Genomic DNA, 57,376 nt, shown 5'->3' on the forward strand with positions numbered 1-57,376 from the left:
CGTCCTCAGGCGAAATACCGATATGGAAGGTAGTCCCTGGCCCGGACACCCCACTGGGACACGGAGTGTGCCGACGCCCACCAGGCGCGAGCCGGCCCCACGCACACAGCGAAAATGTCGCACCTGGCACCACACGACGGCGTTGCCTCGCGCCCGCACCGTGGCGGCCACCAGGACCTGCCCTTGCGCGCCCCCCTGGGCGGCCCCGGGTCCGTCCAAACCTGGCGCCCATGTATGTCATTGAAGCCGCCCGCGCCCAGGGCCGGATGCTCAGCAAGCGAAAGCCAATCCCTCCATCGAAATTCGCCGAGCAGGGTTGCCTCGCGAAACCTTTACATGCAATGTGCATCCATACGGCAACACCTCCGCGGCCCGCATGCGCAGCCTCCTCCAGAGGCTCGCCGTCGGGCGCGTGGGTTTGGGCAGAGGCGGCCGGGTCTTCGCCGCCTCTGTGGGGGCCGAGCATCCACGTCAGCGCATCGCACGTCTGGCTTCAGGCCGGCGTCCCCCCTTCTTCCCCCTGGAGTCCCTTGGCAATGGAATTGAGATTGACCTCGCAGCCTGCGCGAGCCCTCGCTCCGGCGCATCCCATGAGCACGGATGCCGTCCGGGAGCTCCGTCAGCGCTGCGCGCTCGCCACGCCGGACGACACGGCGCGCGGCATGTTCTTCCGGGGCACCTTGGACACGGTGCGGCGCATGGGCGGCTCTGCCCTGGAGCAGCTCTGCCGGCAGTCCCTGCCGGAGAAGCGCTACATCGACTTCTTCAGCTATCCCATCACCCAGTTCCTGCCACTGGCCTTCCAGGCGGCGAGCCTCCTGTCCGAGCACTGCGGCGGCGTTGACGCCGCGCATCGGACCCTGGGCGAGAAGGCCGCCCACGACTTCCTGGAGTCCGTCGCGGGCCGCACGATGCTGATGCTCGCGTACGACGAGCCGAGGCTGCTGCTCGGGCAGCTGCCGTCCGGGTTCCGCTCCGCGGTGAGCTACGGCGAGCGGAGCATGGTGTGGACGGGGCCTCGCAGCGGCCGCTTCGTCATGAAGCGGGACTTCATGCCCCCCGCGTACCACGAGGGTGTCCTGCGCGCCGCGCTGGAGGCCGTGGGCGCCCGCGACATCCAGGTGCAGGGGCGCGAGGTGGGCCTGCTCGACTCGGAGTACGCACTGTCCTGGCGCTGAATCGGCGAACCGCCGGCGGCCCCAGGCACGGGCCACCGGCGGCGACGAAACTCCGTCCCAGACTACAGCAGCGAGCAGAGCAGCCCGGGGAAGCGAGAGCCCGAGGGGCAGTCATCCCCCTGGCAGTACCGGACGCCCGAGTCGATGGCCGGGTTGCCCAGCAGCGCCGGCACCTTCACGTTGCAGGTGCCGATGGACGCGTTGCCCGAAGCATCCCGCACCGAGTAGGTGAGGTTGTAGACACGGCCGTTGCCCAGCAGGGCCGACTCGGCGCGAAGCATCACGGACTTGCGGTCCGGGGTCAGCTGCATGTCGTCACACGCCAGCAGCCGGAGCAGGGACAGCGCGTCGTCGGACTCGTCGGAGGTGACGCGGATGATGCTCGCGGACTCCGCCAGGTCCAGCTCACCGCCGCAGTTGTCGACGGCCGGCATCGCGCAGTCGGCCAGGGACACGAGCACGTAGTCGGAGCCAGCGGTCGGCTGGAGCACCAGGCCCCGGTTGGCGCCGGGCGTGGGGGCGGAGATGTCCACGACCGTCACGTTGGCCGAGCAGGTGTTGGTGGCCGCGCCGTCGGAGACACTGAGCTGCACCGCCGTCGTCCCCAGACCGAACGGCCCCTCGGGGGACTGGCTCACGGAGAACGGGCCCGGGAAGCCATCCGGATCGAACGAGCCGTTGTCGATGGACGCAGCGCCCTGACACGACGCATCCGCGGGCACCGTCACGTCCTGACAGCTCGCCACCGGCTGCTGGTTGGTGGCACAGGGAACCTCGAAGTCGAGGACGGCGACGTTGTTGGCCTCGTCGTCCTCCAGGTAGACGGCGTCCTCATCCGCGACGACCGTCACCCGCGTGGTGCCCTCCGGGACGGTGAAGGACAGCGAGAAGGGGAAGGCCTCGCCGCCCACCAGGAAGGGCACGTCGATGGTGCCCAGCCGCACGCCGCCCTCGCCCGGCGTCCCCGCGTAGACAGCCGCGGTGGACCCGGCGATGCCCGTGCGCCCCTCGTTCTTGATGGCCCCGGAGATGGACAGCGCCGTCGCCTCGCACGACCCGGCCAGGTCCACCACGCTCAGGTCCAGCCCCGTCTCCGTGCCCGCCTGGCGCTGCACCTCGAGCCCGGCCGCGTGCGGCTCCCCGGGCAGGGCGCCTTCACAGCCACCCAGAATGAACAACGCCGCGAGCGACGAGACTCCTTGATATCGTTTCATGTCTGGCTCCTGGCATGCCAGGCGCATGCCTGCACTGCGGGGAAGCCGGAACGCCGCCATTGAAAGGCGTTCTTCCAAAGCCGCGCGCCGGGGGGGAATGCCTCTCAACGAGGCCAATCGCTTATGTCTCCCTGTTTCCCCGGATACCACGGACTCCCAGTGCATGTGGAGACAATTATTTTCACCCTCCTGTATGGAGACACGTTTCACCCAGGGGTGGCCGAAGACACCTGCCCCTCGCTCCCCGATAAATCAGTCATGAGGAGAATCAGGCGTGACACCCCCAGGTGTCATTCTCGACGATTGAATACAGACGCACGCCACGCCCCGCGCCCGCGGGTCAAACCAGACGCATCCAAGTAAAAGCCGACATCGTGGCTCTTCCCCGCACCGTGCGCCCGTGGACAGCGCGGGCGTCCACGGGCGGACGCATGGGCCGTCGGCCCTGGCGGACATTGGACTTCAGTACAAGGCTACGACGTCATGTCCTCGTCCAGCCTCGTCCTGCTCGTGGAAGACCATGCCGACAGCCGGGAGCTGTTGGAGGAGTTCCTCACCCTGGAGGGATTCACCGTGGAGACGGCGGGCAACGGACTGTCCGCCTGGGAACGGCTGAACCGCCCGCCCCGGCCGGACGCCGTCCTGCTGGACCTGATGATGCCGGTGATGAGCGGCTGGGAGCTGATGCGCCATGTGCGCGAGGACGCGCGGCTGCGCACCCTGCCGGTGGTGGTCGTCTCCGGGGCGGGGAGCTCTCAGCCCCTGCCGGAGGGGATTCGGGCCACCGTGCCCAAGCCGGTGGACCTGTTCGAGCTGCGTGCCACGCTGGAGCGCGTGGTGAGCCCGGACTGAGCGGTGGCACGGCCCGCTCAGCCGCGCCCTCCTGCCGGAAGCCGGGGCAGCGTTACGCGGAAGGTGGTCCCCGACTCGGCGGTGGACGTCACCTCGATGCGCCCGCCATGGCCCTTCACCACCTGCTCGACGATGTAGAGCCCCAGCCCCAGGCCGCTGCTGCTACCTCCCCCGACACTCGCCATGTTGGCCCGGCGGAAGGGGTCGAAGAGGCGGGGCAGCATCTCCGGGGAGATGGGCTCGCCGGGATTGTGCACCTCCAGCGCCACGGTGTCACCGCCATCCGACAGGCTGAAGGACACGGGCGCGTCGCCGGGGCTGTACTGGAGCGCATTGCCGCCCAGGTTGCTCACCACCTGGAGCAGCCGGTCCGCGTCCCAGTCACCTTCGTAGCGCCCTGGCGCGACCCGCAGCGTCAGCTTGCGCTCGGGCCAGGCCGCCTCCAGTTCCTCCAGCCCCTGACGGACCACCGCCCGCAGGTCCCCAGGCGCCCGCTGGATGGGAATACCGCCGCCCAGCCGGCCCCGGGTGAAGTCGAGCAGCTCCGAAATCATGCGCTTCATCCGGTCGCCGGAGCGGGCGATGCGCGTCACCAGCCGCCGCTCGCGCTCGAGGAGCGACTCGCTGTGCAACAACTGGGTCGCGGACAGGTGGATGGCATTGAGCGGGTTGCGCAGGTCATGGCTGACGATGGCGATGAGCCGCTCACCGAAGCGGGCCGCCTGGAGCTCGGCCTCCTGGGCGCGGCGCCGCTCGGAGACATCCACCATGGTGGCCACCGCCGCGATGATGTCGCCGTCCCGGTTCAGGATGGGCGAGCTGGAGAGGAGCACCGTCACGTGCTGCCCGTCCGCGCGCTGGACCTGCATCTCCTCGCCCTGCACCACCTCACCATGGCGAAGGCTGCGCGTCAGCGGCAAGTCCTCGAGCGTATAGGGCCGTCCATCCGGATGCAGCGAGACGCCGTAGTCGCTCACGTAGTCCTCCATGGACTCGGAGGGATGGAAGGGCTTGCCGGTGATGAGCTCCACCTGACGGCTGGCCATCACCAGCCGTCCCGAGGGGGCCTCCGCGATGAACACCCCCGCGGGCATCTGGTCCAGCACGGACGCCAGCCGCGCGCGCTCGGCCTCGATGGCGCTCAGCAGCCGCTGCCGGTCCATTTCCATGGCCCGGCGCTGGGTGATGTCCACCACCGTGGCCACGCGCTGCTCCAGGCGGCCGGCGGCATCCTTGAACGCCGTCATGTGCGTGAAGGCGGGGAAGCGGGTGCCGTCCTTGCGCAGGTGGAGCGACTCGAACTCGTGCGACGGCTTGGAGTTCGCCGCCGCCACGTGCCGGGAAAGCACGCCGCGCGCCTCGGGCGCCAGGGTGTCCTCCAGCCGCCGTCCGCTCAGCTCCTCCGGCGCATACCCATGCATGCGCGCGAAGGCCGGGTTCACCTCGCGCAGCGTCTCGTCCTTCGCGTCCACGACGGCCACGCCCACGCCCAGCCGCTTGAAGACCTGCTCCCACCGGCGCAGCCCCGCTTCGCTCTCGCGCAGGCGGGCCAGCGACGCCTCCGCCTCGGCGCGCGCCTCGCGCTCGCGGGCGTGGGCCTGGGCCTGGAGCAGCAGGGCGGTGGTGCGTGCCGCCATGGCACGGAACAGGAACTGGTCCTCCTCCGACAGCTCGCGGGTGCTGCGGCTGCCCATCAACACCACGCCCAGGAGCTGCTCGCCCAGCATCAGCGGCACGCCGAACAGCGCGGACAGGTCCGCGTCGCGCAAGAGCGGCTCGCTCACCCGGCTGTCCGTGCGTGCGTCGTGCACCAGGAGCGGCTGGCGCGTGGCGGCGACGGTGCCGGCGAAGCCCTGGCCCACGGGCACCATGCCCCCGGGGGCCATGCCGCTGCCCACCACGCTCTCCACCCGCAACGTGTCCCCTTCCACCAGCAGGACGGCCGCCATGTCCACCACGGCCACCGTCTCGCGCAGGACCTGGAGCAGGCGCGGGAGCAGCCCCGCGGCGTCGGCGCTGCCCAGGGCCGCGGTGCTGATGCGGTCCAGGGCCTGCAAGGTGCGCTCGCGCGCCAGCGAGTATCGGCTGACCGACGCCGCCACCGCCTCGTCCATGGCCTCGTGGAAGACGAGCTCCGCCTCCGGACGGTGCGTGGCGTTCTCCCGCGCCGTCCACAGCCGCAGCACACAGGCGCGCAGCAGCCGGTACTCCGTCACCACCTGCCGCAAGTCGAAGCCCTCGCCCAGCCGTTCGATGGCGTGCTTGTCTGGAATCTCGCCCAGGCCCGCCTCCATGCCCGAGGGCGTGCTGCGGCGCATCAGCGCGGCCACGACCTCCAGCAACCGGGGCAGTCCGTCCCGCAGCGCGAGCCGAGGCAGCGCCTGGGCGGCGGGGATGCGGCGAACCTCCACCTCCCATGCCGACATGATGGCTTCCCGTTGCTGGAGAAGGAATTCAGCCAGGAGGATGGGCACGGTCCCGTCGATGTAGGGCGCCCGGCGCGCCGCGACAACCCGAAAGCGCGCCGACTGCCCGACAGCGGAAATGTCCGAAAGCGGCCCGGCGCCACGCACGGCCGGACTGCGTGCCACCGACAGTCGGAGAAAAGAGCGCTGGAGGCCGCCACGGGTGACGTTGTTAGGGTCCCACGGACATGAGCGGGCGCGCACGGTTTGCCTGGGCGCTGATGGTGGGGATGTTGGGCCATGCGCTCAACCGGCTTCCCGTGGAGCTCATCCCAGGCATCGACATCCTCCTGGGGGTCTTCCTGGTCATCCCCGCGGCCCCGCTGCTGGGGCCCTGGGGCGCGGGGCTGGCGGCCGGCATCGCCATGTCCATCACCGTCCAGCTCTGGGGGCACCCGTGGGCCCTCATCTGCGCGGTGGCCGAAGGCGTGGCGCTGGGCGCGCTCACGCGGCGCTACTGGCCCCTGCAAGCGGACGGGCTCTACTGGCTGGTGGGCATCCCCTTCCTCGTCGCCAGCTACACCGTGGGCATCGACGTCTCGCCGGTGAGCGCGCTCGCCATCACCGTCAAACAGGCACTCAACAGCCTGTTGCCGGCGCTGCTGACCCAGGTGGTGCTGATGACGCCGCGGGTGCGGACGCGGCTCTGGTCGCTGCTGCCCCCGGGACTGCGGACCTTCTCCCTGTCCTCGGCGGTGAGCTCGACCTTGCTGCTCGCGCTCACGCTGCCGCTGCTGATGGTGGGGACGCAGGAGGGCCGCGCCCGGTACGCCGCGGAGCGCCGCAGGCTGGATGACCAGGGCATGGCCACCGCCCACCTGCTGGCGGAGACCGTGGACGCCGAGCTGGCGGCCGCCCAGGCCCAGGCGGCCCTGCTGGCGAGCGTGATTCAGGACTGGTGGGAGCGCGAGGGAGAGCGTCCGTCCCAGGCGAACCTCGAGAACCTGCTGCGGGACTGGGTGTATCACTCCGCGTTCTCCATCAACTGCGGGGTCGGCGACCGCGAGGGCCAGCTGGTGGCGCTCTGGCCCCCGCTGGGCGTGGCGGCCGACCCGGGGGCGAGCACCAACTTCTCCGACCGGACCTACTTCCAGGACGTGCGCCGCACCCGAGCCCCCCTGGTGAGCAATGTCTTCGCCGGCCGCGCCACGATGACGGGGCCGGTCGTGGTCGCTGTCGCGCCCGTGCTGCGGCAGCAGCGCTTCGAGGGCTTCACGTCGCTCGCCATCAACCTGCCCCGGATGCGCGCGGTGGCGCAGGAGCGGCTGTCGCATGGGCAGCGCGCGCTGCTGGTGGACCCCGAGGGCAACGTGGCGTTCGACACGGGCAAGGTGGCGGGACCGGAGCCCGCCTCGCTGCGCGGCACCGCGCTGGGCGAGCTGCTCGCGAGGCTCCCCCCCAGCGGCACGAGCACCTACGACGTGGAGCCCCGGGCTCCCGCGCTGCGGCGGACGCTGGCGACGCGGCACCTGGCCACCGCCCCCCTGCTCCAGCACGGCTGGCGCATCGTGGTGGAGCACCCGATGAGCTACCTGGAGTACAGCTTCGTCGGCACCTATCGCGCGCTGCTGGCCACCCTCGCGCTGGCCCTGGTCCTGTCCATTCCCGTCACCCGCCTGCTGACGCGCATGCTGTCGCGCCCCGTGGAGGCGGTGTCCGAGGCCGCCGGGCGCATGGCCGCTGGCGAGCGCGACGTGCGTGCCTTCGGGGTGCTGCACCGCTCGGGCGCCCTCGAGATGGAGCAGCTGGGACAGGCCTTCGACGAGATGGCGGCCCGGCTGCAGCGGCACCTGATGGAGGTGGAGCGCGTCAGCCAGGCGAAGGCGGCCTTCTTCTCCATCGCCAGCCACGAGCTGAAGACGCCCCTGGCCACGCTCAAGCTGCGCTTGCAGCGGCTGCGCCCGGACGCCGTGCGCCAGCAGGACCTGGACCTCATGGACCGGCAGGTGGACCGGCTCGCGCGGCTGGTCAACCAGCTGCTGGACGTGTCCGAGCTGTCCAGCGGCAAGCTGTCACTGGCCCAGGTGCCCCTGGAGCTGTCCGGCCTGGTGCGGCGGGTGGCGGAGCGGCGCGCGGCCTCGGCGCCCCAGCACCGGCTGACGCTGGACCTGGAGCCGGTGGAGGGGTGGTGGGACGAGCCGCGCCTGGAGCAGGTCGTCTACAACCTGGTGGACAACGCCATCCGCTACAGCCCCGAAGGCGGGCCCGTGGAGGTGGTGCTGCGGCGGCAGGGTGACACCGCGGTGCTGGAGGTGAAGGACCGCGGCGTGGGACTCGGCCCCCGGGGCGGCGAGGAACTGTTCACCCGCGCGCTCCGTGGAAGCACGATGTCCACCATCAGCCGCGTGGAGGGACTGGGCGTGGGGCTGTACCTGTCCCGCGAAATCGTCACCCGGCACGGCGGCACCATCCAGCTCACCGCCCGCGAGGGTGGAGGCACCTGCGTCACCGTCCGCCTGCCGCGGAACGAGGACGCGCAGGTCGTCTAGCCTAGGGGTCCGCTGGCGGCACGTCGGGCCAGGGATGCGGTGCGACGGGCGCGGCGACGTGGGTCAGCCGCAGGAGCCCGCGCCCCAGGTCGAGCTGGTAGCGGACGCGAAAGCCGGAGTCGAGCACCACCAGCCCTCCCTGGTCCGACATGAGGGGCCCGTCGAGCGGGAGGCCCGCGGCGAGGGCTCCGAGTTCACACTGGAGTTTCTCCCGCACCGGCTTCGAACAGCCTGCCAGGGTCCGGAGTGCCCGGGGAGCGAGCTGGAGTCGAATGGCCATGGTCATTTCAGACTGACGAGCCGGAGCCGTGACGACAAGCCGTACCGGAAGTGCATGGTGGCCGTCTGCTTCCAGCGCCATGCGGGGGCAACCCCTCACTTCGCTGTGGAATGGCAGACACCGGCACGCCTGGCTGCGCCGCCCGGGCCGGTACTACCACTCCGCGGCGCGCCCATGCAGGGAACCCACTACGCATCACGGCCCCTGCTCGTGTCTGGCATCCAACGCGGAGCGCGCGGTGCCCTGGCGCGCGCTCCAGTACACGGGTAACAGGAGTCCTCGCACCCGTTTTCCGCCATGCCCCGGCCGCTCCAACACCTGCTTCTCGTCGAGGACGACCTCGCCTGGCGCGAGCGTCTGGACGCGGTCGCGCGTGCGGAGGGCGTGAAGGTCTCCCACGCGGCGGATGGCCAGGAGGCCCTGGAGTGGCTGTGCACGCGGCCACGCGCCAGCCACCCGGACCTCATCCTGCTGGACCTGCTGCTGCCGCGGATGGATGGCTGGGAGCTCTACGGACAGCTCCGCACCAACGAGCGGCTGCGGCACCTGGGCGTGCTGATGTTCTCCGGCGCGCTGAGCGGCCACGAGCCGCCCTTGGACGGCGTGGTGGGGTACCTGCGCAAGCCCCACGTCCCCGAGGCCGTGGATGGCCTGCTGCGAGCCCAGCTTCGCGAGCTGCCCGAGCTCCCATCGCGGGGCACCACCGAGCCCTACGCACTGCACCTGCCCGAGGACGTGTCCCTGCCACTGCGCATGCTGTCGGGCCATCTGAGCCACTCGGTGCGCCTGCACCTGCTGCGCGCCGCGGAGCTGGTGGGCACGGAGCTGCCCCTGGCCTCCACCTGGCTGATGGCGCTCCCCGGCAACCCGCCCTCGCTGCTGGTGACGGTGGAAGGCGTGCAGGTGGTGCTGGAAGTGGACGACACCCAGCGCCGCCTCATCGCCAGCGAGGTCTCTCTGTCACCCGACCTGTTCAACGGCGCGTGAGCGTCTCAGGGCTCATGACACCGCCAGGTGCCGGACCTCGCCGCTCTCCAGGTCCAGCCACAGCCCCCTGCCACGCGCGTCGAACGCCAGCAGCGTGCCCTCCGCGAGACGCACCTGCGGCCGCACGTCCCCTTCGAACGTGAGCACCGCGCGAAGGGCGTCGCGCTTGTCGAACAATTGCAGCTGCCAGTCACCCTCCAGGTCCAGCAACTCGCCATACCAGTCCTGGGTGAGGGAGACGCTCCGGAGCGCCTCCCTCTCACGCGTCTGCCGGGTGGAGGCGCGGAATGAAACAGGTTTCAGCCACACGGGGCTCGAGGTTCGCGGCCCTGAAGTCCACAGGAGCGCGGCCTCACCGTCCGGCGCCAGCGCCTGGCTGCTGGGCGCGCCGGGGTCGCCCGCCACCTCCGGAGGCAGCTCCGAGCGGTCGCGCAGCGTGGGCCCGTTCGCGAGCACATACGTCCACCGCGCCTCCGTGCCGACGAGGAAGCTCATGTGCGTGGCATCCGCCGCAATGACAGACACCGGCTGGGACAGGTCCGGGACTCGCCAGAGCGCGCGGAAGTCGGCGGCGAGCGCGTCCACCATCATCACCGTGTTTTCACAGGCAACGAACCAGACGTCCCCGTCATAGCTGGGAGCCCAGCCCGTCAACGCCACGTCACACCAAGGCTTGCTCCGGCGCGCCATCAGGTCCAGCCGGGACAGGCGCCACACGTCGCCCCGCCGCGCGAGCGCCAGCGCCCGGTCTCCATGGATGGAAGGCACCAGCACGAAAGCGGGCACGTCGAAGTGCGCCACCGTCCGGCCGTCCTGGCGAACCAGGCGCGCCCCCGCTTCTCCCAGCGCATACAGCAGCCGGCCATCGGGCAGCGCCATCACGTCATGCAGCGTGAAGCTCCCCACCTCGGTGGCGCGCACGGTGACGTCCACGCGCGGATGGGAGTGGTTGTCGCGCCACGCGGGATGGATGCAGTCGGCCAGGGACGGGAGGTCCGCGCGCAAGGTGCCATCCGGCGCGGCGCTCAGCAGGCGATGGATGAGGTCCAGGTCGGACGTGAATCGGGCATTGCCCGCCGCACGGTCCCGCAGCAGCGCGCGCAGCGTGGGCACCGCCAGCGCGGTCCGGTTCGGAGAGGCATCCTCCCCCGCCAGGGAGAGCCCGAAGACGAACCGCTCGTTCGCGCGCCCAGGCGCGTCGCTTTCGAGCAGCTCGCGCACCTGTGCGCCCGCCACCGTCAGCCCGTCGGGGAAGGCCGTGGCCCACAGCGCCAGCAGCCGCGCGCCCGTCGCGCCTCCGCCAGCCACGCCGCGCTCCAACCACTCGCGCGCCCGGCCCCTGTCCTCTGTCAGGGGCCAGATGACCTGGACGGCTCGCGCGGAGTCACCGGACGCCGCGAGCGTCTCCGCCCAGAGCCGCCGGAGCGCGCGCGCCTCCGGAGGATTCGTGCGCTCCAGCCGCACCAGCGCGTCCGCGAAGGCACCACTGCGCCGGGCGACGGCAATCGCCCGGGCAACGTCCTTGGCGAGGAACCACTGACGCACCACGATGCCAGGCGCCAGGTTGCGCCCCTCGGCCAGCTCCGCCGCCAGCTTGAAGCGCCCGTGCTTCTCCAGGAAGGACACGGCCTCCTCATGCGCCCCCAGCAACTCCGTCAGGACGAAGGCGGCCTCGTCGATGCGGCCCTCGCGCTCGAGGCGACGGAAGGCCTCGCGGTAGCGCTGCCGGAGGGCGGCGAAGATGTCCGGGCCCCCGGCGAACACCGCGCCCGCCCCCTTCGGCTCCAGCTGGATGGCGAGCTGCTCACGAGGCCCCGGCAGCCCCAGTGCCACGCGCGCGTTCTCGCTCAGCTCCTGGCCCAGCGGGATGGCATGGCGCAGCGCCTCGTGCAGGTTCCCCTCCTCGAACATCTCGAAGAGGCGGCGCACGTACTCCGCCTTCCGCTGCTGCATCCACACACCGAGCAGGGTGTTGCGCAGCATCCACTCGGACATCCGGGACCACGGACTCGGGCCCTGGGGCGGCGCGGGCGGCGGCAGGGCGCGCTGAGTCGCGACCTCGGAGCTTCGCTGGAGCCTCGCGCGCCACCGCGCCAGCAACCCGGCTTTCCGGGGCGTGGCCGTGCCTTCCGCGGCGTCCACGCCCCCGAGAGAGAACGCGGCACGCAGCCGCGCCATCCAGCCCGGGCGAGAGCCCCCGGAGTTGGGTCCGTGCCGTAGCACCGTCCCGTCGCGAGAGAACCGAGCCCTCAGTCGCTCCCACCATCCTTGCCGGAGGGCCACGGCGCTCTCCGGAGCATCGCGTCCCTCCATGCGCGCGAGCATCGCCCGGGCCTCGGGCGCCAGCTCGGGCATGCCAGGACCGAAGCGCTCCCGCGAAGGCGCGGGCACCGACTCCAGCACGGACACGGGAGGGGGCGGTGCGGCCAGCGTCCGCGCGGGCAGGACCGTCCAGTCCGACACGTCGAGCCACGCGGCCACGTCCACCCGCGGCAACGCCTCCGGCGAGAACGCCTGGGCCTTCCCGCCGAGCACCAGCACCACCGCGCCTTCCTGGAGGCTTGGGTGCTGACGCTCCGCCTGGGACAGCGGCGCGGAGGTGAGGACGCCCTGCTCCAGCGTGAGCGGCAGCCCTGGCGCGGCGCCACACGCCACGTCGCGCGGCGCGGACATCCCCACAAGATATCCACCCGCCACGGCGCGCACGGACACGCCGGGGGTCCACATGGTCAGAATGCGCCGGCGCACTTCCGCTTCACCGAGCAGCGCCGGGTCGAACCAGAAGGCCCAGGCCCGCACCGTGCCGCGATGCACCTGCTGCCGAGGCCGAAGCCCCGCTCGCGCCGTGCTCATCCCGCCCCCATGCCGCGGAAGCGGTACACCACCGCCCCCTTGTCCAGGTGGAACAGCACCAGCTCATCGTCCTCCGTCAGCCATGCCAGCATGGGCACCGCATGGCTCGCCTCCGCGTGGACCACCCGGGCTTCCGCCACCGCCAGCTCGACCTGATGCTCAGGCCCCACGCTCCAGAAGCGCCGTGCGTCCGCGTGCAGCGCGAGCACCCCGGCCTGCCCCCCGGCCTGATGACAGACACCGACGCCCACGACCCGCAGCTCCGGCGAGAGCCGCACGGGCTGCACCGCGTGCTGATGATGCAGGTGCCACAGCCCCGGGCGTTGATTCACGGCGAGCAACCCGCCTACGTGATGGCCGGGAGTGCCCGCCGCGCCGAACCAGACGACGCCCCCCTCGGAGTCAGGCAGAGGGACCTGATGGACCGTGTCCGCCTGGATGGAGCCAAGCGCCAGACCGCCGCCAACGCCTTCCGGTCCGGTGCGCATCACCGGAACGCACTGGTCGTCCCTCACGATGGCGACCGTCGAGACGCCGCGCGCCACCCGGGCAAAGGACAGGCTGCGAGAAGCTGGGTCTTCCTCGAACAGGTAGAGATTGTCGTCCAGGCCCGACAGGAGCAGGCACAGCTGGGACCGCTCATCGTAATACGCAGTCAACCGGCCTGGGAGCTGATGCCGGGAGAGCGCCGGTGGATGAGCCTCCGTGACACGCATCTTCCACGGGAACCCCGAGGGCAGCCGGGTGTTGTACCAGTGCCTCAGTCTGCCTCGGATGGCATAGGTGCCCGCCTTCCGGACCAGCACGAACAGCCCCATCCGGCCCCGCCATCCCACGCCCAGGAACTCTTCCCCCTGCCGAGGCTTCACCCGCTGAGGCGTCGGCACGGTGGCCAGGTCCGTGAGCGGCAGCGCCATGGCGCTCACCCCTCCGTCTCCATGGAAGAGCATCAACCGGCGGCCATCCGAGGAGAAGGTGAAGCCGCGGAGGCGAGGCGCCCGAAGCCTCGCCAGGGGCGCGACGGCGCCCTCCTGGAAAGGCGCTTTCAGCAGGCGGACGCTGTCCTCCGGCGGTGGCAGGTCGAGCAGCACGGAGCGCCGGCCTCGCGAGGCGAGCCGCACCTCCACCTCGAGCTGACGCACCGAGGGGGCCAGCACCTCGGAGACCGCCACGCGCGAGAGCGCGTGGGCGCCTTGAAGCCCGGCCAGGTTAGGCGAGCCAATGAGCCACGCGTCCGCGCCGTCCGTATCGAGCGCGAGCGCCTGCCGCCAGGCCTCGAGCCGCTCGGCCGAGGGCGGCATGGTATCGCGCGCGGCCAGCCAGGCCTCCACCGTGGCAGGCGTGACGCCGGAGAAGCATCCCCTCCCAGGGTCCGCCTGGAGAATGCCCCACGAGAACGTGGCGCCCGCGGCCTCCGCACGACGGGCCAGGACAATGAGCAACGCGAGGTGCGCGATGCGCGGCGCCCCGAGCTGGTCCGGCCCCGCGTCGAACAGCGCCACCAGGCGGTGCGCGCGGCGGGGCTGGCGGAACGAAGGCTCGAGGTACGACAGCTCGCCGAAGGCCGCACGGCGAACCAGCTCGTCGGGGGCCTCCATGGCCCACAGCCACTCGCTCACCAGCAGCCGGTCGAAGGAGCCCCGCCGGGAGAGGCCGTCATATCCTTGCGGCTCACCGGCAGTGGCATCCGCGGGCGTTCGCGTGGCCCCCAGCACCGCGGACAGCCGGGCCACCATCGGCCCCAGGTGCAGCGCCACGTCCAGGGGAAACCGCGACAGGGTCGAAGCCCAGGGCCGCAGCGCGTGAGGCAAGGCGCTCACGACGCGCCTCCGGGCGGGCCTTCCTCCAGCCAGGCCAGGAGCGTGGCGCGAGACACGGGCCGCGCCGCCTCCACGCTGACGACGTGCCTGGACGCGGGCAGCACCGCCAGCGGCGCACTCCCCTTCGCATGCGCGAGGAGCGCGCGCTCCAGGAGCGAAGCCGCCACGCTTGGCGCCAGCGCGCAGGGCAGCAGCAGCGAGGGCGCACCATCCTCCCGCCCCAGGTACACGGCCCCATCGACCCACGGCAGCGACGCCGAGGCCCCCAGGAGGACGAGGACGCCCGGCCCCGCGACACCTTCCCAGGTGGCGAGCCGTTCATCGGCCTCCGCGAGCAGCCGACGCGCGAGCGCGGTCGCCACGCGGCCTTCCCCCGCCACCGCCAGCGGCTCCAGCGGGTGGGGCCGGGGACTCCACCGCACCGGCACACCCTCTCGGGCCGGCGCGGACCGTGACGCCGTCACACCGCCACCTCCGCCTCGGGCCGCTCCGCGCCCGCCGCGAGCACCCCGGCCAGCTCCGCGCGCAGCACCCGCAGGTCGGCGGGAAGGGACTCGGGAGCGAAGCCCGCGTCCATCTCCCGCGCCACGCCCTCCAGCTTGAGCCGCCAGGCCGCGAGCGCCTCCTCACTCCCGTCCACGGGCCGCTCCGCGAGCAGCTGCTGCCCCGCGTTGGCGATGCGCCGCGCCCGGGCCAGTGGCCCCGCGCTGGCTTCCAGGGCGGCCGCCGGCAGGGCCGGGTTCTCCGTCCCGGCGAGCGCATCCCGCAGCACGTCCCGAGCGAGCGCCTGGGCCTCCTTCGTCGGCACGGCGTACACGAGCGGCCACAGGTCCGCCCTCCCCGGGGTGCGCCGGCCCGCCAGCGCCGCGGCGGCGGCGATGAGCTTCTGCACCTTCACCGCGCGGCGGTCCGAGAGCTCCACCCCCGCGGCGCGCAGCGTGCGCAGCGCATGGGCCAGGTGCGGCCGCACCTCGGACAGGTTCGCCTCGCGCGAGACCTGGGCGAGCACGTCCAGGGACTCCAGCGAGGTGATACGGGCCTCGCCCTCGCCCCACAGCGAGGCGCCTCCCGCGAGCAGCTCCTCCAGCCGGGGGTCCGGCACGGGCTCGACGAAGATGCGCGCGAGGAAGCGATCCGCGAAGGCGGCCAGCGACGCGTCCTCGGGCAAGGCATTGGAGGCCCCCACGCAGACGCGCAGGGGGCACTGCATGCGGGTGTGGCCTCGCCGGAAGGTGCGCTCGTTGAGGATGCCCAGCAGGGTGTTGAGGATGGCGGTGGAGCCGAGGAACACCTCGTCGAGGAAGGCGACCTCGGCCTCGGGCAGCATGCCGTGCGTCTCCGTCTCGACGATGCCCTCGCGCAGCTTGCGCAGGTCCACCGGGCCGAAGAGCTCGGAGGGCTCGGTGAAGCGGCCCAGCAGGTACTCGAAGTAGGAGCCTCCCAGCGCGAGGGCGGTGCGGCGCACGGCCTCGCTCTTCGCGGTGCCCGGAGGCCCGATGACGAGCAGGTGCTCCCCCGCCACGGCGGAGAGCGCGACGAGCTCCACCATCGCCTCACGCTCGACCAGCCCCCTGCCCGCACCGGTGAGTGCGTCGCGAACGGCGGAGGCTGCGGCTTCGAAGGAGATGGACATGGGACACAACCCTAACCGCCAGACTTGACCCTGGAGAAGCGAGTGCAGGTCGCCGCTCCGCCCTCCATTCGACAGGGCGCCAGTAGCTGGACTGTCCGCCGGGCTGCGCATTCCCCAGGTTCGGCGCGCGCGACTGCTGGATTTCGTGACACGCAGCGGCACGAAGAATCCCGCCCGGCGAGGTCCGGGCATAGACTGCAACGCATGAGAAAGCAGTCGATGTGGGTGGCGGTGGTGGGCGTGTTGTGCGTGGGGTCGGAGGGGATGGCGGCGGGCTGGAATGGCTACGCGTCGCTGGGCGCGGGCATCACCCTGGACCACCTGAGCAACTTCCGCGCGAAGGGACCGGCGCTGCACGGCTACCTGGGCCTGGAGACACCACCTGGACTCTCCGTGGGCCTGCTGGCGGAAATCTCCGAGACCTGGGGGCAGCAGTTCCCGGACGCGCTGCGCTCGGGCCAGCTGGAGCGCGCGCAGCTCGACTACCGGGCGGTGGGCATCGAGGCGCGGCTGCGCTTCTTCAAGGACAAGCCCATCACCCCGTGGGTGGGCGCGCGCCTGTCCAAGAGCTGGGGGAGCACCTTCACGCCGGATGACGTGGGCACCTGGCTGCGGGAGAACATCGACACCACGAGCATGGCCTTCCGGGTGGGCGTCGACGGCTGGCTCAGCGACCGGTGGGGCATCTCCGTGTCCACGGGCTTCCAGTTCTGCGACGTGAAGCTGACGTCGAACGCGCTCAACCAGTGCGCCAAGCTCATGCAGTCGGTGATTGCCGGGCCGGTGTTGCGCATCTGAAGCCAGGGCCGCGCGCGCCCGTTAGAGTGCGCCCGCATGAGCACCTCGACGCCGACCGCCTCCTCCGTGGGCCCTCGCTGGCTGTACCTGCATGGCTTCGCCTCGGGTCCGGACTCGACCAAGGGCGTGGCCGTGGCCCGGCACTACGCGGGCCAGGGCCTGCACGTGGAGCGCCTGAACCTCCGCGTGCCCTCCCTGGAGCAACTCCGCCTGAGCGCCATGCTGGACACCGTGCGAGCGGCGATGGGTGGGCCCGAGGAGCGCGTGGTGCTCATCGGCTCCAGCCTGGGCGGCCTCACGGCGGCGCGCGTGGCGGAGCAGGACGCCCGCGTCTGTGCCCTGGTCCTGCTGGCCCCGGCCTTCCGAGTCGTCCCCCAGCTGCGCCGGAGGATGGGCGAAGCGGCGTGGGAGCACTGGCAGGCGTCGGGGTGGATCGAAACGGATGACTTCGCGGAGAAGCGCAAGGTGCGCATCCACTCGGGCTTCATCGCGGACGCGGAGATGGTGGACGCCCGCACGAGTGGCTGGCCCGACGTGCGCGTGCCGACGCTCATCATCCACGGCGTCCAGGACGACACCTGCGACGTCCGCAACTCGCGCCAGTGGGCGGAGGGCAAGCGCCACGTCCGGATGGTGGAGGTGGAGGACGGTCACGAGCTCACCGCGTCCCTGCCTCGGATCCTGGCGGAGACGGAAGTGTTCCTCCGGCCGTGGGGTGCACGAGCGGCGGGCGCTCAAAGCTCGATGCCGTAGGCGGCCACTTGGTGGACGAAGCGCCTGATGTCAGGCGGCATGCCGCCGTCCAGCGTCAGGCGCGTGTGCCGCTCGTCCACGCGGACGGAAGGCCTCGCTTCCCGCCGGCCATGAGCGCAGGGGCTGGAGGCGAGGACTTCGCTCGGCCGCTTCAAGCCGGCTGCGGCGATAAGCCGCGTCGTGAGCCGATGCAGGCCAGTCCCTATCATCTGCGCTGCCGCGTTCGACCTCGCGACGGGCTCGTCCTCCGGTCCAGCGCGGGCCATTGCAATCCGGCTTCACCTACCGCGTGACGACGCTCTTCAGTCCCGTTCGGGCCTCGAACTCCCGAGCCAGCCGCTCCATCTCCGCAGCGTCCTCACAGCCAAGGATGAATGAGAAGGTGGGCTGGGTCGGATGTCGGTAGAGCAGCAGCGCGGCATCTCCTCGCTCGTACAGTGCGCAGTGCTCGGCGGGCGGAATGCGCTTGAAGCCCTTCTCCTCGGCCAGTGCAGTCACCACGTCCGAACGATAGCGGGCCGCGGCATCGGCATCTTCCGGTGAGGAGAACTTCCGTCGGAAAGGCAGTTGCGGCAGGCGAAGCTCCTTGAAGGCCTCGTAGTAGAGGAACTCCTCCAGCCCTACGTACTGGGGAGTGCTTGCCTCTGGAGGATTGTTTTCTGCCAGCACCCTGCGAACGACCATGCAGTCATCGGCTCCATGCGGACTCAGGCGATCGAGGAACCAATGCCGGCTGGAGAGCCCGTTATCTCCAGCGAAGAAGATGTAGCGGCCACGTTGCAGCTTCGGCATTGCAATATAGACCCCAATGGCTTCGCTAATAGAGAAGGACGCGTCAGCAAGTTCAAGCTCACCTTGGCTCGCCCCCATCGTTTCCAGGAAGCTCCGGTAGATATACGGGAGGGAACCTGCGTAGTCCTCCAGGACTTCGATCTCGGTTTCATCTGCTGGGGCGATTGTCTGTGAAATGCCCGGGCGGAATTTCTCAACGAACTCGACGAATTCCTTCATTACAGAACCCTGAGTCACGCACAATCTTTCTTGCAGTACATCGCAGGAAGCTTTTCCTGGCAGTTCAAACACGATGGAACGTCCTCGCCATTTTTGAACGTTTGTTCACGTTCTTCCGGCTCGGAGAGCGTCTTCGTGTCCAGGTCCTCTATCCGAACCTTGAATTTTATCTTGGGGCCCCTATCAGGCTTGAGGCCCTCGACCGCCGGATAGAATAGTCGCTCGAGCAGTTGTTTGGGCCTGTGGCTTCCGCACTTTTCCATGATTTGCTTTGCGGCGCAGTCCCAATCTTCCGGCTTTGCCTCCGAACCGACAGCGGGGCTTGCACATATGAAGCCTGAAGATTCTACGGCCGCTTCGAAACCCGCAGGCGCGTGACCTGAGCAGGCGGCAAGCTCCTTTCCCCCACATGTGCAAATCATGACTCCAATCATGTAGCCCTTGGAATACGAGTACGTATTGGGGCTGTATCGAAGTACTGCACTTGAATTGAAGAAGTCTCTGAGGAGTGCGATTTGCGCTCTCAGAGCTGAGAGTTCGTCCGGCAACCTCGCCAATTCTGCTCTCTCGGATGCATTTGGACCTTTCCCGCTTCTTCTATTTTCATCAGTGTTCTTCTTCTCCAGTTGCTTAAGCCGAATCGCCGTGGCTCTCTCTTCCTTGCCCAGTTTTGCGAACTCAAGAATCTGCTCCTTCTGTTCGTCGAGCACTTCCTGGAGCCGTTCAAACAGCTTCGCAATCGCCGTCTGCGTCTCCTCTCCCGCCTCCAGCGGATGCGTCTTTCCGCAGAGCGCGCACGGGATGTCGTCGCCGTAGATGACAGTCATGACACCGGAGGCCTGGATGATGCCCGTCATGGTGGCGGCGTTCGCCGGGCTGCCGGAGGGGCCGCAGTTGTTGAGCATGGGGTCACCCAGCAACTGCACATTCCTCCCCTCGATTTTGACGTTCATCGAGCCCGGGCCGATGAACTTCGTCGGGCCATGGGTGTTGCTGGAGATGAGCCCGCCGCCCGTCCCCTTGCTGGCCACGTCTCCCTTGCTGCCAAAGCTGGCGCCGGCAATAGCGACGGGGTGCCCATTGATGGTGACCGTCTTCGAGTACCCTTGAGGGGAGTCACCGCTGTTGCCGATGTTGGGCAGGGGCGTGGGGACGAAGGGGGCCGGTGGGCCGGGCATCTTGCAGACGTTGGGCAGCGTGGCTGAGGCGATGCCCGAGCTACCCTTGGTAACGGGCGTCCGCGGGGAATTAACTGTTACCTTGGCCATGGCTTCGCTCCTTCTCCACTTCTGGACAGTGGCTCCTCCAGCAGTGCGGCGGCGCGCAATCCGGCTTCCGAACTGCCCCAGAGTAGCGCACGGGGGCCGCTCGCGTACCGGCGCCGCCAGGACTGCGCGCAGAGGACGAGATTCAGCGCCCCCGTGGCGGCCCCCACCTCGCCGCAGCTGCTCACAGGCGTGTGAATGTCCGTGGCATCGCGGAACGCAGCCCCAAGGCGCAGGGCGACGAAACCCCACTCCTCGGAGCGATAGCGCTCGCCGTTGAGGTCGCTGTGGACGGACGCCACGACCTCGCGCGTGCCTTCTAGCGGCGCGAGCGCCTCGCCCACGGCGGCCGTCAGTCCCTCGCCCAGGTTGAGGTCATCGGTGTGGATGAGCTTCGTTTCGCGGGCGGTGGCGACGGCACGTACCATGGCATGGGGCAGGAGTCCCCACCGGCGCGCGAGCGGCGCGGTCATCACCGCGACGAAGGCTGCGCCCTCGCTGGGTGCGAAGCCTGTGCGCGCCCCTTCTTCAAGCCACTGGTTCCGTTCGCGCAGCCAGGCCAGCGTCTGGACGTCATGGTAGCTGTCAATGCCTCCGACAATCACCAGCGGGTAGCGTGCGGCTCGGCTGACACGCGTCATGGCCTCGCGTAACCCCTCCAGCGCCGAGGCGTGCCCCGTCAGCCGGGGCTCCACCCGCAGTCGCATGCGCTCTCTGCTGAGTGCCGAGAGGGCGGCGACGACTCGCGTGGCATCCGCTGCCCTCCAGCCCGGGCGCTCCTCGGGAAGGCCCACCAGCACCGGGACTTCGAGAATCTCCGGCGGGAGGGCGGGGGCCAGCTTGGCGAGGACTTCCTCCAACGCCGCGGCCCCCAGCGCGGCCATCCGCGCGGCACCGCTCCACTCCTGCGCGTCCAGCAGCCCGTCCCTGGCGATGAAGGACTCGGCCTGGCGCCCCAGCTCCGGCACCTGGAGGAGTCGCACGCGACTGATGCCCGCACGCACCGCCGCCGCGACGCTCTCCGCCGTCGTCCCCACGGGGGTACGCGCTCCCGACGCCACGAGGACTGCCTCAGCGCTCATGTCAGTCCGTCCTCTCGGTAATGGCCGTGAAGTCGAGGCAGTCGATGTCCCGGGGGCCGACGCTCAAGCCCGTCTGGAAGACCATGCGCACCTTCTTCACCTCGGGCTCGATGACGACGGTGCCCAGGGTGGCCTCATGGAAGCGCCGGACGGCGCCGAAGTAGGTGGCGAAGCCGAAGCGCAGGCGCGGCAGCGTGAAGTGGAGCGTGCCCTTCGGCGTGAGGTGCACCAGGGCCACCTTCTCTCCGCCCACCAGGTGACGTGAGGGCCGCTGGTCCGCGGGGGCACAGAGTGAAAAGCGCTCGTCGAAGTCTCGCGGCAGCAGCGGGTGCCGCGTCTTCCGCCAGAGCTCGTCGAAGGTACCTGCCAGCTCGAGCCGTGGCGACCAGTAGCTGGCGATGGGGCCAAAGCCGGCCGGCCCGGCCTTCGCCGGGTTGCCCCGCAGGTACTCGATGCGGTGGGCGGGCTGGTCCACCAGGTGCGCCTCATGGCTGGCCACCCCGCGCCCCACGGGGTTGCGCATGTCGCTGACGTGCTTGCGCGTGTCCGCGTCGCGCGTGTCGGTGCCACCCCAGGCCCACTCGTAGAGAATGGGCTGGGTGACGAAGGGCTTGGGGGACGAGGGCCTCACGCCCGTCAGGCCGCGTGTGTAGAAGCGCTCGCCGTGGACCACGAGCATTTTGTCCACGTCGTGGATGCGGACGGCCACCTCGACGCTGGGCGCGGGCCGTCCACCGGGAGCATGGGCGCATGCGTTGAGGAGGACGTCGGTGGTCGGCTTGGGGGCGACGAGTTCGGCCTCGTAGCGCAAGCTGGAGCGGCCTGCCTCTCCCCAGTAGACGGGCTCGGACAGTGGAGGTTCCTGCTCGTCGGCAAGGCGGAGATGGCCTGCCTCGTCGATGTCGAATGTCGCCTTGACGGCGATGACCCAGAGGTGGTGGCCGTCCTTGTCGCGGACCCATGTCCGCTCAGCCGCGTAGGGTGTCTTGTTCTGAAGTGCCCACATGGTTGATGGCGAGGCGTGGGGCCCGTCGTCAGCGCAGGCCGCTGTCAAAGGACTGCGTGCGGATGCGGGCGCTGGCGGCCCGTGCCCTGGCCAGCTCCGCGCGCTGGACATACGTGAATGCCCGAGTGCGCACCGTCAGCGCGCCCTGACTGCGCAAGGCCAGCTCACGGGCCAGGATGTGGCGACGGCGCATGGGGCTGGTTTCCAGGGCCTCCACCAGGCCGCTGCCGCTGAAGGGGCGGCCGAGGAGGTACCGCGTGCCCTTCACGAAGCGCTTCTTCTCCGCGGCCCACCAGTTCCTGATGGCGGCCACATTCGGCCAGGGCAAGTCGTCCTCGGGCTTGGGCACTAGGTCCGCTTCCACGTCCTCTTGCAGCTCTGGCGGCGGGGAAGTGCTCTCGGGTCTCTCGCCTGGGGGCAAGGCATAGGCCCCATCCAGCTGGAGTCCTGTCATGGCAGAGAAGGCCTCCCCGGCCAGTTGTGCCACGCCGGGCACCTCCAGATACGCGACGCACGCCTCCATGGCCGCCACGCGACCGCTGAAACCCAAGGCCCAGAGGGCGTGGGGCCGAAGTTCCTCGACATCTAGAAGGGCCAGCAGCAAGAGAACGTCAGACTCACTGCCACCCATGGCGAGCAGCACCATCGCCTCAAGGCTGTGGGTGACCTGGGCGCGCACGGCGGTGCGGCACACCTCCCAGGCTTGCCTCACACCGAAAGCCACCGCTGCCTCCATCGCCGCCGCCCGAATGCCGGGATGGGAGGAGTCCAGCAGGCTGGGAAGCAGCCTTCGCGCTGCGTCTCCCGGAAAGGGCAGAGCGGCACGGAGGGCCGCAATCCGCGCCCGCTGCTCGTCATGGACGAAGAAGTGCACCAGCACCTCGGGCGGTGCTTCCTGACGAAACGTCAGCGACTCCAGCACCTCGGCCTGCAGCGCAGGGTCCTCCAGCTTCAGCAGGTCGAGCAGACGCGCGCCCAGCCCTGGGGCCTCGCTCAGCTCCAGGGCCCGGCGAATGGCGGCACGCACTTCGGGCTCTGCCCCGCGGAGTCGCACCAGGGCTTCGTCCACCTCGCCGAGGGCCAGCAGCGACCAGGCCGCCGCGGAGATGCGGAAGGCGTCCGCTGTCTCGAAGGCGGGGCGCAGCACGGCTTCGGCCGAGGTGGATGCGCCGACCACCAGTCCGTCCAGGTGCGCGAGGAGAAGCGCCTCCAACCTTGCAGCCTCGACCAGCGAGAAGTCCGGTGCCTCCAGCGCCTTCTCCCACTGCAACCACCGAAACTCGGCCTCATCGAGATGCTCTTCCAGCACATCCACCAACAACATGGGGCCCTCTTCCTCCTCGACTCCAGGAATCATAGTCGCCAGGACTGACCTGGGGGAGTCCCTTCCTGACCCGCTCGAGGCTGGTGCATGAGAGTCATTGCATTGAATGTCGCGGCAAAGGCGAGCACCGATTGGAGAGCGCAAGGACGAGGCGAGGAGCGTCCCTCGTCTGGCGAGCCACCTTCAGCTTGTGAGCGGCGGTCTGCTGTCGCTTGACTTGATTGGCCCCATGCCCTTCAGCGGCATCGCCCTCCGGAGCGTTTCACGATGGGCCCATGGCGTCAGGTCCTCTTTCCCCTACTGTAGCTGCTGGCGCCTACCGGCTCGGTCTGGGGAGTGCGTGACGAAGGACGCTGGCAGCAAGCCATCGCCCAGTACGCCCGCAGCGACGGGAAATAGGCTGGTCCGGCAAGCCGCCAATCAGGCCGTTCGGACAGGGAAGTCTGGATTCGAGGATAGCCAGACAATAGACAGCGTATCGGCATTCTCTCGGGACAAGCGCGGCGGAACAGCCGTCTTCGCGCGATTCTGGATGACGAACACCCTGGAGCGGCTCGGCCAGCGCATCGTCGACCACCAAAGCGACCTGCAGTTGGAGCCCGCGCCCCACCTGCACCGTGCCCGTGGCGGCTGCTGCGCGAGACCGCCCTCAGGAAGAGCGAGAACGTTCCGCCGCAGCTCGCTGGCGAGCTGATACGCTCCATCCTCACCGGCCAGTGCTATCCAGGCGGCCAGCTGGCGAACGTCGTGATGCGCATGCGTGCCGACCGTGACTTCCGCTTCAAGCGCATCGCCCTGCGAGCCGCCATCTATGTCATGGTCCGCTCTGTCGGCTCGCACACGGGTCACCTTCATGGAGCGCCGTTTCGATCAGGCGAAGGAGCCCGCGTGCTCAGGCTGCGACCTGGTGGCCGAAGGCCGTCACGAAGGTGGAGCAGTTTCAATCCACGCTCCCTGCGTTCACGAGGAGCGACTCCATAGCGGCGAGTTGGTCCGCCAGCCACTTCGGTTTCAATCCACGCTCCCCGCGTTCACGAGGAGCGACGGGCGCTGGACTCGGACAACCTCGCGTCCGCGCTGTTTCAATCCACGCTCCCCGCGTTCACGAGGAGCGACCCCGCGTGGTCGGCAAGACAGAGGACGTGGGCGGGTTTCAATCCACGCTCCCCGCGTTCACGAGGAGCGACGCGAGCCCGGGGGCGGCGCTATTCGCACCCCCAGGCCGTTTCAATCCACGCTCCCCGCGTTCACGAGGAGCGACGCCGTTGGTGCTGGGGGTGCCTGGCGTCAAAGTGTTTCAATCCACGCTCCCCGCGTTCACGAGGAGCGACGGGGACACTCGGGGTGGGACGCCGGGAATCCTCGTTTCAATCCACGCTCCCCGCGTTCACGAGGAGCGACCTCCAGCGCGAGGATGCGCGCACGCATTTGCTGGGCGTTTCAATCCACGCTCCCCGCGTTCACGAGGAGCGACTCGAGTATTTTGAGTCTCCAATCGGGCTCCCAGGTTTCAATCCACGCTCCCCGCGTTCACGAGGAGCGACCGAGGACACACGCACCATGAGCCTGACCCCCGAGTTTCAATCCACGCTCCCCGCATTCACGAGGAGCGACCGCGGACACAGCGGCAATCACCAGGGCAGCACGGTTTCAATCCACGCTCCCCGCGTTCACGAGGAGCGACAGTCGACGACGGTCGTGCAGGGCCAAGCGCGCGAGTTTCAATCCACGCTCCCCGCGTTCACGAGGAGCGACGGAGAGCGCACGGACGCGCGACTGGCTGCGCTTGAGTTTCAATCCACGCTCCCCGCGTTCACGAGGAGCGACCGGCCCGCTGTCCCGCTTCGCCCAGCACCCGGCGTTTCAATCCACGCTCCCCGCGTTCACGAGGAGCGACGGCTCCAGTAGTCCCGCCAGTACTCGGCGTCCTGTTTCAATCCACGCTCCCCGCGTTCACGAGGAGCGACAGCAGCTCGGACACGGCCTTGGCGTCGGGCCCCCGGTTTCAATCCACGCTCCCCGCGTTCACGAGGAGCGACAGCAGGAGGCAGGCGCCTTCGAGCACGAGGAAGGCGGGTTTCAATCCACGCTCCCCGCGTTCACGAGGAGCGACCAGTCGACGACACCCTTGATGCCACCCTTCTCAGCGTTTCAATCCACGCTCCCCGCGTTCACGAGGAGCGACCGCAGTCCGCGCCCACGTGCGCGCGGTCGTTCTTGTTTCAATCCACGCTCCCCGCGTTCACGAGGAGCGACCCATCCGCGCGCTGATTGGCAATTACACCACGAAGTTTCAATCCACGCTCCCCGCGTTCACGAGGAGCGACAGTACTGCGTCGGCTGGTAGGCCCCCGCGCCCTGGTTTCAATCCACGCTCCCCGCGTTCACGAGGAGCGACTTTGAGCTTGAGCGGGTCGTCCTTCGCCTCGAGGTTTCAATCCACGCTCCCCGCGTTCACGAGGAGCGACGCTCGTCCTCGACGAGACGTTCGCAACGTACGAGGTTTCAATCCACGCTCCCCGCGTTCACGAGGAGCGACCGTCTGGCGGCCTCGTGCCAGCCCTGGAGCGCGTGTTTCAATCCACGCTCCCCGCGTTCACGAGGAGCGACCCCCGTCACCATCTCCGGCGCCGAGCAACTCAAGTTTCAATCCACGCTCCCCGCGTTCACGAGGAGCGACTCCGCTGCGTGCGATTCCAGCCCGTCTGGTCGATGTTTCAATCCACGCTCCCCGCGTTCACGAGGAGCGACGACTGCGGCAAGGAGTGGGACGCGAGCGACTGGCAGTTTCAATCCACGCTCCCCGCGTTCACGAGGAGCGACAGGTGCAGGACGAGGTGCTGGCCGAGTGGGAGACGTTTCAATCCACGCTCCCCGCGTTCACGAGGAGCGACCGTCCAGGTTGCCCCGGTCGGTGATGGCCCCCTCGATGTTTCAATCCACGCTCCCCGCGTTCACGAGGAGCGACGACATGCTGATGGTGTCTATGAGGTCAGAGGAGAGTTTCAATCCACGCTCCCCGCGTTCACGAGGAGCGACACGACTCCGGGCGGTGGCCCTCGACGCGCTCGTTTCAATCCACGCTCCCCGCGTTCACGAGGAGCGACTTTTAGGCGGCCTTGTCCTCTGCCTTCGGCGGCCCGTTTCAATCCACGCTCCCCGCGTTCACGAGGAGCGACGGGGTGCTGGGCCTTGCGTCCGCCGCTGGTGACGTTTCAATCCACGCTCCCCGCGTTCACGAGGAGCGACGGCCCAGCGACAGGGTGCCGCCCAGGACGAGCACGTTTCAATCCACGCTCCCCGCGTTCACGAGGAGCGACTTTGCTTCGGAGGCGGCGTGTGAGGCCGCTGGGTTTCAATCCACGCTCCCCGCGTTCACGAGGAGCGACGACGTGGACGGCGGACAAACAGGGCAAGGTGTCGTGTTTCAATCCACGCTCCCCGCGTTCACGAGGAGCGACGACTGGATGTTGCGCTTGGCGCGGGCGTCGGAGAGGTTTCAATCCACGCTCCCCGCGTTCACGAGGAGCGACTCGGCCACCTGGAGCACCACAAGGACGTGGAGTTTCAATCCACGCTCCCCGCGTTCACGAGGAGCGACAAGCCCAAGGACGCGGGCTGCACGGGCTCGGGACGTTTCAATCCACGCTCCCCGCGTTCACGAGGAGCGACAGATGACCACCGGCACGGCGGCCTGCTTCCACGCGTTTCAATCCACGCTCCCCGCGTTCACGAGGAGCGACGTCCAACGGCTGTCCGAGGCTGGCGGCAAGCTGTTGCTGTTTCAATCCACGCTCCCCGCGTTCACGAGGAGCGACTGGGCTGCCGCCCATTGTCAGTACAATCGGTATGTTTCAATCCACGCTCCCCGCGTTCACGAGGAGCGACGGCTGCCCTTGCGCGGGCGGCTGCCCCTCCAGGTTTCAATCCACGCTCCCCGCGTTCACGAGGAGCGACACTTACAGCGCGAGTGCCGGACGTGGGTGGACTGGTTTCAATCCACGCTCCCCGCGTTCACGAGGAGCGACCGTCCCTCAAGCGCACGCGAAAGAGTGACAGGATGTTTCAATCCACGCTCCCCGCGTTCACGAGGAGCGACCTGGCGACTCAGCCACGATTTGTCCGGGCGTGAAGTTTCAATCCACGCTCCCCGCGTTCACGAGGAGCGACTCTGCGCCTCCAACATACCGTTCTTCCTACGGAATCCGGCTGCGATTCGCGAACCTGCCTCCGTCACCACAGTCTGGCGCCCTCGGCCACCGTGCCGCATCTTCCAACCCTCGAAAATTATTCGGGATTTCAAAGAGCGCGAACCCTCGGCGGAGCGCCCACCGGGAGCGGTTCGCGGGCGATTACAGGACCAGTGGGCCCTCGACGTCCAGCGGCGCCCTGGCGCCGTGGTGCTCCGTCTTCCGGGCATCGTCTTCCGACAGGAAGTAGAAGCGCAGGCTGTCGCCTTCCGAATCGAACGCAGCGAGCAACCGGGCGCGCAGGACGACCCAATCCTTGGGCTCCAGTACACACTCGAAGACGGAGTATTGCACCCGCACGCCATGGTCCCTGCAGGCCCGCGCAATCTTGCGCAGGCGCCGTGGCCCCTGGGGGTCCGACACCCGCACGTCGTAGCAAATCAGCACGGTCAATCTACGCATCAGCGCATCGCGAAGGGAGGGTAGCCATCCAGCTCGCCCCGGATGTGGCGAGCCAGCAAGAGCGCTTGCAGGTGAGGCGCCATGCCCCAGGTCGTCTCCTGCCCCAGGAACGCGTGCCGCACGCCCACCTGCTTCGCCTCCTGGTACGCCACCAGGAACGACTTGCGCGCATCGTCCTTCAGCAGCACGGCGCCCGCCGACTCGGTCCGGAAGTCCCCCGGCTTCAGCTGCCCCCGGTTCACCAGCGAGAAGACGAGTCGGTCCACCACCGGCGCGCGGAACTCCTCCATCAAATCCAGGGCCAGTGACAGCCTCCCCGGTCGGTCCTCGTGCAAGAAGCCCACAGCGGGGTCCAGCCCAACGCCCGCGAGCGCTCCCGCGCAGTCCTGCGCCAGTAGCGCATAGCCGAACGAGAGCATCGCGTTCAGCGGGTTCCGCGGTGGCCGGCGGTTGCGGCCGTCGAACTCGAACCCGCTGGCGCTCTTCTTCAGCAGCGTGGGGAAAGCCTCGAAGTAGTCGCGCGCCGCGATTCCCTCCAGTCCGCGAACCTGCTCCAGGTCCTCCGCCCGGGTCACCGCGCGCAAATGCGCCGAGAGCCGCCGAGCCGTCTCCGACAAAGCCTCCTGTCGGTCGGGCGCGGCATCTCGCCGCGCGTGCAACACGAACTGCCGCGCGTTGCCCAGCTTCCCCAGCACCAGCGCCCGCGAGATGGCCAGTGAGCGCACGGCATCATCCGCGGCCCGGTACTGCTGCCGCCGCAGCAGCACATTGCCCCCGGGCACGCCCTCCACCCGCGCGAGGAAGCGCCCCGTCATGCCAAAGAAGGAGACGTGGATGCCCGCCTCCAGGCAGCTCTCCATCAACTCCGGCGTCAGCCACGCCCGCGTCAGACACACCACCGAGCGCAGGTGCCGCAGCGGCACCTCGGCCTTCTTCTGCTCCTGCACCGTCACCACCACGCACTCGCCCTCCTTGTTCAGGCGAGTGCCCTCCGCGGTGATGAACAGCGTGTTCAGCGCGGTCGTCATGCGGGCCTCCGTTCAACCTGCGTCATCCATCCATCGCGCCAGGTAGTCCTGGACGCGCCGCTGCCCTGCTGTCACATGGGGCAGGCACAGCGGCTCCAGCGAGCACCTGTCGCACCGGGGCGCCCGCGGCACGGAGGGCACCTCCTGCCGCCGCAGCAACTCGTGCATCCGGGCGATGGCGTCCTCGGTGCGCTGGCGCAGCCGCGCGTCGAAGCGCACCGGCTCGCGACGGTGCTGCGTGCCATGGAAAAGTGCCCCCTCGGGGACCTCCACGCCATGCATCTCCTCCAGGCACAGCGCCTGCGCGCAGAGCTGCACGGCGTCCGCCTCCAGCGCCTTGTGCCGGCCACGCTTCACCTCCACCGGGTAGGGGCGCCACCCCGAGGGCACGGTGGCGTCCCGCTGGTACTCGACCAGGTCCGCGCGTCCCGAGACCCGCAGCCGCTGCGAGCCCAGCAGGACCGCCCGCTCCACCCGCCGCCCTGGCCGCGCGTCATGCCCTGGCAGGTCCACGCGCTCATGAAGCAACCGGCCGGAGGCGGTGTTGACGTCCTCCCGCCACTGCCGCTCGACGTGGATGAGCGCCGCCTGACGCTCGCAGTACAGCAGGTGCTGGAGCGCGGACAGCGCCACCCACGTCTCGCGGTCCGTGCTCATCCCACCAGCTCCACCACCTCGATGCCCTGTGGCAGCCCGGCCTTGTCCACACGCACCTCGTAGTCGGAGAAGCTCCGAGCCGGCCTGTCCGGCTGGGTACGCACGGCCTGGACACGGTCGAACAGCACATGGGCCGGTGCGTTGCCGAGCTCCGAGCCATGCTTGAACACCACCACCTTGCGCATGGACATGAGTCCTCGAGCGGCGCTGCGGTCCAGCTCGAACATGTGCGTGAAGGCCTGGAAGAGCAGCTCCAGGTCCGCCGTGCCGAACCCCGTCTGCTTCGCCAGGTGCGGCGAGACGAAGCCATGCGCGCGGTAGAGCCCATAGGGCACGGTGTTCTTCCGGCCCATGGTGCGGTTGTCACCGCCCTGCTTCTCGGCCTCGCCCTCCGTCGCCACGGCCATGCGGGTGATGGAATGCTCCTGCGACACGATGGGGTCCACGGAGCGCGCGAAGGTGAGCTGTACCGGGCCGCGCACCTGCCCCGCGTTGGCGCCCGTGGACATGACGGCGCCGAAGGTGCGGACATCGAAGAACGTCTTGCACATCCACGCGCGGCCGCTCTCCACCTCGGAGCCCTGGGCCGTTCCCTTCGTGTTGCGCTTCTTCCCGTCCTCGGCGCGGGCGGGCTTGTCGTCCAGGTCGATGCCCAGCCCCTTGTATGCCTCCGCGATGCGCTGGTTCAGGATGGCCTTCTCCTTCACGAAGATGTCGAACCCTGGCTTTCCCTCCTGGGTGAGCAGGACGAAGTTGCGCACCTTCCGCTTGAGGCTCACATCCGTCACGAGCCCCTGGCCCGTCTCCGCGTCGATGCGAGGCAAGTTGCCGGCGTCGGGGTCTCCGTTGGGGTTTCCATCCAGCACATCGAAGAACAGGACGAAGTCGTGGCGATGCTTGAGGTCGGTCATGGCGTTTCTCTGGGATTGAGGTGGCGACAGTGGAGCTTCAGGAGGAGGACGCGTCCGACTCACCCGGAGCCGCGGTCTCGCGCTTCGTGAAGAACGCTTCGCGCTGGTGGTAGTAGCCAACGGCGAAGAGCCCCTGGGCCTGCAGGTCGAACACCGTCGGGAACGGCGTCTGGGAGGGCAGCAGCGCCATCACCTCTCCCTTGGCGCGCTCCAGCCACTTGCCGTTCTCCCCTGCCTTGGAGGCATGGTGAATGGAGAGCTGGAGCAAGCGGGGGAAGACGGTGACGGGGTTTCGCGAAGCGGCGCCGAAGTAGCGGTCGCGGATGGTGGCGTTGAGGTCCTTCAGCGCCGCACCTTGCAGTCGCTCCAGCACGGCGAAGAGGCGGCCCAGCACATAGGGCTGCGAAGCGTTGTTCTTGTCCAGTGACACAGTGACCTCCGTTGAAGGGGTTCCAGGCTTTCGGTCGCGCAGCAGGTACGCCTTGATGAGCGCGACACGCAGGCGCAGCTGCTCGCGCTCGAACCTGTCGTCGGCGGGCGGCAGCCGCAGCCGGTCGAGCGCGGCCACCAGGAGCTGGCGCGGAAATGGCTGGCCTCGAAGTGCCGCTCCCAGCATCCGCGTGGCGATGTCCGGCGACAGGCCGCGCCCCGAGGGCGCCTCCACGGCCTTGAGCAGGCGATAGACAGGAATCGGTCCCGAGGGGGCGTTGCCGATGCGCAGGTCATTGAAGTAGCGCCGGATGTTCCGCTTCACCTCGCCCACGCGCGCCTCGAACCAATCCCGCACGGCGACGCGGCCCGCGTTACCCGCCAGCGTCACGGCATAGAAGGCCCGGTCATCCAGCTCCCCCGGCTCCAGGCCCCGCAGCGGCGACTCGGCGAAGCGCTGAAGGTCCTCCTCCGTTGGGTCCATCCACGACAGCAGCAGGCTCTCTTCTGACGCGGAAGCGCGCGTCCAGAACACCATCACCGAGCCGTCTCCCAGCGAGATGCCTTGCCGGAAGCGGCGCTGCTCCGTCTTCCGGAGCATGTCATTGAGCGCCAGTACGTAGCCCAGCGCCGCTTCCTGGGAGACGGGGGCGTTGTCCCCCTGCTCCAGGCCATGCGACGAGAACGCGGGCGCGTTGAAGGACACCAGCGCGGCTCCCGATGACTGGGCCTCGGGGACGTTCTTCAGCTTGGGATGCGTGAGCGCCACCACGCCTTCCCGCCCCGTCACCAGGCACAGCGCCCTCCGTCCCAGCGCGTGCCTCTCACCCGCACGCCGCTCCCAGCAGGCACGGATGGCGGGGTTCTGATGCACGGGCGTCGTGGCGTCGCCGACCACGAAGGCGAGCAGCTCGGAGCCCGTCCACGCTTCCGCATCCCGAGCCGCCAGCACCTTGCGCCGCTCGGCCTCGCTCGAGAGGAACGCCTCGACAGCCCGAGCCTCCGCGTCCTTCGTCTCCGCCGCGACCTCGCGCACCGGCTTCAAGAAGGCCTCAAGGCGGGCCTCACGCTTCTTCACGCTCCCGGCCTTTGCCTTGGCCTCGTCCGTCTCGTAGGCGAGGACGTACTTCGGGTTGTCCGCGAAGAAGCCCGCCGCGATGTTCACCGAGCGCTGCGGCAGCCGCGGAATCGGCATGGGCTTGCCCCGGCCGTCCTCGCCCGCCAGCGATTCAAGCGTCACGTACTTCCCCGCCGCGCTGATGCGAATGAAGAAGTCAACCGGTTTGACTTCGTACAGCGGGTCATCCGTGAGGCCGCGCTCACGCGCGAAGTCATTGAGTGCCGTCAGCATCATGGGGCACCCCCGCCCAGCACCTGCGCGCGCGGCGGCACGCGCAGCACGCCGTCCTCCAGGAACGCATGGAAGAACTCGGGACGCACCGGCTCGCCGGGCACGTCGAAGACAAAGTCGTAGAACATGAGCCCCAGGGGACGGCGCCCGCTGCCCGCCTCGTGCGGCATCAGGTCGTCGCCAGCGGGCTCGACCCGCGCCGCGAACTCACGGCAGCCCAGATAGGGCGCGTGGAAGAACTGGCCTCGCTCCAGGCGCCGCTCGAACATCTCCTCGAACTTGCGCGCGTTGTCGTCGGGGCCCGCCTTGCCTGGCACCAGGGTGAAGGACGCGGTGATGACGTAGTCCACGTCGCGCAGCGCCACGGTGTTGCGCTGGGCCCGGTCCTCGTCCGCCGCGTAGTCGAACTTGCCCACCGTGGCGCGGCTGTTGACCTCGTTGCGGCGGAAGCTGGTCCACCGCACCGGCGCGAGCACCGCGATCTCATGGACATGCCAGCGGATGGCCGGCTTCCACAGGATGGCCTCCAGCACCCCGCGCGCCGCCGAAGGGGTCATCACTTCATAACTGACGCGCTCGGCCTTCATCTCGGGCCGCGTGAAGCACGCCAGGGGCCCACGGGCCCTCACGCGAAACCGCCTGCCTGCCGTCGATGTCATCCACACCTCCTGAAGCGGGTCTCAACCGGGAATGAGGAACTCCGGGTCGAAGATGCCGACCCGGTCCAGAAGAAGGCCGAAGCGCTCGTGGTACGCGGGCTCGTGCTCCGGCCCCAGGTACGCCACCGTCTCCGCGGCGAGCCGGGCCAGCTCCCGCGCCAGCCATGCCTCCCGAAGCTTGCGGGGCACCGTCACCGTGAAGCGCTGCAGCGCGCGTAGCCGCTCTCGTGAGGGGCCTCGCTCACGCAGCGCCTCCAGGAGCGGCTCGCAGTCCCCATAGGGCACCACCACCGATGCGCTCCAGTCGTCCTCGACGAGCTTGAACGCCCTGGCCACCTCCGCGAAGTGGAGCTTCTCGCGCAGCGACTGGATGCCCTTCTCGTCCAGCCTGCGCGTGGCGTAGAGCCGCTCGAAGTACTGCTGGAAGCTCTCGGGCGCGAACAGGTCCAGGTCTGGCGACTGCTCCAGCAGGCCGCGCGTGACGTCCTGGGCGGCACGAGGAACGCCCCTGGGTGGCTGGGTCTCGGGTTCGTAGACGCGCAGCTCTCCGAGCCCTTCCAGCAAGCCTTCGCGGTTGCACCGGCCAGCGGCCTGGGCCAGCGAATCGAGCCCGCCCAGCCCTCGGAAGACGACGGCGAAGTCCAGGTCCACGCCCGCCTCGACGAGCTGGGTGGCCACCAGCCGAACCGGCTCTCCTCGCCGCTTGCGGGCCTTGATGTCCGCGAGCACCTTCGAGCGATGCTCCGGGCACATCAGCGCGGACAGGTGCAGCGTCTCCTGGTGTCCCAGCCGCGCGTTCACGAGCTCACAGAGCCGTCGCGCGTCATCCCGCAGGTGGACCACCGCGAGGACGTCCCGCTCGGCGGCCACGGCGTCGGCCAGCTCGGCGTAGGGGAGCTTTCGCCCAGGGGCAGGCCACCGCACCCGCACCCGGCGCAGGCGCTCGAAGGCGCGCACCGAGGCCGGGACGATTTCACGCGCCTCCGGCAGCCCCTCCTGAAAGTCCGGGCGGCGGCTCAGCGCCGGCTGCGTGGCGGTGCAGATGACCACCGAGCTGCCGTAGTCCTTCACCAGCGCGCCCAGGCCATCCAGGATGGGCGCCAGCAGCGACGGCGGCAGCGTCTGCGCCTCGTCGAGCACGATGACGCTCCGGGCCACCCGGTGCAGCTTCCGGCATGCCGACGGGCGGTTGGCGAAGAGGCTCTCCAGGAGCTGCACCGTGGTGGTGACGATGACGGGCGCATCCCAGTTCTCACTCGCGACGCGATTGAGCGCGGTCTCCCTCCCGGGGTCGACGGCGGAGTGATGCTCGATGACGGCGTGCTCCAGTCCCTGGAAGGCCTGCCGGTACGCCTCCGCGCTCTGCTCGATGATGGAGGTATAGGGAATGGCGACGATGACGCGCCGGAGCCCGTGCGTTCGAGCGTGTTCTAGCGCGAAGGCCATGGACGTCAGCGTCTTCCCTCCGCCCGTCGGCACCGTCAGGCTGAAGACCCCTGGACGCTGGGACGCAGCTTCCACCGCCGCCGCGAGCACCTCGCGGCGCACGCTGTTGACCTCCGTGTCCGGGGCACCTCGCTGCATCTCCTCCAAGAAGGCACGAAGGCGCTCGGCGAGTCGTGGCAGGGACACCGGCACTTCGCGCGCCGCGCTCCGGCTCGCGTCGAAGAAGGCTTCCGTGTCCAGGAAGTCCGCGTCACAGAGCACGGAGAAGAGCATCCGTGTCCAGAGCTCCAGCTGACGTGGCTCGAGCTGCAACAGCACGTCCGGCGCGAAGCCCAGCGGCCCCTCCAGCAACGCGGGGACGTCGCACCGCGCCCGCGCATCCGCGAGCAGTGCCTGCTTCTCCTTGCGCCCCAGGCGCTCCTTGAATTGCGCCAGGTCCGGCAGCCCCGCGTGGTGCCCGGCAATCGCCAGTGCCAGTGGGAGCAAGCGGCGGTCCCGACCCAGCGCCCAGAGCGCTCCTGCCGTCGAGTGGTCCCGCTCCAGCGCGCCCTCTTTCTCCAGGTGCGCCTCGAAGCCGTTCTCCTTGCGGATGCGTATCTGGAAGTCCCGGGTGTACTTGCCCAGGTCATGCCAGCGCCCCGTGGCCAGGGCGGGTGCGCGCAAATCCTCTCGTGGCGCCAAGCTGGCGGCCCATTGCCCCACGGCCTCCAGATGCTCGCGTAACAGGTGAGGGCGGTCGTCTTCCGTCACATGAGCCAATGGCTCATCCGTGACCACGCGTGGCCGTGATGGTTCCCCAGGGCGCTCCGGGCCCTTCGTCATGGCACTCCCCCCGCCGCACACGTGCCCGCTCGTGAAAGCGGACGCGTGCGTCTGGATTCTGGTTTCCGGCGACTGACAGGCACAAGACGCCTTGTCCTACGGATGTTCCAGACGCGCTCTCCCCCCGGGGTGGTATGTCCGAGAATGGAGAATGCGGGCAGACTGGCTCACGGCGTCGAACCGTCTGCGTCTCGGCCCACGGGATTACCCATGAGAGGCGCCGTCGCCAACACGACGACCTGCGCTCCCGAGGTCGAGGCCGCCCTCGAGGCGCTCTCCCACGGAGGCACGAACGCAGACCGCTCCGGCCTCCTGGACGCGGGCGTGACGCTGGGCTGCACCCTCCAACTGGCGCGGCGCGAAGGCCGTGGGAGCTGCAACGAAATCCCAGCCGGGTAACCGCCGACTCGGCAAAGGCAGACAGCCGCGCAGGTGTTCACTGGCGGGCGGCCATCGCACCCAGGTCGCAGCCGTTGACGCGTTGCGATTAAGTTGCGCGCCATGAACCGCGAATACCACCGCTGGTACAGCGAGCGGCTGCACCGCGACATGGAGCTGCTCATCTTCGGCCACTCGGGCGAGCCGGTCCTCCTGCTGCCGACGAGCAAGGGCCGCTTCTTCCAGGCCGAGGACTTCGGCCTCATCGGCGCCATCGCCGACCGCATCCAGTCCGGCCGATACGTGGTGGTGTGCCCGGACTCGGTGGACGAGGAGTCGTGGTTCAACACCGCCATCCACCCGGCGGACCGCGTCCGGCGCCACCAGCAGTGGGAGGACTACCTCCTCCACGAGGTGGTACCCCTGCTCAAGGGCCGCAGCACCGGCGGGCGCCTCACCCTGGCCGGGTGCAGCTTCGGCGGCTTCCACGCGTACAACATCGGGCTGCGCCACCCGCACGTCTTCCGCCGGCTGCTGTCCATGGGCGGCAAGTTCGAGACGGACGAGTTCCTCGATGGCCACCACGACACGGACGTCTACTTCCACTCGTGCACGGAGTGGCTGCCCAACCTCACGGACCCGGCGCTGCTGTCCGCGCTCCAGCGCGTGGAGATGGTGCTGGCCGTGGGCGAGCACGACTTCTGCCGCCCCTCCAACGAGCACCTCTCCAAGCTCCTGTGGCGGAAGGACATCGGCAACCACCTCGCCGTGTGGCAGGGCGGCACGCACGACTGGCCCGTGTGGCGGCAGATGATTCAGCAGTACCTGCCCTGGTAGGCGCGCGGCGCTACGCTTCGACCGGACGCAGCGTGCCCGCGCTCATCCGGTTGAAGCGCCACAGCAGTGCCACCGCCACGGTGATGAGCCCCGCGCACAGGCCCCACCAGATGCCCACCACGCCCAGCCCCAGCTTGAAGCCCAGCAGCAGTGTCAGCGGCAGGCCAATGGCGTAGTGCCCCACCATGTTGGCCACGAAGGTGAAGCGCGTGTCGCCCGCGCCGCGCAGCACGCCCGCGCCCACGCCCTGGACGCCATCGAACACCTGGAAGACGGCGCTCACCATCAGCAGCGGCACCACCAACGGCAACACGTCCTCGGGCGCTCCGGCCAACCGCGCCAGCGGCTCCGGGAACAGCGCGAACATCAGCCCGCCCAGCGCCATGAACCCCGCGCCTCCCGCGAAGGCCATGAAGCCACTCAGCCGCGCCTGCCGCCCGTTGCGCGCGCCCACCGCCCAGCCCACCCGCACGCTGCCCGCATTGCCAATACCCATGGCCACCGTGAAGGTGACGCTCGCGAAGGAGATGGCAATCTGGTGCGCGCCCACGCTCGCCGGGCCCAGGCTCGCCGACAGCACCCCCGCCAGCGCGAACACACCAATCTCCGCGGCGAAGTGGAGGCCAATGGGGATGCCCAGCTTCACCGCCTGGGACAGGTCCGCCCACACCGGCAACCGCGTGGACGCCTCAGCGCCCGCCAGTGGACGCGCCCGCACCGCGAACACGACGACCGCCAACTGCACCCCGGTGCACAGCGTCGTCGCCAGCGCGGAGCCCGCCACCCCCATGGCGGGTATCGCTCGCAGCGGCCCGAAAGCGGCTGGCAGCACCTCGCCGCCGAACACCAACAGCACGTCCGCGGCCAGGTTGAAGACGTTGGCCGCCACCGTCGCCACCACCAGGGGCCGCGTATACGCCGTGGACTGGCAATACGAGCGCACCATGAGGAAGGCCAGCATCAAGGGCATGCTGGGCGCGCGCCACACCAGGTAGTCCCGCGCGCCCGCAACCTCGTCCGCGCCAATGCCGCCCAGCAACAGCAAGGGCGGCATCAGCACCAACAGCGACGCCAGCAGCACCCCCGCGAACAGCGCCAGCCAGGCGCCCTGCCACAGCAGCCCCCGCGCCCGGGTGAAGTGCCGCGCGCCCATGGCCTGGGACATCATGGGGTCGAAGCCCATCATCAGGCCCATGCCGAAGGAGCTGACCGCGAAGAAGAGGCCGTTGCCCAGGCCCACCGCCGCCAGCGAGGACGTCCCCGCACGGCCCACCACCAGCGTGTCCACCAGGCCCATGAGCGCCTGGCCGCCCTGGGCGATGGCGATGGGAATCGCCAGCCGCGCCAGCTCACGCAGCTCGGTACGAGGGGACTTCACGGAAGGTAGGGACGAGACGGCGGTCGACATGGGGAGTGCGCCTATAGCGCCTTCCGGAAGGGAATGCGCTGCCCGCGTCTGACGCCTCGCGGCCCCCCCGCCTGACCGGGGGGCGCCGCCCTGTCTCCGTGACACGTCACCCCTGGAATCCCCGACGACCCAGGGGGCGTGCCACCGTCACTCCCGCGTCACGGCAGCATGGGCGGCAGGAAGGGCGCGGTGGCCACCGGCGTCTGCACGTTGGCCACGTGAGCCACGCGCAGGCCCGCGTCGGAGATGGCGTAGACGTAGTCGTCCGCCATGATGCTGCGGCGCACTGTGGGCTGCCAGTACCAGTTCCAGCCCTGGAAGTTGATGGTCTGGAACATGTCCCGCACGGAGACGGTGCCCACCGGCGAGAAGCCCGTGGCGGTGTCCACGCGGAAGACGCGCAGCTCGCTGCGGAAGCCGGACCAGTAGTCAGGGGCGGTGTAGTCCCAGTCCGTGAAGGGGAGCGCCAGGAGCCCCTTCGCCGGGAAGTAGGTGAAGGCCTTGTGCTCGTGGAGCGCCTCGCTGTGGCTGCTCATCGAGCCCAGCTGGTACGTGAAGGCCTCCTTCGGCTGGGCCAGGTCGCTCACGTCGAAGAGCGACAGCTTCAACGCGCGGTCCTGCCAGGTGCCGTCCTCGTTGCGGTGCTCGCCGAAGGTGAGCAGGTGCGTGTCCCCCAGCGGGTGGATGTAGGTGGAGAAGCCTGGAATCTTCAGCTCGCCCACCTTGCGCGGGTTCGCCGGGTCGCTCAGGTCGAAGGTGAAGAGCGGGTCCACCTGCCGGAAGGTGACGACGTAGCCGCGCGTGCCCACGAAGCGGGCGCTGAAGATGCGCTCGCCGCGGGCGAGGTCCTCGCTGCGGCCCAGCTCCTCGAGGTGTCCGCCCTCTTCAATCAGCGTCACCACGCGGTTGAGGGTCTCCGGGGGCGTCCACGAGGTCACCCCGTCGTTGTTCCCCGTGTCCTCCGGCGGGAGCTCCACGGTGGTGGCCACGCGCAGCACCCCTTCATGCTCGTCCATGGCGAACTGGTTGGAGATGTAGCCCTCCACCGTGCCGCTGCCCACGTAGGTGGCACCGTTCGGGTCGCGGATGTCGAACTTGTGGAGGTACGTGTGCGGCGTCTGACCCGGCTCCGGCCACCACCACCAGTGGCGGGCCGCCAGGTAGAGCGAGTCCTTGGACGCGTACACCTCGCCGGGCGTGGCCACCAGGCTGGTGCGGCCGGGTACCGCGTCGCGCTCATCCAGGTTCAGCGACAGCACCGACACGAAGCCCAGCCCCGTGGGCGCGTTGGTCCGGTAGAAGGACGAGCACTCATACGTCAGCGGCGTCTCCGCGCCGTCCGGGGCCACGCGCCGGCCCGGCGGCAGCCACTGCTCCAGCGTCTGCGCGCGGATGCGCTGCTCGTTCTGCGTCATGAGCGCGTCCAGGTACGCGGCCATGAGGTTCCGGTCGTTGAAGATATCGGAGGAATACTCGGGGTAGAGGCGAACGCCCTCCGGCCAGTCGAACCCGTCCGCCAGCACCAGCCGCACCGCGCCGTCCACGCGCCGGGCATTGAGGTAGGTGCCGGGCACGTAGACCTGCTCCACCACCTGGGGCGCCGCCAGGTCCGCCACATCCACCACCGTCACCTTCACGGTGTTGTTGTACATGGAGCCACAGAGCAAGCCCGCGCAGTCCGTGGCCGGCATGGGGGCCCCGCCCGGGAGGCGGTCCTCCTTCGCGTCCCCGGTCCGGGGCTCGTACACATCCGAGGTGATGACCAGCCGGTTGCGCTCGGCATCGAGCAGCATCTCCCGCGGCCAGCCCTCCACCTCCAGCACGGCCGTCCGCGTGAGCTGCTCCGCGGGCCACGAGCGGTGGACATAGAGGCGGGTGCCCGACAGCACGAAGATGCGGTTGCCATCGTTCTGCACGAAGTCCGCCTCGTGCACGCCGGCCACCTGGTTGTTGGTGCCCGTGTAGTCGTTCGGCGCGTCCCCGTCTCCGGACGAGTCCTCCGGAGGGGGCGCGCCCGTCGTGGGCGACTCGTCTCCCCGTCCGCCGCCGAAGTAGTACGTCTTGTAGGTCTCCAGCGCCGCGCGCATCTGCTTCGTCGCGGTGTCCTCGATGTGCTGCTCCAGGGACTCGCAGCCGGGGAAGGCCTCCAGCCGGGCCGCCTGCTGCACGGGCTCGTTCTCGATGGGGGACTTCCGGGAACCCTCGTCACAGCCCGCGGCGACCACCGCCGCCACTCCGGCCCAGCTCCAGCGTTTCCACTGCCGCATTCGACCCTCCCTTTTGAACATCGGCCCCGCTGGCGGCGTCCGGACCTCGCCGGTGTCCCGTCCGCCAGCGGCGGCCGTGACCTCTGCCACCCGCGTGCCAGGGATTGCCTCACCCGAAAGTCCCGGGCTGCGGGGTGGCCGCGCGCGCCCCCGCCTCTCAGAAACCTGATGCGCGAGGAGCCCCGGGAGCCGGAAAACCGAGACCCCGTGGAACGAAGCGGACGAACTGCTGGGTGAGCACCGGGTCCATCTGCTCCAGGCGCAGCCCCATGCCCGCGGCGGCGCGGAAGGGGCCCGGCGGCAGGGGCGGGTTGGACCACGCCACCGTCGCCTCGGCGGTGCACGGCGCGCGCTGGCCGGCCAGCAGCACCTTCAGCGACAGCCGGGTGCCCTCGCGGGCCGGGGTGAGCGTGCGGACGAAGAGCGCCCCGGGGCCGGCGTCATGACTGAAACCCGACAGCGTCGTCCCGGTGGGCGTGGCGAACTCCACCACCGTGAAGAAGGGCACGCGCTCGGCGGCGCGCAGCGGCGTGTGCCCCGGAATCAGGCGCCCCAGCACGCGGCCCAGCAGCTCGTCCGCGCCCATGTGGCGCTTCTCCAGGAGCGGCGCGCCGGCCAGCGCCTGCGCGCGGGCGAGCACCTCTTGCGACTCCTCCGCGCGAGACAGCAGGACCAGGGGCTTGCGCGGGTGCGCGTCCCGCAGCTTCGCCGCCAGGGCCAGGGCCTCGCGGGGCGTGCGCGACACATCCACCACGAAGCCATCGAGCCGCGCGCCATGGTCGGCCGCGAGGTTCGCCGCGTCGCCCATGTCCCGCGCGTAGAGGACGTGGAGGCCCTCCTGCTCCAGCGAGCCACCCAGGAAGGTGTGCAGGAAGCGCCCGCCCTCCACCAGCAGCACGCGGCGCCCGCGCGCGAGCGCGTCGTGGGCGCGCTCCCGGGCCTGGCGCACCGCGGCCAGCTTGGCCTCGAGCGCCCCCAGCGCCACCGGCTTGGGCAGGAAGTCATCGGCGCCCGCGCGCCAGCAGTGCATCACCTCGTGCGGCTCGCCGCCGGAGGTGAACATGATGACGGGCACGTTGCGCCCCGCCGGGTGCGCCTTCACCCGCCGGCACACCTCGTCGCCCTGCATGCGCTCCATGCGCAGGTCCAGGAGGATGAGCGACGGCGTGCGCCGGGCCAGCTCGGCCAGACACGCCTCGCCGCCCTCCAGCGCCACCGCCTCGCAGCCCAGCCGCGACAGGTGCAGCCGCACCACCTCCCGGGCGGTGCGGGAGTCGTCCACCACGAACACGGTGTCGCGCGCGGGAGGAGGGCTCATGCGTTCACGGATAGGCGGAAAGTGGGGCCGCGGCCACGGGCGCCGGGGGCCACCGTTCGGGGATGGACGCTCAGGCGCGCGGCTCCTGGCGGCCGGACAACAGCCGGGTGAGCTGACGGGCGATGACGGCGCACTGCGCGGTGTTGCCGCTGTCCAGCGCGCTGCGGCCACCGTCCAGCAGGCGCTGCACGGTGCCCAGGGTGGCCTCGGCCTCGGGGCTGGGGTTCTCCTGCGCGCTGCGCTGGAGCAGCCGCGCCAGCTTCTCGCCGCGCTCCAGCAGCTTGCGGAACAGCTCCTCGGCGCGCTTGGCGTCCACCACGCCCTGCGAGCGCGCGTAGCTGGCCTGCTCCGCGCCCAGCTTCTCCGCCTCGCCGTGGGGCAACCCCGCACGGGCCTCCAGCCGGACGGCCTCCATGTTGCCGGTGGTCAGGTCCGTGGCCTTGACGGAGAGAATCGCCTCGCTGGACAGCTCGAAGACGACCTCCAGGGGCACGTCCCCGCGCGCGGCGACGTGGAGGCGCTTCAGCACCACCTCGCCCAGCTTGTAGTTCTCGTCCTGGAACTCGCTCTCGCCCTGGTACACGGGGATGCGCGCTTCCTGCTGGCCGGAGCTGCCGGGGTAGAAGATGTCGCGCGCCACCACCGGCACGCCGGTGTTCTTGGGGATGAGCCGCTTCACGCGCCCGCCCATGACGCCCACGCCCAGGCTCTGGCTGGCCACGTCCAGGAGCAGCGCCTGGCCGGACTGGCGGATGAGCTCGTCGGCCTGCACCGCGGCGCCCAGCGCGACGGCCTCGTCCGGGTGCACGTCCGTGGAGGGCGCGCGGCCGAAGAAGTCCGCCACCAGCCGCCGCACCAGCGGCACGCGCGTCATGCCGCCCACCAGCAGCACCGCGTCCACCGCGTGCGGGTCCATCTTCGCCTCGCGCATCACCGACTCGCAGACCTCCAGGCAGCGGCGCGACAGCGGCTCGGACAGCGTCTCGAAGAAGGAGCGCGTCAGCACCGTCTCCAGCTCCACCATGCGCTTGCCCGGGGCGGAGTGGTCTCCCAGCCCGGCGACGTAGATGGAGGCCTCTTCCTTGTCGGTCAGCTCGCGCTTGGCGGACTCGGCGGCCACCTTCAGCCGGCGCAGGCTCTGCGCGTCCTGCGACACCACGTGGCGGAGCTCGTCGTCCACCTGGGCCAGCAGCCACTGGACGATGCGCTGGTCGAAGTCCTCGCCGCCCAGCTTCGGGTCGCCGCCGGTGGCGCGCACCTCGAAGACGCCGGCCTTCACCTCGAGGATGGACACATCGAAGGTGCCACCGCCCAGGTCGAACACCAGCGCGTTGCCCTCGAAGCCGCGCGACAGGCCATACGCCAGCGCCGCGGCGGTGGGCTCGTTCACCAGCCGCACCACGTCCAGCCCGGCGATGTTCGCCGCCTCGCGCGTGGCCTGCCGCTGGTTGTCGTCGAAGTTGGCCGGGACGGTGATGACGCACTTGGTGACGGGGCGCCCGAAGTGCGCCTGCGCGTCCAGGGCCAGCTCGCCCAGAATCATCGCGGACACCTGCGTGACGGGCATCACCCGCCCCGCCAGCCGCACGCGCACGTCGCCCGAGGGCCCGGCCACCAGCGGATACGGCACCAGCGCCTTCGCCTCCTGCACCAGCTCCGGCGTGTAGCGGCGCCCCAGGAAGCGCTTGGTGGCCCACACCACGGAGTCTGGATGCTCCTCGGCCAGGGCCTGCGCGGCGACGCCCACCACGCGCTCACCGGCTTTGTTCACGCCCAGGGTGGACGGCGTCAACCGGCCACCCGCGCGCGCGGGAATCAGGCGCGGGCGACCGTCTTCCACGGTCGCCACGGCGCTGTTGGTGGTACCCAGGTCGATGCCGATGACAGGGTCGTGCATGAGGGGCCAGGAGGACACCACCCTACGGGCGTTCACGCCACCTCGCCAAGTCCCCTTCCCGCGCCCGCCTGCCGATAAGCGTCGCTTTCCCGCCCCACAGGCCGGGGCGCCGGGCATGCGGACGCCTCCAGGCCCCCTGTCCGCCACGGACGTTGCCCGGCCGTGGCCCCCGTGCTAAGGGCGCGACCGCCATGGTGAACGTGTCGATTGCCCGCCGCTACGCCCGCGCCCTCCTCGATGTCGCTACGGAGGCGGGCCGCACTGACGCCGTCGCCGAGCAGCTCACCGCTCTCGCCGATGTCATCGCGAAGAACGCCGAGCTGACCGACGTGCTCGTCAACCCCGCCTACACCCGCGAGCAGCGCCTCCACGTGGTGGAGTCGGTGATGAAGGCCATCCCCGGCGGGGTGGAGCCGACGCTGGCCAACACCCTCCGCCTGCTGGTGGACCGCAACCGGCTGGGTTACCTGGGCGACATCGCCCGCCTCTTCCGTGACATGGCGGACGCCCGCGCCGGCCGCGTGCGGGGTCATGTCACCAGCGCCGCGCCGCTGCCCGCGGACGCCCTGGCCCAGCTCCAGCAGACGCTCCAGCAGCTCACCCAGCGCAACGTCCTGCTGGAGACGCGCGTGGACCCCAGCCTCCTGGGCGGCGTGGCCGCGCAGGTGGGCAGCATCCTCTACGACGGCAGCATCCGCACCCAGCTCGAGGAGATGCGCCGCGAGCTGAAGCAGCGCTGAGCCCGGCCGCACGCCCGGCAACCAACGTTCCAGGTCGTCCGCATCACCCCGCAGTCCAGGGCTAACCGGTATTCCCTGTAGGCCCTGACAGCGGTATAGTCGGGGGTGTCGCGGGACAAACCCGTGCCACCCCGGGCGACCTGAACATGGCGCAGTCCCTACCCCACCGGTTATCCGAAGGTCCGTCCTGGCTGGCGGCACCCGAGGAGGTTCGCCCCTTCCTCGGCGCGCTCCTCCAGGCGGCGGGGTGTGGCGTGGCCCTGCTGGACCGGGAGCTCCGGCCGCTGTGGGTGAACGCCGCGCTGGCGGCGCTCTCCGGACTGGAGCCGCGCGCGCACCTGGGCCGCCCGCTGGCGGAGCTGTGGCCGCAGGTGGCGCAGGCGCTGTCACCGCTGCTGGCCCGCGCGCTCGCGGGCGAGGACGTGGCGGAGGCGCCCCTGCGGGGCGTGCTGGCGCCGTCCGCGGGTGAGCGGCACCTGCGCGTGGGCCTGTCGCCCGCCCTCCATGGCGGCGCGCTCGCGGGCGTGGCGCTGTGGGTGCGTGACGAGACGGAGCGGGTCCTGGAGGAGCAGCGGCTGCGCGCGCGCGAGTCGCACATGCGCAGCCTGGCGGACGTGGCGTGCGACGGGCACTTCCTGCACGACAACGGCATCGTGCTGGACGCCAACCGCGCGGTGACGCAGCTGCTGGGCTACTCGACGCCTTCGGAGCTGATCGGCCGCCACCTGGCGGACTACGTGGCCCCGGAGTTCCGCTCCCAGGTGGGGCTGGTGCTGAGCCGCGGGCTGGAGACGCCGTATGAAGTCGTGGTGCTGCGCCGCGACGGCACGCGCCTGCCCATCGAGGTGCTGGGGCGCTTCGTGACGTGGGAGGGCCGCCAGGTGCGGCTCGCCGCCGTCTGGGACCTCAGCGGCCGCAAGGCCGCGGAGGAGCGCACCGCCCACACCGAGCAGTTCCGCAACCAGCTGCTGGGCGTGGTGAACACCGAGCTGCGGGGCCCGCTCCAGGCCATCCAGCAGGGGACCCGCTCGCTGCAGCACCTGGACGGGCTGCAGGAGCCCCAGCGCACGCTGGTGGGCCAGGTGGCCCAGGCCGCCCGCCGCATGGAGCGGATGCTCCACGAGCTGATGGACTTCACCCGCGCGCGGCTGGCGGGCGGGCTGGTGCTGCGGCCGGAGCCCGCGGTGCTGGACGCGGTGCTGGCGCACGTGGTGGAGGAGCGCCGGAGGCAGCACCCGCAGCGGACGCTCCTCGTGGAGACGGAGGGCGATCTGCGCGGCCACTGGGACACCTCGCGGCTGGCGCAGCTGGCGGACCACCTGCTGGGCACCGTGCTGCACCAGGGCCCGGTGGACGCCCCGGTGGCGCTGCGCCTGGCGGGCACGGTGGGCGGCGTCACGCTGTGCGTGCACAGCCACGGGTTGAAGGTGGCCGCCGAGGAGCACGCCTCCCTCTTCGAGCCCTTCCGCAGGGAGCGCGCCGCCCCTCCGGAGGGCCTGGGCCTGGGCCTGTACCTCGCCCGGCAGATCGCCACGGCGCACGGGGGGAAGCTGGCGGTGGAGTCCTGCACCCAGGGCGGCGTGCGGTTCATCGCCTGGCTGCCCCGCGAGACGGCGCGCTGAGCGCCACCGCAACGGCTGCTGATGCCCCAGAGTAGCCAGGGGCGCCCCGAGAGCGGCCCCGGGTACGCCCTGGAAATGCTTTCCCGCCGCCGCCTGTCCCACTCCTGAACGGGTGTCCTCCTCCAGGCCGTACCGCCGGTGCCGAGCGCATTGCAGCGGGGGGGTGTGCGTGGTAAGGGGCCCCGACTTCAAGGTTTCGGCGGCCTGCCCCACGTCGGCCGCCCCTGTGCAAGGACGCAAGACGCCCATGGAAATCCGCGCCGACGAGATCAGCAGAATCATCCGGGAGCAGATCAAGGACTACGGGAAGAAGGTCACCGTCGCGGAGACGGGCACCGTGCTGTCCGTCGGTGACGGTATCGCGCGCATCTACGGCCTCGAGGGCGCGCTCGCCGGCGAGCTCGTGGAGTTCGCCAACGGCGTGCAGGGCCTCGTGCTCAACCTCGAGGAGGACAACGTCGGCGTCGCCATCATGGGCGACTTCCAGTCCATCCGCGAGGGCGACACCGTCAAGCGCACCCAGCAGATTGCCTCCGTGCCCGTGGGCAAGGAGCTGCTCGGCCGCGTGGTGGACCCGCTCGGCAAGCCGCTGGACGGCAAGGGCCCCATCAACGCCACCGAGACGCGCCGCCTGGAGGTGAAGGCGCCCGGCATCGTGTCCCGCAAGAGCGTGCACGAGCCCCTGCAGACGGGCATCAAGGCGCTGGACGCGCTGGTGCCGGTGGGCCGCGGTCAGCGCGAGCTCATCATCGGTGACCGCCAGACGGGCAAGACGGCCGTCGCCATCGACACCATCATCAACCAGAAGGGCCTGAACGTTTACTGCATCTACGTGGCCATCGGCCAGAAGCAGTCGACGGTGGCCCAGGTGGTGGAGAAGCTGACCCGCTACGGCGCCATGGAGTACACCACGGTGGTGGCGTCCAACGCCTCCGACCCGGCCCCCATGCAGTTCTTCGCGCCGTACGCCGGCGTGGCCATGGGCGAGTACTTCCGCGACAACAAGATGCACGCGCTCATCGTGTACGACGACCTGTCCAAGCAGGCCGTGGCGTACCGCCAGCTGTCGCTGCTGCTGCGCCGTCCGCCGGGCCGCGAGGCGTACCCCGGTGACGTGTTCTACGTGCACAGCCGCCTGCTGGAGCGCGCCGCCAAGCTGTCCGACGAGCAGGGCGCCGGTTCGCTCACCGCGCTCCCCATCATCGAGACGCAGGCCGGCGACGTGTCGGCGTACATCCCGACGAACGTCATCTCCATCACCGACGGGCAGATCTTCCTCGAGACGGACCTCTTCTTCGCCGGCGTCCGCCCGGCCATCAACGTGGGCCTCTCCGTGTCCCGCGTCGGTTCGGCCGCGCAGATCAAGGCCATGAAGCAGGTGGCCGGCACCATGAAGCTGGAGCTGGCGCAGTACCGCGAGCTGGCCGCCTTCGCCCAGTTCGGCTCCGACCTCGACAAGGCCACCCAGGAGACGCTGGCGCGCGGCGCCCGCATGGTCGAGCTGCTCAAGCAGGGCCAGTACGAGCCCATGCCCGTCGAGAAGCAGGTCATGCAGATCTACGCCGCCACCAACCGCGACGACCCCAAGAAGCGCGGCTGGATTCGCGACATCCCGGTGTCCGACGTGGTGCGCTGGATGCGCGAGTTCCTGGAGTTCGCCGACGGCAAGCACCCGAACGTCGCCAAGGACCTGGCGTCCAAGCGCGAGATGACCGCCGACATCAAGACGGCGCTGAACAAGGCCATCACCGAGTTCAACGAGGTCTTCCAGCCCACGCCGGGCGCCAAGGCCTAGGCCTGAGCCAGACGTGACTTGCGAGCCCCGCGCTCCCTTCACCGGGAGGCGGGGCTTCGTGTTTTCCGGGCGCGGGCTTCAGCGCAGGCGCCGCACCACCGCGTGCAGGCTGCGGTCCACGCCGCCGCGGGGCCCCAGCTGCTCCACGGCCTTCAGCTCGTAGGGCAGCACGTTGTCGCGGGCCACCAGCTGCACGTGCGCGCCCAGCGCGGCGGGCAGCGCCAGGTCCAGCTCGTAGATGTCACCGGCCACCAGCGTCTCTTCCGGCGAGGCGCCCGTGGCCTCCCAGACGCGCTTGAGGGCCTCGAAGTAGCGGCCCCGGCGCAGGTAGACGGGGCGGCGCAGCACGCCGTCCAGCGTCTGCGTCTCCGGCACCGCGGTGAAGCGGGCATCCGGCGCGTCCGGCGGGTCCAGCAGGAACTTGCGCGCGTCCCCGGACACCTTGAGCTTCTCGCGGCCTTGGGGCGCCAGCTGGTCCAGCTTCTTCTCCACCAGGTCGGTGTGCGCGTTCGTCACCACCGTCACCGGCAGGCCGGTGGCCACCAGCGCCTCCAGCACCTCCTTTGCCTCCGGCTTGAAGGCCGTGGCCGAGTGCGCGTACGCCTCGCGGTAGAGCTTCTGCACCACCTCGGAGCGGCGGGCCTCGTCCTCGCCCTGCCCGAAGCGCTGCATGAGGCGGTGGGCCGCGCAGGTGGCCGTCAGGTACGGGTCCGCCGTGGCGGGCGCCACCACCCGGCCGCCCAAATCCCACCCCAGCGAGTCCGCGCCCGCGCGCAACGCGGCGACTTCCTCCTCCCACGCGGACTCCAAATCCTCCCCCAGCGCGGCCGCCAATCCCTGCCGGAAGTGGCGCAGGAAGGGCGCGCTCTCCGCCGCCACGTCCGTGAAGGTTCCGTCGAAGTCCAGCACCACGCACGCAATCGCCATCAGACCACCGGCTCCCGAAGTTGAAGGAAAGGGCCCGGATGACGCCTCACCCATGCCCCTCGAATCAAGCCCGCCTGCATCAACGCGCCACCGGCGGCCCGGGCACCTCGGTCCCTGGAGCATCACCCCGCGGACGTTCCCCGGCCCCCTCGAGTTGTCATCCGGGAGGTGAGGCGACCAACGTACGGGCCTGACCGCAGCCCCATGCCCATGTCCGAGCCGCCTCCCTCCCGCCCCCTGCCCACCACCGACCCGGCGCGCACGTGGGCCTTCCTGGCCGAGGCCAGCCGGCTGCTCGCGGAGAGCCTGGACTGGGAGCGGACGCTCGCCACCGTGGTCCACCTGGCCGTTCAGGCGTGGGCGGACATGGCCCTGCTGGATGTCCTGGAGGACGGCGCGCGGCGCGTTCCGGGCGCGCACGCCGCCCGTGTCCCCGCGTGGCGACAGTGGCTGGAGCAGGCGCCCTCCCCGCCGAGGCCGTGGGAGGAACACGCGGCCTGGGCGCAGGCGCTCGCGGACGGGCGCTCGCTGTGGATGGCCGCGCCCACACCGGGCTGGCGGGTGGCTTCCGGGAGCAGCCCGCTGGCGCCTTCTGGCCTGGACGACCTCACGCCCCACTCCGTCCTCGTGCTGCCGCTGCGGAAGGAGGCGTCGCGGCTCGGTGTGCTCACCCTCGTCTTCCGCGAGCCCTTCCGCGGCGACACCGTGCCGCCGCTGGAGATGGCGGAGGCGTTCGCCCATCGCGCGGCGCTCGCGCTGGCGAGCGCACGCCAATACCGCGAGGCGCAGGAGGCCCTGCGGCAGCACGAAGCGCGGCTGGCGAGCGCGAGGGCCTTCCTGGATGCCGCGCCGGTGGGCATGGCCCTCTTCGACCGGGACCTGCGCTGCGTGCGCGCCAACCCGATGCAGGCCGCCTTCAACGGGGTGACGCCGGAAGAACAGGTGGGGCGCACCCTGACGGAGCTGGTGGGGCCTCGCGCCGAGCCCGTCGAGGCGGCGATGCGCGAGGTGATGCACACCGGCATGCCGGTGGTGGACCAGCTGATGACGGACGTGCTCGACGGTCAGCAGCGCCACTTCCGCGTCACCTACTTCCCGGTGATGGCCGACGACACGACGGTGGGCGTGGGCACCACCGTATCGGAGGTGACGGCGCAGAAGGTGGAGGAGGAGCGGCTGCGCTTCCTCGCCGAGGCCACCGCGCGCCTGTCGAACTCGCTGGACTGGCGCACCACGCTGCGCACCGCCGCGCAGCTGCTGGTGGGTGGGAAGCTGGCGGACTACTGCACCGTGGACGTGCTCGCCGATGACGGCCAGGGCCTGGAGCGCGTGGAGGCGCTGGCCAGCGACGCCGCCACCCAGCAACTCCTCGCGGAGGCCTTCCGCTATCCGCCGCCGCCCGGCTCGCACTCGCCCATCCGGCGCGTGCTGGAGACGGGCCGCCCGGTGCTCGCCGCGGAGGTGGACCCGGCCTGGCTGGACGCCCTCTCGCTGACGCCCGAGCACCGGCGGCTGATGATGGCGCTGGGCGCGCGCTCGGTGATGTTCGTGCCGCTGGTGGCGCGAGGCCGCTCGCTGGGGGTGCTCAGCGTCGCCTCGCAGGACCCGAACAGGCGCTACCGGGACCGCGACCTGGACTTCCTGGAGGACCTGGCCTCGCGCACCGCGCTGGCGGTGGACAACGCCTGGCTGTACCGCGAGGCCTCCCGCGCCGTGGCCGCGCGCGACGAGTTCGTCGCCATCGCCACCCACGAGCTGCGCACGCCCCTGTCCGCGCTCCAGCTCCAGCTCGCCTCGCTGCTGCGGACCGTCGACAAGGGCGTCGCGGCGTCCCCGGAGCGGCTGCGGCAGAGCCTGGCCAGCGCGCACCGCCAGACGGAGCGCTTGTCCCACCTGGTGACGCACCTGTTCGAGGTGGCGCGCATCAGCACCGGCCGCCTGACACTGGAGCGCGAGCCGGTGGACCTGTCCGCGCTGGTGCACCGACTGGTGCTGCGCATGGACGAGGCGCTGGTGGCGGCGGGCTGCGCGCCGGTGCTGCACGCGAGCGCCCCCGTCATCGCCCACGCGGACCGACTCCGGGTGGAGCAGGTGCTGATGAACCTGCTGTCCAACGCGATGAAGTACGCCCCCGGCCAGCCCGTGGAGCTGTCCGTGGAGGCCGAGGCCGGCGCCGCGCTCGTCTCGGTGCGCGACTGGGGCCCCGGCATCCCCGCCGGAGCGGCTGCTCGCATCTTCGAGCGCTTCGAGCGCGCCACCGGCGAGCACGCCCGCGCCAGCCTGGGACTGGGCCTCTACATCTCCCGCCAGATTGCCCGCGCCCACGGCGGCGAGCTGACGTTGGAGGCGCCCTCGCTGGGCCCCGGCGCGCGCTTCGTGCTGCGGCTGCCCCTGGCGGAGGTGCCGCCGGCGCCTACGTCCTCGCCTTGAAGCCTACCCCGTCGGAGCCGCTAACCTCGCGGGAATGGAAGCGATGCAGCGAGACGAGTCGGCGCCCCCGCGCCGGGCGTGGCTGCCTTGGGGCCTGCTGGTGGGCGCGGTGTTGCTCGCCACGACGGGGGCCTGGGCCGGGTCGCGCTCCATCTCCGCCCTGGTGGAACGCAACGATGCGCTGACGCGCGAGGCGGCCGAGTCCGAGGCCCGCGTCGCGGAGCTCCAGGCCCTTCGCGAGGCCATGTCGCGCCGGCTGCGGACGCTGGAGCAGCAACACCACGCCGCCTACGCCGCCGCCGTGACGGCCACCGCCGCGTGCACCACGGCCCTCCAGGCACCACCGCCCCCGGGCAATCCCGAGCCCCGGCGCGCGGCCAAGGCCAAGAAGCAGGGCCGGCGCTGACGGCGTGTTGCCCCCGGGTCCACACCGCCCGCGGGCGACGTGGCCCCCCAGGCGACACGGCCGCGCGCAACCCCGCGGAACCGCGGGCGACAGGGCGCGGCCCGCGACGTGCTACCGGCGGAGGCATCGCGTCTTCTCCTCCGAGGTCCACGTCCCATGTCGCTCTTCGTTCTCCGCGCATCCTCGCGGCCCCTGCTGGCCGCGCTCCTGGCCCTGACGGCGGTGCTGGCTCCCCCGGCCCCGGCCCGGGCGGAGCCTGGCATCCGCATCCTGAACTCGCTCCGCGCCGAGGAGCTGGCCTTCAACGCGCTCACCACCAACCGGGCCGCGCTGGACGCCCTCGTCACCCTGCCCCTGCGGACCGAGGCGTTCGCGAAGGACAGCCGCCTGCGGCACACGCTGGAGCACCCGCCCGCCCGCAGCGTGATGACGTACCTCACCCAGTGCGCCCTGCCGGCCGGCTCCGCCGTGACGTGGACCAGCCGCGCGGGCGAGACGTTCACCTTCGAGGGCGAGGTGGGGCTGTGCCCGGAGTGGGAGCGCGACAAGCCGGGCCCGTCCTGCCTGGGCTACGTGACGGCCTGCCTCCTGGCGCGCAACAACGCCTTCGGGCGCAAGGTGATGGTGTCCATGCGAGGCGAGGACCCCTCCGAGCCGAAGCGCTTCAATCCCTCGGGCGACGACAGGGCGTGGAGCCCCATGTTCCTGCCCTGCCATACGGATGAGGCGGGCCTGCAGGCCGAGTGTGGCTGGCTGGGAGAGAGCGTGGGCACCTGCGCCCCGGGCGAGCGGGTGACGGTGGCCGCGGGCGCGCCCCACCCGAGCACCTGCAGCGGCCGGCTGGGCAGCATCTTTGGCGACCGCGTGCTGCGCGTGTGCGAGGACCCACGGGGCTGCGCCTGGAAGGACCGCCTGGCGGACACGATGGACAACCCCTGCGGCGGTATCGAGCCCAGCGTGGAGTTCAAGTGCCCCGAGAGCGGTCAATACAGCCTCATGTCCGCGCCCTACTTCCGCGCCGCGATTCCCGGCTCCTGGGTGGCGCCGGTGGCCACGGTGGGGACGTACCCCGCCGCGCCCTTCGGCGCGTACACGTTCCGGGAGGGCGCCTTCTACGGGAACATGTTCGACTCGCGCGGGCTGACGGTGGAGGTCCTCCTGAATCCGGACAACTTCCACGTCACGCTGAAGAACCTGCGCTTCAAGGGCGTGGTGCACGACAACGTCCATGCCTGCCATGGCCGGGACTGGGTGGACGGAGACAGCCACCTCCGCTCGCGCATCTGCGCCAACGCCAGCATCTCCGGCGAGCACATCCAGGGCTGCATGGCCCACGCGGCGGGCCCCTGCGAGCCAGGCAGCTACAACCCCCGCAGGCCGCGCTGCAAGGTGTCCGACGGCTCCATGGTCGAGGGGGATGGCGACTTCGAGGGTTGCTCGGACACGGCCGGCATCACCCACCCCGAGCCCATCACCGTGTTCCTGCGCTCGCCCTGCGAGGGCCTCTCCACCAAGGCGCAGACCACCTGCGGGGTGACGTGCGACTTCTCCACGTCTCCGCCCAAGTGCTCGGACTCGTGCAAGGTCCAGAAGTCCCCGGGCCAGTGCCTCCAGACGGACGCGTGCCTGAACAACCCGGCCAACTGCCCGGCGCCGCCGCAGTGAGGCGCGCTCGAGGGGGACGGGAATCGGCTTTTGAATAAAGCCGGCCGCCGGGCGTCCAGGTCTCCGGCGGCCGCATCCCCGCGGCCCACCTTCAGGAGCTGACCCGTGTTCTCAATCCGGACCGTGCTGTGTGCCCTTCTCGCGCTCGGGCTGGGCCTGGGTCCGACGGCGGCCGAGGCTCGCTTCGGTAAGCGCTCGCGGCCCTCCCAGAGCGACTCCAAGAAGGACAAGAACGACAAGGAGCACGGCGCCTCCGCCATCGGCTCGGATGATGATGACGACGCGCCCCGCCGCCGCTCGCGTTCGCGCAACCGCCGGTACGTGAGCGGTGGCGCCAGCACGGCCTCCGTGCACTGGTTCACCGCCCTCTTCCTCTCCGGCAACCACCGGCTGAGCGTGACGCCGGAGCTGCGCGGGGACCGCCACGCGGCGCCGCTGTCCTTCCGCCTGGGCCTCCAGGGCGGGCCGGTCGGCGAGGGGGGCGCGGGCGCGGACGTGTTCCTCGGGCTGGAGGGACGGCGCTTCGGTATCGACCTGCGGGCGACGGGCCTGGGCCTGCCCACCGATGACGGGACGAGCGGCTCGGACACCATCACCCTGACGCAGACGCACCTCACCTGGGCGCTCATCTCTCACGAGCGTGCGCGCTTGCGCGCGGAGGCCGGTGTCAGCACCGCGCACGCGCCGGACACCTCGTTCGTCGGCCCCAGCATGGGCGTGTCCCTGGAGGCCTGCATCGCCGGGCCCCTGGACCTGGAGGCCCGCGCGCAGGTGACCCCCTTCCCGTACCGGCAGGTGGACGCCACCGCGGCGCTGGCCCTGCACCTGGGCGCGGTGGTGCTGCGCGGTGGCTACCGCGCCATGGTGCTGGACGACGCCGGCCACGTGAACTGGGACGGCACCGCCAACGTCGACACCTTCCACGGACCCTTCTTCGGCCTGGGCCTCTCCCTCTGACGGCGGGCGCGGCTCACGCGGGCGTCCGCACCGCGCCGTGGGCCGGGCAGTGCCGCCGGACCGCCTCCAGCAGCGCCTCCAGGCGCACGGGCTTGCGCAGCACGCCCACCGCGCCCGAGGGCACCGGCCCGGGCTCCGCCGACATCACCACCACCTGCGTCCCGGCGAAGCGCTCGTCCCGGCGCAGCCGCTCCAGCAGGCCGCGGCCATCCACGCGCGGAATCTCCCAGTCGAGCAGCACGAGGCAGGCCGCCTCCAGCGCCGCGAGTACCCGGAGGGCCTCCACGGCGTTGATGGCCATGGACACCTCGAAGCCCTCGTCGTGAAGCGCCTCCGCCATGGCCCCCCGAACGTCCGGGTCATCCTCCACAATCAGGACCTGCGCTTGCACCCCGGAGCCAGTCACACCCGTCACCCTAGCCCCTCTTTTCCTGTCAGGCACGAGGGACTTCCCCGCATTCCGCTCTCTGTCCAGGCATGAGCATCTGCACGGTCCGGGCGTGCAGATATTACAGCCCGGCGCGGCCCCTTCTCGCTTCGCACCGGGCGCGCTGCGCCGCGAGCTTCCACCGGATGGCACTTCCGGCGGCCGCGCCGCGCCCCGGTGTCCGCCGCCGCACAGGTATCGCTGGCGGACGGCACGCCGCACCCGGAGGCCCATGGCCCGGGGGGGCTGAAGGCGATTGAATCCACCCTCCCCCAGCCCCACGAGGAGTGGACCTTGCCCGCATCCCAGGCCGTGCTGTGCGCCGCGCTCGCGGCCGGTGTCCTCGCCCTGGGCCCGACGCCCGCCGAGGCGCGCTTCGGCAAGCGCGGCGCTTCGTCCAGCAGCAGCCAGGGCGGCTCACGCCAGGCGTCCGCTTCCCCGTCGTCTCGGGGCGCCAGCGTCCGCGAGCATCCGGCCAGGGCCATTGGTCAGCCCCAGGGCTCACGCCCCCAGCGCCGCACCCACCCGGCCAGCGCCATTGGCCAGCGCCGCCTGCCGCGGGGAGACGATGCGCCCCGAAGACGGCCGGCGCGGGTCCGCCGGTTGCCGCCGAGCTACATCGTCGCGGGCGCCGTCGTGACCGCCACGCGTCCGAGCTTCGGCTACGTGGGCGCGTCCCGCGTGGAGAGAGAGCAGGAGGACACGGTGCCGCTGCTGGTGCGCCTGGGCGTGCAGGGTGACTGGCTCGGCGAGGGCGGCGCCATGGGCCTCTTCATGGCCATGGACGGGCGGCGCCTGGGCCTGGACGCGCGCATCACCGGCATGGCGCTGCCCGCGGCGGATGGCTCGGACACCACCGAGCGCCTCACCCTGCTGAGCGCGCACGCCTCCGCGGCGCTGTGGGCGGGACAGCGGGGCCGGCTGCGCCTGGAGGCCGGTGTCGCCAGCGCGCACGCGCCGGACATCATCTTCGTGGGCCCCAGCTTCGGCGCCTCCGTGGAGGCCTGCATCGGCCCCTCGCCGGTGGACCTCGAGGCGCGCGTGCAGGCCGTGCCCTTCCCGCACCGGCAGGTGGACGCGCAGGCCGGCCTCGCCGTGCACGTCGGTTCGCTCAACCTCCGCGGCGGCTGGCGCGCGCTCTACCTCAACGACGCGGGCCACCGGGATGGCGAAGAGCACGAGGAGCGCCTCAATGGCCCCTACCTGGGGCTCGGCTTCACGTTCTGACGCGCGGCCCCCCGCGCACCGGCTGGAGCCCCGGCACGGAAGGCTCCAGCCAGACGGCCCGCCGGGCGGGCTACTCCTCGGACGCCGCGGCCATGGGCGCCGAGCTGCTCCCCAGGTCCGCCACGTTGGACGTCGCCTGTCCCGCGCCGCGCTTGCCGCGCCGCTTGGGCGGGGGCGCCAGCCGCGGCTGCATGCCGAACAGGCGCTCGTACGTCTCGGGCGTGTTGATGTTCACCACCACGCCCGGGTCCTTCACCGGCACGCGGCGCACCTTCATCGTCGCCAGCGCGGGCTCCAGCTGCGGGCCCTCCGCGGCGCGCAGCCGCTCCGCCGCGCTCCGGGAGAGCACCAGCGGCCAGCCGGGCGCGCCCTCGAACTCGGGCCGCAGCAGCTCGTCCGAGTCACCCGCCATCTTCAGGAGCGACTTGAGCGTGGACGCGCGCAGCGCCGGCATGTCCACCGGATGCAGCAGCACGACGTCCGCCCCCGACTCCAGCGCGGCGTCGAGCCCCGCCTTCACCGAGAGCAGGGGCCCTTCCTGCCACCGCTCCGCCTCCACCAGGTCCAGCCCTGGATGCTGCTCGCGCACGGCCTCGGAGTCCTTCCCCACCACGCCGAGCACCATCGCGCCCGCCTTGCCAAAGGTGGACGCCAGGGACTGGAGGAAGCTCTTGCCTCCCTCGTGCTCGATAAGCGCCTTGGGGTGGGCCATCCGCCGGGCCTCTCCCGCAGCGAGGATGATCGCCACTGCCTTCATGCCACGCCTCCTCCGCCCCCATGAATGAACGCCGCCAGGCCCGGGGGCCTCCGCTCAAAGGCTGTGGCGTCCGCGTAGGATTGCAGCCCACCCCCGGGTTCCAGCCGTCAGCCAGCCGCCAGTCACTCTGGACGGGTGTTCGCTGGAGGAGCTTCCGGGCGGGCGCTCCGTCCACCACCCGTCATCCGAAGCGCCGGGCCCTGTCATGAGGCTCCCCGAGCGGCACCGTGGGCCCCAGCGGCACCACGCGCGTGGGGTTCACCGTCGTCTGGCTCCAGTAGTAGTGCAGCTTGATGTGGTCCAGCTGCGTCGTCTCGGTGAAGCCAGGCGTCTGGTAGAGGTCCTTCAGGTAGCCCCACAGGTTCGGATAGTCCTGGATGCGCCGCAGGTTGCACTTGAAGTGGGCGTGGTACACGAGGTCGAAGCGCACCAGCGTGGTGTAGAGGCACACGTCGGCCTCGGTGAGCGTGGCGCCGCACAGGTAGCGCCGCGTGCCCAGCACCTGCTCCCAGACATCGAGCGCGGCGAACAGCTCGCGGCACGCGGCCTCGTAGGCCTCCTGGCTCGTCGCGAAGCCCGCGCGGTACACGCCGTTGTTGATGGACGGGTAGATGGCGTCCAGCGTGGCGTCCACCTGCGCGCGCAGGTGCGACGGCGCCAGCTGCACGGACGCGTCCCCGTACGCGTCGAACTCGGTGTCCAGCATCCGCAGGAGCTCGCGCGACTCGTTGTTGACCACCGTCTCGCGCTGCCGGTCCCAGAGCAGCGGCACGGTGACGCGGCCGGTGTAGTCCGCGCGGGCCTTCACGTAGAGCTCGCGCAGGAAGCGGAAGCCGTAGAAGGGCTCCGGGTCCGAGCCCGGGTAGCCCTCGAAGGTCCACCCGTCGTCGCCCATGCGCGGGTCCACCACCGTGAGGCCGATGACGTCCTCCAGCTTCTTCAGCTTGCGGATGATGGCCACCCGGCTGGCCCACGGACACGCGTAGGAGATGTAGAGGTGATAGCGGCCCGGCTCGGCCGGGAAGCCGCTGGAGCCATCCGCCGTCACGCGCTCGCGGAACACGGTGGGCGGGCGCTCGAAGCGCCCCTTCGCGTCCGGCGCGTACCAGCCCGTGTGCCACCTGCCTTCAATCAGCTGCCCCATCCGCGCGCCTCCTCACGTGTCACGTGCAACCTGTCCATCCCCGCCGCCTGGTGCAGCGCGCCCAGGCGCGCGTTCCGCTCGGAGGCCGGGGGCCGAGCGACGCGGCGTGCGGAGCGCCCGGCCTTCTTCTGACACCGCTGCAACCTTGCACCGCCAGACACCTGCGCGCACCGGGGCGCCTTGAGGCACACCCAGCCCGTCTCGCTACG

43 protein-coding genes, 2 pseudogenes and 1 CRISPR repeat array are annotated in these 57,376 nt (G+C 70.5%); of the genes and pseudogenes, 18 read left to right on the forward strand and 27 right to left on the reverse strand.

Annotation, left to right across the window (positions count from 1 at the left end; translation table 11 throughout):
• Positions 1-590: 590 nt before the first annotated feature.
• A complete protein-coding gene (locus VZL07_RS11835) occupies positions 591-1,178 on the forward strand; it encodes a DUF2378 family protein (protein WP_426755610.1) in 588 nt (195 codons plus the stop codon).
• Positions 1,179-1,240: 62 nt separating this feature from the next.
• On the opposite strand, the gene VZL07_RS11840 is transcribed toward VZL07_RS11835, so the two are convergent.
• Positions 1,241-2,392: a CARDB domain-containing protein gene (locus VZL07_RS11840; RefSeq protein ID WP_426755611.1), complete on the reverse strand. Its 1,152-nt coding sequence runs from the start codon at positions 2,390-2,392 to the stop codon at positions 1,241-1,243.
• Between the two features lie 483 nt (positions 2,393-2,875).
• Between VZL07_RS11840 and VZL07_RS11845 the strand changes: the two genes are divergently transcribed.
• The gene (locus VZL07_RS11845) at positions 2,876-3,244 is read left to right on the forward strand and encodes a response regulator (protein WP_426755612.1); all 369 of its coding nucleotides are present in this window, start codon (positions 2,876-2,878) and stop codon (positions 3,242-3,244) included.
• A gap of 17 nt (positions 3,245-3,261) precedes the next feature.
• Here the strand turns inward: VZL07_RS11845 and VZL07_RS11850 are convergent, their stop codons facing one another.
• Entirely contained in the window at positions 3,262-5,670 is a 2,409-nt protein-coding gene (locus VZL07_RS11850) for a PAS domain S-box protein (RefSeq protein ID WP_426755613.1), read from the reverse strand.
• A 227-nt stretch (positions 5,671-5,897) separates the two neighbouring features.
• On the opposite strand from VZL07_RS11850, the gene VZL07_RS11855 reads away from it, so the two are divergent.
• Positions 5,898-8,198 carry an ATP-binding protein gene (locus VZL07_RS11855; protein ID WP_426755614.1) on the forward strand — a complete coding sequence of 767 codons (2,301 nt, stop codon included), beginning with the start codon at positions 5,898-5,900 and terminating at the stop codon, positions 8,196-8,198.
• A gap of 1 nt (position 8,199) precedes the next feature.
• On the opposite strand, the gene VZL07_RS11860 is transcribed toward VZL07_RS11855, so the two are convergent.
• A complete protein-coding gene (locus VZL07_RS11860; RefSeq protein WP_426755615.1) occupies positions 8,200-8,349 on the reverse strand; it encodes a hypothetical protein in 150 nt (49 codons plus the stop codon).
• A gap of 426 nt (positions 8,350-8,775) precedes the next feature.
• Here VZL07_RS11860 and VZL07_RS11865 point away from each other — a divergent pair, with 426 nt between their 5' ends.
• Positions 8,776-9,465 (forward strand): response regulator, encoded by a 690-nt coding sequence (locus VZL07_RS11865; RefSeq protein ID WP_426755616.1) that lies wholly within the window; start codon positions 8,776-8,778, stop codon positions 9,463-9,465.
• Between the two features lie 12 nt (positions 9,466-9,477).
• Here the strand turns inward: VZL07_RS11865 and VZL07_RS11870 are convergent, their stop codons facing one another.
• The 4 genes from VZL07_RS11870 to VZL07_RS11885 are packed head-to-tail and all read right to left on the reverse strand — an operon-like array spanning position 9,478 to position 15,771.
• A complete protein-coding gene (locus tag VZL07_RS11870) occupies positions 9,478-12,318 on the reverse strand; it encodes a bpX6 domain-containing protein (protein WP_426755617.1) in 2,841 nt (946 codons plus the stop codon).
• Positions 12,315-14,138 (reverse strand): hypothetical protein, encoded by a 1,824-nt coding sequence (locus VZL07_RS11875; RefSeq protein WP_426755618.1) that lies wholly within the window; start codon positions 14,136-14,138, stop codon positions 12,315-12,317. Before VZL07_RS11875 ends, VZL07_RS11870 begins: the two co-directional genes overlap by 4 nt.
• Complete coding sequence (locus VZL07_RS11880; RefSeq protein WP_426755619.1) at positions 14,135-14,560, reverse strand: hypothetical protein; 426 nt, start codon at positions 14,558-14,560, stop codon at positions 14,135-14,137. Before VZL07_RS11880 ends, VZL07_RS11875 begins: the two co-directional genes overlap by 4 nt.
• A 38-nt stretch (positions 14,561-14,598) precedes the next feature.
• Positions 14,599-15,771: an AAA family ATPase gene (locus VZL07_RS11885; RefSeq protein WP_426755620.1), complete on the reverse strand. Its 1,173-nt coding sequence runs from the start codon at positions 15,769-15,771 to the stop codon at positions 14,599-14,601.
• A 204-nt stretch (positions 15,772-15,975) separates the two neighbouring features.
• Here VZL07_RS11885 and VZL07_RS11890 point away from each other — a divergent pair, with 204 nt between their 5' ends.
• The gene (locus VZL07_RS11890) at positions 15,976-16,569 is read left to right on the forward strand and encodes a hypothetical protein (protein WP_426755621.1); all 594 of its coding nucleotides are present in this window, start codon (positions 15,976-15,978) and stop codon (positions 16,567-16,569) included.
• Between the two features lie 36 nt (positions 16,570-16,605).
• The gene (locus VZL07_RS11895; RefSeq protein ID WP_426755622.1) at positions 16,606-17,322 is read left to right on the forward strand and encodes a YqiA/YcfP family alpha/beta fold hydrolase; all 717 of its coding nucleotides are present in this window, start codon (positions 16,606-16,608) and stop codon (positions 17,320-17,322) included.
• 282 nt (positions 17,323-17,604) lie between these two features.
• Here the strand turns inward: VZL07_RS11895 and VZL07_RS11900 are convergent, their stop codons facing one another.
• Genes VZL07_RS11900 through VZL07_RS11920 form a run of 5 tightly spaced genes read right to left on the reverse strand, consistent with a single transcriptional unit; the run spans position 17,605 to position 23,010 of the window.
• Positions 17,605-18,333, reverse strand: coding sequence for a hypothetical protein (locus VZL07_RS11900; RefSeq protein ID WP_426755623.1), 729 nt, complete (start codon positions 18,331-18,333; stop codon positions 17,605-17,607).
• A gap of 14 nt (positions 18,334-18,347) precedes the next feature.
• The gene (locus VZL07_RS11905; RefSeq protein ID WP_426755624.1) at positions 18,348-19,601 is read right to left on the reverse strand and encodes a PAAR-like domain-containing protein; all 1,254 of its coding nucleotides are present in this window, start codon (positions 19,599-19,601) and stop codon (positions 18,348-18,350) included.
• Positions 19,589-20,680 carry a hypothetical protein gene (locus VZL07_RS11910; RefSeq protein WP_426755625.1) on the reverse strand — a complete coding sequence of 364 codons (1,092 nt, stop codon included), beginning with the start codon at positions 20,678-20,680 and terminating at the stop codon, positions 19,589-19,591. Before VZL07_RS11910 ends, VZL07_RS11905 begins: the two co-directional genes overlap by 13 nt.
• A gap of 1 nt (position 20,681) precedes the next feature.
• Positions 20,682-21,686, reverse strand: coding sequence for a DUF2169 family type VI secretion system accessory protein (locus VZL07_RS11915; protein WP_426755626.1), 1,005 nt, complete (start codon positions 21,684-21,686; stop codon positions 20,682-20,684).
• A 28-nt stretch (positions 21,687-21,714) separates the two neighbouring features.
• The gene (locus VZL07_RS11920; RefSeq protein WP_426755627.1) at positions 21,715-23,010 is read right to left on the reverse strand and encodes a TIGR02270 family protein; all 1,296 of its coding nucleotides are present in this window, start codon (positions 23,008-23,010) and stop codon (positions 21,715-21,717) included.
• 528 nt (positions 23,011-23,538) lie between these two features.
• Here VZL07_RS11920 and VZL07_RS11925 point away from each other — a divergent pair.
• Positions 23,539-23,808: pseudogene (locus VZL07_RS11925) on the forward strand (type I-C CRISPR-associated protein Cas8c/Csd1); the annotation flags it as partial.
• 139 nt (positions 23,809-23,947) lie between these two features.
• A CRISPR array of direct repeats spans positions 23,948-27,180; the repeat unit is 37 nt; unit sequence GTTTCAATCCACGCTCCCCGCGTTCACGAGGAGCGAC.
• Positions 27,181-27,362: 182 nt separating this feature from the next.
• On the opposite strand, the gene cas2 reads toward VZL07_RS11925, so the two are convergent.
• From cas2 to cas7c, 4 genes are read right to left on the reverse strand one after another with little or no spacing between them, the layout of a single operon-like run.
• The gene (cas2, locus tag VZL07_RS11930) at positions 27,363-27,662 is read right to left on the reverse strand and encodes a CRISPR-associated endonuclease Cas2 (RefSeq protein WP_238539973.1); all 300 of its coding nucleotides are present in this window, start codon (positions 27,660-27,662) and stop codon (positions 27,363-27,365) included.
• Entirely contained in the window at positions 27,662-28,690 is a 1,029-nt protein-coding gene (cas1c, locus tag VZL07_RS11935) for a type I-C CRISPR-associated endonuclease Cas1c (protein ID WP_426755628.1), read from the reverse strand. Before cas1c ends, cas2 begins: the two co-directional genes overlap by 1 nt.
• Before the next feature lie 12 nt (positions 28,691-28,702).
• Positions 28,703-29,347, reverse strand: coding sequence for a CRISPR-associated protein Cas4 (gene cas4, locus VZL07_RS11940; RefSeq protein ID WP_426755629.1), 645 nt, complete (start codon positions 29,345-29,347; stop codon positions 28,703-28,705).
• Complete coding sequence (cas7c, locus tag VZL07_RS11945; RefSeq protein ID WP_426755630.1) at positions 29,344-30,258, reverse strand: type I-C CRISPR-associated protein Cas7/Csd2; 915 nt, start codon at positions 30,256-30,258, stop codon at positions 29,344-29,346. The genes cas4 and cas7c overlap by 4 nt, the downstream gene beginning before the upstream one ends.
• Before the next feature lie 29 nt (positions 30,259-30,287).
• On the opposite strand from cas7c, the gene VZL07_RS11950 reads away from it, so the two are divergent.
• On the forward strand, positions 30,288-30,371 hold the full coding sequence (locus VZL07_RS11950) for a hypothetical protein (RefSeq protein ID WP_426757285.1): 84 nt from the start codon (positions 30,288-30,290) through the stop codon (positions 30,369-30,371).
• Here the strand turns inward: VZL07_RS11950 and cas8c are convergent.
• From cas8c to VZL07_RS11965, 3 genes and pseudogenes are all read right to left on the reverse strand, one after another.
• Positions 30,341-32,041: pseudogene (cas8c, locus tag VZL07_RS11955) on the reverse strand (type I-C CRISPR-associated protein Cas8c/Csd1); the annotation flags it as partial. The gene VZL07_RS11950 and the pseudogene cas8c overlap by 31 nt on opposite strands.
• Positions 32,038-32,697: a type I-C CRISPR-associated protein Cas5c gene (gene cas5c, locus VZL07_RS11960; RefSeq protein ID WP_426755631.1), complete on the reverse strand. Its 660-nt coding sequence runs from the start codon at positions 32,695-32,697 to the stop codon at positions 32,038-32,040. The pseudogene cas8c and the gene cas5c, both read right to left, overlap by 4 nt.
• 21 nt (positions 32,698-32,718) lie before the next feature.
• Positions 32,719-34,965, reverse strand: coding sequence for a CRISPR-associated endonuclease Cas3'' (locus VZL07_RS11965; RefSeq protein WP_426755632.1), 2,247 nt, complete (start codon positions 34,963-34,965; stop codon positions 32,719-32,721).
• 210 nt (positions 34,966-35,175) lie between these two features.
• Between VZL07_RS11965 and VZL07_RS11970 the strand changes: the two genes are divergently transcribed.
• Entirely contained in the window at positions 35,176-35,364 is a 189-nt protein-coding gene (locus VZL07_RS11970) for a hypothetical protein (RefSeq protein ID WP_426755633.1), read from the forward strand.
• A 102-nt stretch (positions 35,365-35,466) separates the two neighbouring features.
• The gene (locus VZL07_RS11975; protein WP_426755634.1) at positions 35,467-36,180 is read left to right on the forward strand and encodes an esterase family protein; all 714 of its coding nucleotides are present in this window, start codon (positions 35,467-35,469) and stop codon (positions 36,178-36,180) included.
• Between the two features lie 10 nt (positions 36,181-36,190).
• On the opposite strand, the gene VZL07_RS11980 is transcribed toward VZL07_RS11975, so the two are convergent.
• The 4 genes from VZL07_RS11980 to VZL07_RS11995 form a co-directional block, all read right to left on the reverse strand.
• Entirely contained in the window at positions 36,191-37,588 is a 1,398-nt protein-coding gene (locus VZL07_RS11980) for an MATE family efflux transporter (RefSeq protein ID WP_426755635.1), read from the reverse strand.
• A 158-nt stretch (positions 37,589-37,746) separates the two neighbouring features.
• Entirely contained in the window at positions 37,747-39,855 is a 2,109-nt protein-coding gene (locus VZL07_RS11985; protein ID WP_426755636.1) for a beta-propeller domain-containing protein, read from the reverse strand.
• Positions 39,856-40,012: 157 nt separating this feature from the next.
• Entirely contained in the window at positions 40,013-41,173 is a 1,161-nt protein-coding gene (locus VZL07_RS11990) for a TIGR02266 family protein (protein WP_426755637.1), read from the reverse strand.
• A gap of 70 nt (positions 41,174-41,243) precedes the next feature.
• Entirely contained in the window at positions 41,244-43,070 is a 1,827-nt protein-coding gene (locus VZL07_RS11995; protein ID WP_426755638.1) for an Hsp70 family protein, read from the reverse strand.
• A gap of 191 nt (positions 43,071-43,261) precedes the next feature.
• Between VZL07_RS11995 and atpH the strand changes: the two genes are divergently transcribed.
• From atpH to atpA, 3 genes are all read left to right on the forward strand, one after another.
• Positions 43,262-43,810, forward strand: a complete 549-nt coding sequence (atpH, locus tag VZL07_RS12000; RefSeq protein WP_426755639.1) for an ATP synthase F1 subunit delta — start codon at positions 43,262-43,264, stop codon at positions 43,808-43,810.
• A 146-nt stretch (positions 43,811-43,956) separates the two neighbouring features.
• A complete protein-coding gene (locus VZL07_RS12005; protein ID WP_426755640.1) occupies positions 43,957-45,432 on the forward strand; it encodes a PAS domain-containing sensor histidine kinase in 1,476 nt (491 codons plus the stop codon).
• A gap of 247 nt (positions 45,433-45,679) precedes the next feature.
• Positions 45,680-47,227, forward strand: coding sequence for a F0F1 ATP synthase subunit alpha (gene atpA / locus VZL07_RS12010; RefSeq protein WP_426755641.1), 1,548 nt, complete (start codon positions 45,680-45,682; stop codon positions 47,225-47,227).
• Between the two features lie 78 nt (positions 47,228-47,305).
• Here atpA and VZL07_RS12015 read toward each other — a convergent pair whose 3' ends face one another.
• Positions 47,306-48,154 (reverse strand): HAD family hydrolase, encoded by an 849-nt coding sequence (locus VZL07_RS12015; RefSeq protein WP_426755642.1) that lies wholly within the window; start codon positions 48,152-48,154, stop codon positions 47,306-47,308.
• Between the two features lie 210 nt (positions 48,155-48,364).
• On the opposite strand from VZL07_RS12015, the gene VZL07_RS12020 reads away from it, so the two are divergent.
• The 4 genes from VZL07_RS12020 (at position 48,365) to VZL07_RS12035 (ending at position 53,612) form a co-directional block, all read left to right on the forward strand.
• A complete protein-coding gene (locus VZL07_RS12020) occupies positions 48,365-50,584 on the forward strand; it encodes an ATP-binding protein (protein WP_426755643.1) in 2,220 nt (739 codons plus the stop codon).
• Between the two features lie 43 nt (positions 50,585-50,627).
• Positions 50,628-50,990 (forward strand): hypothetical protein, encoded by a 363-nt coding sequence (locus VZL07_RS12025; protein WP_426755644.1) that lies wholly within the window; start codon positions 50,628-50,630, stop codon positions 50,988-50,990.
• 156 nt (positions 50,991-51,146) lie between these two features.
• Positions 51,147-52,655 carry a hypothetical protein gene (locus VZL07_RS12030; protein ID WP_426755645.1) on the forward strand — a complete coding sequence of 503 codons (1,509 nt, stop codon included), beginning with the start codon at positions 51,147-51,149 and terminating at the stop codon, positions 52,653-52,655.
• 105 nt (positions 52,656-52,760) lie between these two features.
• Complete coding sequence (locus VZL07_RS12035) at positions 52,761-53,612, forward strand: hypothetical protein (RefSeq protein ID WP_426755646.1); 852 nt, start codon at positions 52,761-52,763, stop codon at positions 53,610-53,612.
• A gap of 13 nt (positions 53,613-53,625) precedes the next feature.
• On the opposite strand, the gene VZL07_RS12040 is transcribed toward VZL07_RS12035, so the two are convergent.
• Entirely contained in the window at positions 53,626-54,027 is a 402-nt protein-coding gene (locus tag VZL07_RS12040; protein ID WP_426755647.1) for a response regulator, read from the reverse strand.
• Positions 54,028-54,216: 189 nt separating this feature from the next.
• Between VZL07_RS12040 and VZL07_RS12045 the strand changes: the two genes are divergently transcribed.
• Entirely contained in the window at positions 54,217-55,266 is a 1,050-nt protein-coding gene (locus VZL07_RS12045; RefSeq protein ID WP_426755648.1) for a hypothetical protein, read from the forward strand.
• 70 nt (positions 55,267-55,336) lie between these two features.
• Here the strand turns inward: VZL07_RS12045 and VZL07_RS12050 are convergent, their stop codons facing one another.
• Complete coding sequence (locus tag VZL07_RS12050) at positions 55,337-56,023, reverse strand: nucleotidyltransferase family protein (protein ID WP_426755649.1); 687 nt, start codon at positions 56,021-56,023, stop codon at positions 55,337-55,339.
• A 181-nt stretch (positions 56,024-56,204) separates the two neighbouring features.
• The gene (locus VZL07_RS12055) at positions 56,205-57,167 is read right to left on the reverse strand and encodes a glutathione S-transferase family protein (RefSeq protein ID WP_426755650.1); all 963 of its coding nucleotides are present in this window, start codon (positions 57,165-57,167) and stop codon (positions 56,205-56,207) included.
• Positions 57,168-57,376: the final 209 nt, after the last annotated feature.

It is taken from the genome of Pseudomyxococcus flavus, from assembly GCF_050038885.1.
GTDB classification, from domain to species: Bacteria; Myxococcota; Myxococcia; order Myxococcales; family Myxococcaceae; genus Myxococcus; species Myxococcus flavus.

Bases quoted from the DNA above. Each gene is read 5' to 3' on its own strand.
- VZL07_RS11835 (WP_426755610.1), top strand. From the start codon at position 591: ATGAGCACGGATGCCGTCCGGGAGCTCCGTCAGCGCTGCGCGCTCGCC.
- VZL07_RS11840 (WP_426755611.1), bottom strand. From the start codon at position 2,392: ATGAAACGATATCAAGGAGTCTCGTCGCTCGCGGCGTTGTTCATTCTG.
- VZL07_RS11845 (WP_426755612.1), top strand. From the start codon at position 2,876: ATGTCCTCGTCCAGCCTCGTCCTGCTCGTGGAAGACCATGCCGACAGC.
- VZL07_RS11850 (WP_426755613.1), bottom strand. From the start codon at position 5,670: ATGTCGGCATGGGAGGTGGAGGTTCGCCGCATCCCCGCCGCCCAGGCG.
- VZL07_RS11855 (WP_426755614.1), top strand. From the start codon at position 5,898: ATGAGCGGGCGCGCACGGTTTGCCTGGGCGCTGATGGTGGGGATGTTG.
- VZL07_RS11860 (WP_426755615.1), bottom strand. From the start codon at position 8,349: ATGTCGGACCAGGGAGGGCTGGTGGTGCTCGACTCCGGCTTTCGCGTC.
- VZL07_RS11865 (WP_426755616.1), top strand. From the start codon at position 8,776: ATGCCCCGGCCGCTCCAACACCTGCTTCTCGTCGAGGACGACCTCGCC.
- VZL07_RS11870 (WP_426755617.1), bottom strand. From the start codon at position 12,318: ATGAGCACGGCGCGAGCGGGGCTTCGGCCTCGGCAGCAGGTGCATCGC.
- VZL07_RS11885 (WP_426755620.1), bottom strand. From the start codon at position 15,771: ATGTCCATCTCCTTCGAAGCCGCAGCCTCCGCCGTTCGCGACGCACTC.
- VZL07_RS11890 (WP_426755621.1), top strand. From the start codon at position 15,976: ATGAGAAAGCAGTCGATGTGGGTGGCGGTGGTGGGCGTGTTGTGCGTG.
- VZL07_RS11895 (WP_426755622.1), top strand. From the start codon at position 16,606: ATGAGCACCTCGACGCCGACCGCCTCCTCCGTGGGCCCTCGCTGGCTG.
- VZL07_RS11900 (WP_426755623.1), bottom strand. From the start codon at position 18,333: ATGAAGGAATTCGTCGAGTTCGTTGAGAAATTCCGCCCGGGCATTTCA.
- VZL07_RS11905 (WP_426755624.1), bottom strand. From the start codon at position 19,601: ATGGCCAAGGTAACAGTTAATTCCCCGCGGACGCCCGTTACCAAGGGT.
- VZL07_RS11910 (WP_426755625.1), bottom strand. From the start codon at position 20,680: ATGAGCGCTGAGGCAGTCCTCGTGGCGTCGGGAGCGCGTACCCCCGTG.
- VZL07_RS11915 (WP_426755626.1), bottom strand. From the start codon at position 21,686: ATGTGGGCACTTCAGAACAAGACACCCTACGCGGCTGAGCGGACATGG.
- VZL07_RS11920 (WP_426755627.1), bottom strand. From the start codon at position 23,010: ATGTTGTTGGTGGATGTGCTGGAAGAGCATCTCGATGAGGCCGAGTTT.
- cas2 (WP_238539973.1), bottom strand. From the start codon at position 27,662: ATGCGTAGATTGACCGTGCTGATTTGCTACGACGTGCGGGTGTCGGAC.
- cas1c (WP_426755628.1), bottom strand. From the start codon at position 28,690: ATGACGACCGCGCTGAACACGCTGTTCATCACCGCGGAGGGCACTCGC.
- cas4 (WP_426755629.1), bottom strand. From the start codon at position 29,347: ATGAGCACGGACCGCGAGACGTGGGTGGCGCTGTCCGCGCTCCAGCAC.
- cas7c (WP_426755630.1), bottom strand. From the start codon at position 30,258: ATGACCGACCTCAAGCATCGCCACGACTTCGTCCTGTTCTTCGATGTG.
- cas5c (WP_426755631.1), bottom strand. From the start codon at position 32,697: ATGACATCGACGGCAGGCAGGCGGTTTCGCGTGAGGGCCCGTGGGCCC.
- VZL07_RS11965 (WP_426755632.1), bottom strand. From the start codon at position 34,965: ATGACGAAGGGCCCGGAGCGCCCTGGGGAACCATCACGGCCACGCGTG.
- VZL07_RS11970 (WP_426755633.1), top strand. From the start codon at position 35,176: ATGAGAGGCGCCGTCGCCAACACGACGACCTGCGCTCCCGAGGTCGAG.
- VZL07_RS11975 (WP_426755634.1), top strand. From the start codon at position 35,467: ATGAACCGCGAATACCACCGCTGGTACAGCGAGCGGCTGCACCGCGAC.
- VZL07_RS11980 (WP_426755635.1), bottom strand. From the start codon at position 37,588: ATGTCGACCGCCGTCTCGTCCCTACCTTCCGTGAAGTCCCCTCGTACC.
- VZL07_RS11985 (WP_426755636.1), bottom strand. From the start codon at position 39,855: ATGCGGCAGTGGAAACGCTGGAGCTGGGCCGGAGTGGCGGCGGTGGTC.
- VZL07_RS11990 (WP_426755637.1), bottom strand. From the start codon at position 41,173: ATGAGCCCTCCTCCCGCGCGCGACACCGTGTTCGTGGTGGACGACTCC.
- VZL07_RS11995 (WP_426755638.1), bottom strand. From the start codon at position 43,070: ATGCACGACCCTGTCATCGGCATCGACCTGGGTACCACCAACAGCGCC.
- atpH (WP_426755639.1), top strand. From the start codon at position 43,262: ATGGTGAACGTGTCGATTGCCCGCCGCTACGCCCGCGCCCTCCTCGAT.
- VZL07_RS12005 (WP_426755640.1), top strand. From the start codon at position 43,957: ATGGCGCAGTCCCTACCCCACCGGTTATCCGAAGGTCCGTCCTGGCTG.
- atpA (WP_426755641.1), top strand. From the start codon at position 45,680: ATGGAAATCCGCGCCGACGAGATCAGCAGAATCATCCGGGAGCAGATC.
- VZL07_RS12015 (WP_426755642.1), bottom strand. From the start codon at position 48,154: ATGGCGATTGCGTGCGTGGTGCTGGACTTCGACGGAACCTTCACGGAC.
- VZL07_RS12020 (WP_426755643.1), top strand. From the start codon at position 48,365: ATGTCCGAGCCGCCTCCCTCCCGCCCCCTGCCCACCACCGACCCGGCG.
- VZL07_RS12025 (WP_426755644.1), top strand. From the start codon at position 50,628: ATGCAGCGAGACGAGTCGGCGCCCCCGCGCCGGGCGTGGCTGCCTTGG.
- VZL07_RS12030 (WP_426755645.1), top strand. From the start codon at position 51,147: ATGTCGCTCTTCGTTCTCCGCGCATCCTCGCGGCCCCTGCTGGCCGCG.
- VZL07_RS12050 (WP_426755649.1), bottom strand. From the start codon at position 56,023: ATGAAGGCAGTGGCGATCATCCTCGCTGCGGGAGAGGCCCGGCGGATG.
- VZL07_RS12055 (WP_426755650.1), bottom strand. From the start codon at position 57,167: ATGGGGCAGCTGATTGAAGGCAGGTGGCACACGGGCTGGTACGCGCCG.